The following is a 57,671-nucleotide window of genomic DNA, read 5'->3' on the forward strand; positions in this document are numbered from 1 at the left end:
CGCAATTTATCTGAATCATTCTATCACAATATATAGCAGCATTAGCGAAAAAGCAATCCTGCTCTCTAAATGTTTATCCGCTACAGCCCCCTTTAATTCATCCGAACAGAATCATGCTTGACAAAACCATACAAAACATTCTAGTCTATACAGGTAGTTTACTGCCGTCGCTTGTGACTCACCCTCGCAATGACATCCGAGTATATAGCTGCCGGTTCAGGACTGCGATTCTGCCAGGGCAGTTGATGTCTTTAGGACGATGTAATCACAGGTTGACTTTTCGTCTCTATTACCTTAAAATTAGCTACATCAGTTACGTGTAAAGTAAAGTTAAATTATACGTAAATAAATGTGCCCACATAGCTCAGCCGGTAGAGCGCATTCTTGGTAAGAATGAGGTCACCAGTTCGAATCTGGTTGTGGGCTGAGGACAAAGGGGGTTTTTGAAAATGGCTAAGCAGAAGTTTGATCGCAGCAAGCCACACTGTAATGTTGGTACCATCGGTCATGTTGACCACGGCAAGACAACCTTAACTTCGGCGATAACTCTGGTGCTGTCCAAGGGAGGTACGACCGGCTATCGTTCGTTTGACAGTATCGATAACGCTCCAGAGGAGAAGGCAAGAGGGCTTACTATTGCCATTGCTCACGTAGAATACGAAACTGATAAGAGGCACTATGCCCATATTGATTGTCCCGGCCATGCTGACTTCGTTAAAAACATGATAACGGGGGCAGCCCAGATGGATGGGGCAATACTGGTGGTCAGTGCCCCCGATGGTCCGATGCCCCAGACCAGAGAGCATGTACTGCTAGCCCGTCAGGTAGAGGTTCCCGCCATGGTGGTCGCCCTGAATAAGGTAGACATGATGGAGGACGAGGAGCTTCTGGAACTGGTGGAGATGGAAGTCCGAGAGATACTTAGCAAACAGCAGTTCCCCGGCGATGATATCCCGATAGTAAGAGTGAGCGCCATCAAAGCGCTGGAATGCGGCTGTGGCAAGAGGGAGTGCCAGTGGTGCGGCCCTATCTGGAAGTTGATGGATGCCGTTGACAGCTATATTCCGATACCGGAGCGGCCTAAAGACCTGCCCTTCTTGATGCCGGTGGAGGATGTTTTCAGTATCAAGGGGCGTGGTACCGTAGCGACAGGAAGAGTCGAGCGTGGCGTAATTCACCCGGGAGATGAAATCGAGATAGTAGGCCTGCACCATGAGCCTAAAAAGATAGTGGCTACCAGCCTGGAGATGTTCCACAAGCTCTTGGATGATGCTGAGCCCGGTGATGCGGTGGGTATCCTGCTAAGAGGTGTAGACCGTGAGGATATTGAGCGAGGACAGGTACTGGCTAAGCCCGGTTCGATCAAGCCGCATACCGAAGCTGAGGCCGAGGTCTACGTCCTGGGTAAAGAAGAAGGCGGGCGGCACACCCCGTTCTTCAACGGATATAAGCCCCAGTTCTACATCAGAACAACTGATGTTACCGGTACTATCGGGCTACCCGAGGGGGTGGAGATGGTTATGCCCGGTGATAATATAACAATGAAGATAAAGCTAATCTACCCGGTAGCCATGGAGAAGGGCCTACGCTTTGCTATCAGGGAGGGGGGCAGGACAGTAGGCGCCGGCACTGTCAGCCGCATCATTGAGTAATTATGGCTAAGAAATCTGAGGCGAGAATAATTATCCACCTTGCCTGTACCGAGTGCAAGGAAAGGGGATATACCACTACCAAGAATAAGAGGAATGATGCTCAGCGGTTAGAGTTGAGTAAGTACTGTCCCCGTTGTCGGGTACACAGGCTACATAGAGAGGTAAAATAAGACTGTGGCGGCTCAGAAGTATAAGACTACCGCGGTAGCGCAGCGTACCGTTACCAGCACCAAGAAGAGTTTCTCGATAACCGGGTTTTTGGGCGGTATCGGTTCTGAACTGAAGAAGGTGGTATGGCTTTCCCGGCGTGAGGTGGTATATCTAACCGTGGTAGTGATTATTATAGCCGGTGTCGCCGGCCTGGTACTGGGAGGAGTGGATCGCGGCTTTGGTCAGTTGGTTCGTAACTTCTTCTTGGGTGGTTAGTGATCGGCAACTACCCCGTGAGGTTGAGCGAGGTTTTTATCGTCCCAATTAGTGAATTCCGCGCCAGTTGCTGTAGTCTTGAAGTCTTTCTGAAATCTTTCTTGCGGTGAGGTCTTGTGGAGGAAAAGCAAAAATCCTGGTTTGTCGTCCATACCTATTCCGGGTACGAAGAACGGGTCAAGAAGAACCTGGAGCAGCGCATCAAGTTTATGGACTCTGAAGACGAGATCGCCAGGGTAGTTATTCCTACTGAGGATGAGATTGAGGTAAAAAGCGGCCAAAAGCAAACGGTGAGCAAGAAAATACTACCCGGCTATGTCCTTGTCCAGATGGGAATGAGTGACCAGAGCTGGAAGATAGTACGTAATACCCCCGGCGTCACCGGTTTTGTCGGCGGGGGAGATAAACCGGTCCCTCTGACCAATGAAGAGATAACCCGGATTTTGAAGCAGATGGAAGCAGAAGCACCCAAGCTGAAGATCGGTTTCCGAGAGGGAGAGAGCGTTCGTGTGACTGATGGCCCGTTCCTTGATTTTATCGGAGTGGTGGAAAGTATCAATTCAGAAAAGGGTAAGGTCAAGGTGCTTCTGTCCCTGTTTGGACGTAGTACCCCCGTTGAGCTTGATTTTCTGCAGGTAGAGAAGCTTTAAGTTTTCAGGAGAGATAAATGGCGAAAAAGGTTAAGGCCGTAGTTAAGCTGCAGATACCAGCCGGTCAGGCAAACCCTGCCCCTCCGGTGGGTCCTGCGCTAGGTCAGCACGGGATTAATATAATGGGATTCTGCAAAGAGTACAATGAGCGCACCGCCAGCCAGTCCGGTTCTATCATTCCGGTTGAGATAACCGTCTTTGACGACCGGTCATTCACATTCATTACCAAGACACCACCCACCAGTGACCTGTTGAAAAAGGCGTTAAGCCTGGAAAAGGGGGCCGGAGCTACTGGCCGTGAGAAAGCGGGCACATTATCCCGTGACAAGCTCCGCGAAATAGCACAGCTTAAGGCGAAAGACCTGAACGCAGTCGATATTGAGGGGGCGGAGCAAATCGTTAAGGGTACCGCCCGCAGCATGGGAATTGAGGTTGAGTAGAGATGGTAAGACGGAGTAAGAAGTATCAAGAAGCGGTTAAACTGCTGGACAGGCCGGAGACATATGCCCCCGGTGAAGCTATCGAACTGGCGAAGAAGATGGCCTACGCTCAATTCGATGAGAGCGTCGAACTTCACCTCAGAATGGGACTCGACCCTAGAAACGCCACTCAGCAGGTACGAGGCGTTGCCCTGCTGCCTTACGGACTGGGTAAACAGGTGCGCGTTCTTGTCTTTGCGCAGGGAGAAGCAGAAAGAATTGCCGAGGGAGCAGGGGCAGACTTTGTCGGCAGTGATGACATTATTAAGAAGATAGAAGGCGGTTGGCTGGAATTCGACACCGCTATAGCTACCCCGGATATGATGGGCAGGGTGGGCAAGCTGGGAAAAATCTTGGGCCGCAGGGGCCTGATGCCCAACCCCAAGTCGGGGACGGTAGTAGCCGCCGAAGACCTGCCCCGGGTAATCGAGGACTCCCGTAAGGGTAGAGTCGAATTCAAACTGGATAGAACGGCCATTATCCACGTTATCCTGGGCAAGATCAGTTTCGAGGCTGATAAGCTACTGGGAAATCTGACGGCAATAGTAGAGGCCGTGGTGAAAGCCAAGCCCAGCGGCGCCAAGGGCCAGTACATCAAGTCAGCTACACTGACCACAACTATGGGACCCGGGATAAAGCTTGACCTTAGATCAACCATTGATCTAGGTACCGGTTGATCTTATTAGACAGTTAACAGATTAATAGTTTCCTGTGATAGTGGGTGCCGGCAAGGCTTAAATTTTACCGCCCGCCGAGGATAAAACAAAGACTCTGGACCAGCAGCGTTTTTGCTTTAGCCCTTGTGCGGCAGGCACAAGGGCTTTTTGTTAAGATGCGACTGGTAATAGTGAGGAGGTTAATCAGGTATGTCCAGGGAAAAGAAGACTGAGATTATCGATAGATTCGAAGACACTTTCTCGAGGTGCAGCGTTGGCATTTTGACTGACTACCGGGGTCTGTCGAACGCCGAAATAACCACCATACGCCGCAGGTTAGGGAATTCAAGCATCGATTATAGAGTGGTGAAGAATACATTAGCCCGGTTTGCCGCAGAAAAAGCGGGAAAGACCAACCTGGCCAGTTCCTTTGTCGGGCCGGTAGCTATTGCCTTAGGCTACGGTGATGTAACCGAGCCAGCCAAGATTCTGACCGAATATATCATCACTTCAAAATCGACATTGACTATAAAGGGCGGCTTCTTAGGAGACCGGGTGCTTACTCCGGAAGAAGTATCGACTCTGGCCCAGTTGCCGTCAAGGGAGATACTACTGGCCAAGCTGCTCGGAGGGATGCAGGGTCCTATTGCCGGTTTAGTAAATTGTCTTAGCGCCCCTATAGCGGGGGTGATGAGAGTGTTACAGGCTAGAATTAAACAAATGGAGGGAGAATAAGATGGTAGAAGAACAGGAAGTCAAGATGGAACAGGGTGAGGTAGAGGAAAAAACAGTCAAAAAAGCAGCCAAAAAAGCGAAGGAAGAAGCGACTGTCAGCGGTCAGGGAACTGCGGCAGAGGCCAAGAAAGGGCAGAAAATGGCCGTTGAGGATATGATCGCAGCGATAAAGACTATGACGGTACTTGAGTTGTCGGAGATGGTCAAGGCCCTTGAGACTGAGTTCGGCGTTAGCGCCGCCGCTCCGGTGGTCGCTGCCGCGGCAACGACTGGAGCTGCTGCTGCTCCGGATGCCGAGGAAGAGAAAACGGAGTTCACCGTGGTCCTCAAGGATGCCGGGGCCAACCGGATTAATGTGATCAGGGCAGTACGGGAATTGACTTCCCTGGGGCTGAAAGAATCCAAGGACCTGGTGGAGAGTGCTCCTAAGCCGGTGAAGGAAGGGGTCAGCAAGGAAGAGGCTGCTGCAGCTAAAGACAAGCTGGAAGCCGCCGGGGCTACCGTCGAGGTCACATAGCGTTTACCCGACTTGCCAACAGCCTTTGACAGTGTATATAATCCCCAGTGATAGCTTTCACTGAAGGGAGACAGCTTATTATGCATTATCCCGATAGCTTGATACTGACGATTATGGGGGGAGTGTTTGTCGCGGTCGGTGCCGGCGTCTTTTTTAAGGGCAAGATTGATGAGAAGAAGGAGTACAACGACCTCACCGACCGTACTGATATGAAGGAGTTTCTCGAGTATTCACCGGAGCAATCAAGGGCAGGAGCATTCAAACTAGGGGGCAGAATAAGCATGATTGTCGGCCTGGTTATGCTCGGAATAGTCGGCGCCCTAAGGCTCTGGGGCTAGGGCCTCCTGCCGTACCTTAGTTTGGCAACCAGGAGCATAGCGACACAGCCTGTCCCAATAGCATTCCAGACAATTACCGGGGTTAGACTGAGGTAGAGACCGTAAACCAGCCAGAGACTGAGGCCAACGAGCATAAGAATGGTAAAGGCCATGCTTATCTCGTAGGCACTCTTAAGCCGGAAGATGCGAACAAGCTGCGGTATTGTACTGGATGTTGTCAGTGCCCCGGCGATAAAGCCGAGCAGTTCTACTGAACTCAACGATAATTACCTTTCCCCGTCTTTATCTCCGGACCCGGGTTTATAATACCACCCGCCTCGGCCGGTACTGGATAGCCTCAGCCAGGTGATGGGCCTTGATTATCCCTGCATTTTCCAGATCAGCGATGGAGCGGGCCAGTTTCAGGATGCGATGGAAGGCGCGTGCGGAGAGGTAGAGCTGCTTCATAGCTGCCTTGAGCAGGCTACGTGCCGATTCTTCTGTCTGACAAAACTCTCTTACCTCGGTTGGCATCATTTCCGCATTACAGGTTAATCCGGTTCCCCGGAAACGCTCTTTCTGTATGGCACGAGCCGCCTTGACCCTTTCCCGTGCTTTAGTTGATTCCTCCCCCAGTCTGTCATCGGCCAGTTTCTCGTAGTCAATATGGGGCACCTCGACGAAGATGTCAATACGGTCGATGAATGGACCACTGACGCGCTTCTGATACCGGGAGACCACTGCAGGAGAACAAGTACAGGCCCGGAATGGGTCGCCGTAGAAGCCGCAAGGGCAGGGGTTCATCGCACCGACCAGCATGAAGTTAGCCGGGAAGGTCAAGCTGCCCTGGGCCCGACTGATAGTAACTACCTTGTCCTCAAGAGGCTGACGCAGCACCTCGAGAACAGAATGACCGAATTCAGGGAGTTCATCAAGGAACAGAACCCCGCGGTGGCTGAGGCTTATTTCCCCAGGTTTTGGCCAGTGCCCGACGCCGACCAGACCGGCGTTGGAGATGGTGTAGTGAGGAGAACGGAAGGGACGCTGCCTAATCAAGGGAGTATCTGTCGGTAGTAGACCGCTGATGCTGTAGATCTTGGTAACCTCCAGTGACTCCTCAAAATTCATTGGCGGCAGTATAGATGGTAGTGTACGTGCCAGTAATGTTTTACCACTACCCGGCGGCCCCACCATGATAAGGTTATGCCCTCCGGAGGCAGCTACCTCCAAAGCACGCTTGACATGCTCCTGTCCCTTAATGTAAGCCAGGTCAGTAGCAACGAGATGATCAGGAACAGATTCCAGGATACCACCGGCCTGGTATTCCGGTTGTGGTATCTCTCCCCTCAAATAACCGACCAGTTGTGCCAGCGAAGCAATGGGGATAATCTTTATCCCTTCTATCAAGGATGCTTCTTTAGCATCGGCTTCAGGGACAATAAGAGTGGTAAACCCTTTCTCGCGGGCAAGCGCAGCCATAGGCAAGACACCATGGGTATGGCGCAGGCTACCGTCCAGCGATAACTCACCGAGGATAACGGTATGAAAAACGTCGGCCTGTATCTGTTCGGAGCTTAAAAGTATACCAACGGCAATGGGCAAATCATAGGATGGTCCGGCCTTCTTCAGGTTAGCAGGGGCAAGGTTAACCACTATACGCCGGTTGGGAAAGCTGCAGCCGGAGTGACGTATGGCGGCGCGAACCCGCTCCCGGGCTTCCTGGACAGCAGCATCGGGCAGACCGACGATAGTAAATGAGGGCAGTCCGGGTGAGATATCCACCTCAACCTCGATAGCAGCTCCCTCCAGTCCCACAACAGCACAGCTGATTACCTTGGCCAGCATGACTTTTTACCTTTCCTCTTGTACGACACCCCATTGTAGCGTAAATAGATTCGGCACGCAAAGTATAGGGCCTACCTTCTTGACACAACCGCGTCCTTTGCCCTATACTACTTTGCCTTGATGAACAATCGACAGCTACGAGATACTACTATATTTTGATGAACTGCCGGAGATAATAAATGACCAGCATGAGCAATGAAACAGCCCTGGTAAAAAAGCCCTGGGAGCCCGCTACGGCCGGAACCCTGAATGTAATATCGGGTTGCTTTGGAATCGGGGGCGGGATTTATTTTGCCACAATTGGTGAACTGGATTGGGACCTTCCTGCTCTGATTATTGCTATTGTCGGAGTGGTGGGCATTTCCAGGATAGCCTTGGGGGCAATTGCTCTAATCGGAGGGATATTTGCCAGAAGGAGAAAACTCTGGGAATTAGCGCTGGCCGGCTCTATCATAGCAATACTATGCGCACCCCCGTTAGGGATACTATCCACGATATTTGTTTCAATAGGCAAGAAGGAATTCAAATAGACTTTTTTCGGAGTAGCGGGTGCCTCCATCCTATCTCAACATATGCTCCATAATTATGTTGTGAGCCAGATGGGCTTTATCTCCACCCCGGAATTCAAAGGTCTTGGGCTCAAGCCCTATCGTCTGGATAGTAAGGGTATCACTGACAAAGAAGCCGCTTCTAATGAAAAAACCCTTGTTGTCCTCACTAGCCACTGAAGCGATAAGAGCATAAGGAATGCTCACCAAGGCCTTCTTTTTCTTCATAAACGCTTTGTCATAGAAGATTATTCTCTTATCAGTAAACCCGATAAAACCGCTACCGGCACCTTTCAAATCAAAGACAGCTCGAATGGTCTCATCCGGCAGACATATCCCCTCAATCTTCTCTAACTGATCCTTTTTGTCCACCATGATATCCGGAGCCAGCTGTACCATTATCCAATCACCTCCAGTAAACATAAAAGTGCCAACTATGACAGTATCAACACCCCAGATTATACCACTTCTTAATAACTTGTTGTGCTCCAGTTCTGATGCTACAATGAATCCAGGCAGGAAAATAATTATATGTCGCTTGACTCCATAATCGTCAGAGGTGCTCGTGAGCATAACCTGAAGGATATCAACGTCACTATACCGCGTGACAAGCTGGTGGTTATCACCGGCGTTTCCGGATCTGGGAAGAGCTCGCTGGCCTTCGACACTATCTATGCCGAGGGACAACGCCGTTACGTAGAATCCCTGTCGGCTTATGCCCGCCAGTTTCTAGGGCTGATGGAAAAACCGGATGTTGACTACATTGAGGGCCTGAGCCCGGCAGTTTCCGTCGACCAGAAAGGGGTAAGTCGAAACCCACGTTCTACAATGGGCACGATAACCGAAATCTATGATTACCTACGGCTGCTTTTTGCCCGGGTCGGGCACCCCCATTGTCCCCAGTGTGGGCGGGAGATTACAGTACAGACGATACAGCAGATTGTTGACGCCATCACCGCACTCCCCGAAGACAGCCACATCATGATTCTGGCGCCTCTGGTCAGGGATCGTAAGGGAGAATACCAAGCGGTGTTTGACGATTTACGTAAAACAGGCTACGTAAGGGTACGTATCGATGGTGACATTCATGACCTGTCCGAGCAATTACATCTGGACAAGAATAAGAAGCACTCTATTGAGTCTGTGGTCGACCGGCTAGTAGTCGGCCAGAGCGGGAGTCAGGATCGCATTACCGATTCGGTGGAAACCTCTCTTAAGCTGGGGGCCGGGGTGATCCTGGTATCGATAGTTAATGGTGAGGAGATGCTCTTCTCAGAGCACTTTGCCTGTGTTCACTGCGGCATCAGTCTTGGTGAAATTGCTCCAAGGACATTCAGCTTCAACAGCCCCCACGGTGCCTGCCCGGAATGCAGCGGCCTGGGCTTCAAACAGGAGTTGGATCCCGACCTTATTATTCCCAATAAGGATATCTCCATCGCCGACGGGGCTATCCATCCCTATCAATCCGGGTTCTGGTATCTTGAGCAGCTTGATGACCTAGCCCGACGGCATGATTTTTCTCTCAATAACCCGGTTAGAAGTTTAACCAAGGAGCATCTTGATCTGATACTGTACGGCGAGAAGGGTGATCTGGTAAGTTATCGCAACCGCTTCGGCCGGGTAAGGCAATATTTCACCGGTTATGAGGGTATAATTCCGCGGCTGGAACGGTTATATCGCGATACGGATTCGGACAACTCCCGGGCAGCACTGGAACGCTATATGACAACCAGGGAGTGCCCCGTCTGTAATGGCAAGCGCCTCAAGCCGGAGTCTCTGGCGGTAACTATCGGAGGCAAGAATATTATTGAGATCAGTTCGTTATCAGTATCCCAAGCCCTCAATTGGGTAAAAGCACTCAGAGAAGGTAAGCAGCCTATCCTGAGCCAGCGTGAACAGATGATAGCCCACCAGATTATTAAAGAGATAACGGCACGGCTGGGTTTTCTCGAAGACGTCGGTTTGGACTATCTCACATTAGACCGCCCCTCGGCCACCTTGAGCGGTGGAGAAGCGCAACGAATTCGCCTAGCTACCCAGATCGGGAGCGGACTGATGGGCGTACTCTACATCTGTGATGAGCCAACGGTAGGTCTGCACCCCGCCGACGACTTCCGGCTGATTCAGACACTGAAGAGACTAAGAGATCTGGGCAATACGGTACTGGTTGTAGAACATGATGAGGCCATGATGCGAGCTGCCGACCATATTATTGATATGGGGCCCGGTGCCGGAGAGCATGGCGGAAGGATTATCGCCAGCGGCACCCTGCACGATATCATAAAAGCGAAAGATTCGATAACCGGCCAGTATCTTAGCGGAAAGAAGCGAATTCCCCTACCCGATCAACGCCGCCCCGGCTCCGGGGAGGAGTTGATGATAAAAGGGGCCAGACAGAATAATCTGAAGAATATTGATGTCCGTATCCCGCTGGGCAGGTTTATCTGTATTACCGGCGTGTCGGGCAGCGGCAAGAGCACCCTCATTAATACAGTCCTCTACCGGAACCTGGCGCAGACGCTTTACCGATCCAGGGAAAGAGCCGGTGATTGTGACGGCGTCTTCGGTATGGAACATATCGATAAGGTAATCAATATCGACCAGTCGCCAATCGGACGCACTCCGCGCAGCAATCCGGCCACCTATACCGGTACCTTTACCCCTATCCGTGAGCTTTTCGCCACTGTCCCCGAGGCCCGCATGAGAGGCTATGCGCCGGGAAGGTTCTCATTCAATGTTAAGGGCGGACGCTGTGAGTCATGCCGCGGGGATGGCTTTACCCAGATTGAGATGCAGTTTTTACCCGATGTTACCGTCCCCTGTGAAGTGTGCCAGGGCAAGCGTTACAACCGTGAAGCACTGGAGATTAGATTCAAGGGTAAGAATATCGCCGAGGTGCTCGATATGACCATTGAGCAAGCCCGCTCCTTTTTTGAACACTTCCCCAAGATAAAGAACAAGCTAAGCACCCTCTGCGATGTCGGACTGGGCTATATGTGCCTGGGCCAGCCGGCGCCGACACTATCCGGCGGTGAAGCACAACGGGTAAAGTTATCCACCGAGCTGTCAAAGCGGTCAACCGGGCGGACACTATATATTCTCGATGAACCGACTACCGGACTTGCCTTCGACGATGTGGCGGCACTGCTAAGGGTACTGCAGCGGCTGGTTGACGGAGGTAATACGGTGATTGTTATCGAGCACCACCTGGATGTAATAAAGAACGCCGATTATATCATTGACCTCGGACCAGGGGCAGGCGACCACGGCGGCTACATAATCGCCAGCGGCACACCAGAGGAGGTTACGCAGCAGGCATCATCAATAACCGGACAGTATCTGGTCAAAGCATTGACCAATGGTGTAGAATATAAACTGAAAGACTGACTACTTCCGTCCGGCAGTACTTTCCGGTTGTTCGCGGTAAAACGGGGATGATAGATGAATAGAAAAGAAGTACTCGAATCGATTAATGAGAACGTAGAGAACAAAAACCTGCTGAAACATATGCTGGCCACCGAGGCAATAATGCGGGCTCTGGCCAAGCGTCTCAGTGAGAATGAAGACGAGTGGGGGCTGACCGGGCTGCTGCATGATATCGACGTAGAGCTTACCGATGGTGATGAGAACAGCCACAGTAAGCTGGGAGCCGACCTCGCCAGCGAACTGGGAGCCAGCAAGGAAATGGTGCACGCCATCCTCTGTCATAATGCCGCGCATGGACTCCCCTGTGAGACAAAGCTGGATAAGGCCCTGTTCTGCGCCGACCCGCTGACCGGCCTCATTACAGCGTCGGCCCTGGTCCGGGCCGATAAAAAGCTAGCCGGGCTTGAAACCAAATCAGTACTTAAGAGATTCAAGGAAAAGGCCTTCGCCGCCGGTGCCAACAGAGAACATATTGCATCATGCCAGGGGCTTGGCATTGAGATCGAAGAGTTTGTTTCCCTGGGGCTTAAGGCAATGCAGGACATCGCCGGTAACCTGGGCCTATGATACCGCCCCTAGTTAACTTCCAGTGTGGACCCGTCCGCGGTTTTCCTGACATTAATGCGGGTGGGAAAAGCATCTCTGAGTTCTTCGATATGGGTTATCACCAGTATCTTTTCAAAGTCATCCTGAATTGAGGTTATCGCTTCCTTAATCTTCTCTATACCAATGCTGTCCTGCGTACCGAAACCCTCATCAATTACCAGAGTGGGTAGTGGTGCCCCCGCCCGTCTGGCCAGTAGTCTGGACAATGCGATACGAATGGCAAAGTTAATCCGGAAGGCTTCACCACCACTGAACATTTCATAATCTCGTGTTCCCAGCTCATCCGAAATTTTAATGTCCAGGGTCTCCACCACACTCCCCGACTTTGTCCCCCTCTGTGTTTCCATCTTAACGTGCATTCTATTATCAGTCATATGAGACAATAATTGGTTGGTTTCCATTTCAATCTCAGGAAGAGCGCTCTCAATCAGCAATGCCTGGACTCCCCTTTTCCCAAAGGCCTGAGCCAGCTCCTGATAGATACTCCCCTCTCTTATTGCCTGGGTAAGTAATTTTTCCTTTTCCTGTAACTTTATGTCAAGTTCTCGGCAGCGCTTCAGTTTCTCTTTAAGACCCCCCAGTGCTTCCTGGGCCTGTTTCTGCAGCGCTGTCTGCGACTCATATTCTGCTTCCGCTCGGGTCAGCTCAGCGACAATCACAGGCAGTTGTGCCAGTTGTTTACTCATGACCTCCTTTTTACGGTGGTCACTTTCCAAGCTACAGCGCAGTTCACGAGACGCCTCCTTTGCCTGACCAACGGCCTCCTGTGCCTGGCTGATGAGCCTTTCTGCTTCCTCAAGCTTCTGTTTGAGCCCTCCGTACCGCTCCAAATCAACCAAGCGCCGACGTGATTCTTCATGCTGGTCAGGGCTGTAGCCCAGTGCCGCCAGTTCCTCTTCGATATGTTCCAGCGCCTGTTGCTCGACGGTAGCGAAATCCCTACTGGTCAGATGTTCTTCAATACCGGCAAGAACTCCCCTGGTCTCCTTGAGCTTGTCGCTGGCATGTTCAGCCCGGCTGATCTCCTGACGCAGAGCTTCAACTCGACTTTGAAGGGAAACCCTGTCCCGATTTAGATCGGCCTCAAGCAGAACGATTTCCCTCTCACTCTGTTCAAGCTCCGCCTTCTTCTGCTCAAGCTCGATCCTATTCAGCTTGAGTGACTCGACCTTCCCCTGCTTTTCACCGTTATACTTGATCTCAATCAGCTTTAAGCCATCCTCGGCAAGCTCCGTCTCGCAGAGGGGACATTTATTCCCTTCCTTAGTAAGCAGGAGGCCAAGCTTCTCCTCCATCTCCTTTATTTCACGTTCCAGGTGAATTTTGTTAGACTCCAGGTGATTCAGTCGAGTCATAAGCTCCCGGGAGACCTGCTTCTTACCCTGCAGTCCCTCTCCTCTCTCCGACAGTCGATCCAGACGCGCCTGTGTATCATACAGGTCTTGCTTTAGCGAGGGTAGGCTTTGTACAATGGTCTCCAGTTCACTCACCTGGTTCTGGGCTACAGCATGGTCTTTCAGTAGTGCCTGCCCGGCCCGGGTAATGCTCATCTCTATCTGGTGTTTGTGCTCGTTCATCATGTTGACCTGCCCCAGTTTCCGGTTAAGTTCATCAATCATTTGTTTGGCTACAGTAAAACTCCGGTAGCCTTCTTCTATTACCGGACGTTGATCAAGCAGATCCTGATACTCCTGAATGCGTCGGAGGTGTTGTCCAATCTGCCCATCCCAGCGCTCCAGGTCCTGTGCTGTCTTATCGATATGCTCCTCCAGTTGTATCAGCTGCTGTTTCTTATTTTCCAGAGCCTCCCTTTTTTGTCTGATGCCGTCAAGACTGGCCTTCTGCCCGACCATATGCTCTTCAATATCGGCAAGCTGCCCCGACCCGGCTTCAAATTCAGCCCGCCAAACCGGCTCCTGACTCAATTCACCGGTTATCTCTCGAATGGTGCCTTCCATCTGCTCCCTTACCATTTGATACTCTTTAGACCGGTCTTTGGCCCGCTCAGCCAGTCCATCGTAGAAAGAAAGGCCCAGGATATCAGCCAGCACCTGCTTGCGTTCGAGGGGACGTTTAACGGTAAAAGCATCGGCACGCCCCTGCAGGAGAAGGGAGCTATTGACAAAAGTCTGATAGTCCATATGCAGGATATCGATAATCGCCTGCTGGGTCTGGGTAATAGTGTTTCCGGTAATAGTACGGAAACCGTCCCCATCGGCTATCTGGAGCTCCAGGAGTGTCCTACCCTGCCCACCACTCTTCTTCGGTCGAGCGTGCCGGCGGATAATACGATACGGCTGCCCACCGATAGCGAAGTCAAACTCCACCCACATCTCAGTCTGACCCAGATGGATGAGGTCATCATCGCTCTTGGCTCTGGTCTTCCCCCATAGCGCCCAGGTAATAGCGTCAACCAGGGTTGATTTGCCGTTGCCATTATCCCCTGATATACAGGCAGTGTGAATACCATCAAAGGAGAGTGGCGGCACGTTATCCCGGTAGCACATGAAGTTATGTAGCGACAGCTTGATAGGAATCATCGCTAAAGCCTTGACAACGCAGCTTTAGTTACGTTAAGTTTCATAGACCACTTTTCGATTTGTCTTGCCGGCCGTGGTATCTTTTCAACAGCCGACAAAATAGAATATTCCGATGATGATAAGGTAGATGCCGATCAGATAGGCAAGCACCCGGGGTTTGACCAAAATGACGATGCCAAAGACAATAGCGATGATAGCGGAAATGAAGCCAGGGTTTAGGCCGATATCCATGGTTGCCCCCTCGGTCAAGTGTTTTTAGATTATAGATTAGTCTTCGAGTTTTGTCTATAGATAGAATTAACGGACTAATGGTTGAGGTTAAATGTCTCCTTCTCGCAGTCAATTAAGCAGTGTCATCTTGATGGGAGCCAGAAAAGGGCGAAAAAGCTTTGTCTGGATTTGCAAACTGCTCATCCCTATCTCTTTCCTGGCAGTAATAATCCAGTGGAGCGGCTGGCTCTACCAGGTAATGCCTCTCCTGGACCCGATAATGCAGCTGATAAACCTTCCCGGTGCAGCCGCGTTACCTATTCTCAGCGGAATGCTCATCGGTCCTTACACCACCATTGCCATGATGTCGGTGCTTCCGTTCAGCTTAGGCCAGATGACCCTGATTGCCGTCTGTACTATGATTGCCCATAGCCTTATCATCGAGAGCGCTATCCAGCACAGGTCCGGTATCCATGCCGCCAAAATAACTCTGATCCGCATCGGTGGTGCGATTCTGGCCGTATTGATTGTTTCCCAGTTCTTTCCCAACACCGCACAAGACATTGTCATACCAGATGCTTTCACTGCCAGCGCACCTTTTACCCAGGTACTGAAGGTCTGGGGTATTGAGACGGGGTGGCTGCTTGCTAAAATATTCGGCATCGTCATGGCGGTAATGATCGGGCTGGAGTCTCTGAGATCTCTGGGCTGGGTTGAAAACCTGATCAAGGTCTTCCAGCCCGTGATGCATATCCTCGGGCTTTCCCGCCGGGCCGCCATGCTCTGGATAACCGCCGTCCTTTTCGGCGTACTGTACGGGGGTGCTGTCATCATTGAAGAAGCCGGCAGAGCAGGCTTGAGCAAGGGCGAACTGGAAGACCTTCATATCTCCATCGGCATCAACCACAGCATGATTGAGGACCCTGCACTATACCTGGCGCTGGGACTGAATGCCTTCTGGCTGTGGATACCCAGATTAGTCACAGCAATTATCGCGGTCCAGGTATACCATGTCGTGAGATACCTTAAGGGGAAATATCTTCAATGGCAGACGACAAGAGTAGAATGATACAACCCGTACGGATCTCTCATTCCAGATAGTCCTTCAGCCGACGGCTCCGGCTGGGGTGACGCAGCTTACGCAGCGCCTTAGCCTCAATCTGACGGATACGTTCCCTGGTTACATTAAACTCCTTACCCACCTCTTCCAGGGTACGGCTTCTGCCATCCTCCAAACCGAATCTGAGCTGCAACACTCGCTGTTCACGGTGGGTGAGGGTACACAGTACATCATCAATCTGCTCTTTAAGCAATTGACGGGAGGCAGACTCAGGAGGCGGCAGGGCATTGCGATCCTCAATAAAATCGCCCAGATGGCTATCATTCTCTTCACCGATAGGAGATTCCAGCGATATCGGCAGCTGGGCTACCTTGATGATTTCCCTTACCTTTTCCGTGGGTATCTCCAGCTCGACACCGATTTCCTTGGGGGTAGCCTCCCGTCCCAACTTCTGGGCCAGGCGACGGCTCACCCTCAGCAGTCGGTTAATCGTCTCGATCATATGGACAGGAACACGAATCGTACGTGCCTGGTCAGCTATAGCACGGGTAATCGCCTGCCGAATCCACCAGGTAGCATAGGTGCTGAACTTGTAGCCACGGCGGTAATCAAACTTCTCCACAGCCTTAATCAGACCGATATTCCCCTCCTGAATCAGGTCGAGGAGAGACATACCCCGTCCGACATGCTTTTTAGCAACACTAACTACCAAACGCAGATTGGCTTTAATCAGATGGCTCTCTGAACGTTGCGCTTCATACTGAATATTCCTTATGTGGGACCGGAATAACTGCTCATAGCCCTGAATAGACTCAATGAAATCCTTATTCTCTACCAGGCTCTCTATTTCGGACACGGGAGTGCCGTCTCCAATAGCCTCGATAATCTCCTTGGGCAATAAGGAGCTGTTTAGCGACAGGTTAATCAGGAGATGTTCCACCTCCGGGATCGATTTACCCGTCTGGTAAGCCACCGCCTGGATTAGTTGCTGGTCTATCTCACCGTCGATGTTATCCCGCAGTCTAGTATTAAATATAAGCTCCTCAAAGCTGCTGGTTGGCACCAAATCGACCTGCTCTAAGGCGATGCTAATAAAACTGGAAAGTTGCCCTATCTCCTTAAGCATAGTAAGTACTATCTCAACTGCCGAAGGCTGCCTTCCGTAGTTATCCAGGAATTCCTGCTCGATTTCAGCGATTCTTTTCCCCTCTGCTATCCTTCGAGACAGGGCCTGCTCATTCTTGGCAGTGAGCAGGGACACCCTGCCGATTTCATGAAGATAGATACGCACCGGATCGTCGGTAATCTCCTGCTCGTCTATTTGATGGAGCGGTAATTCCAGCTCGTCGGCTACATCGGGATGAAGCTCTTCGTTCAGTCTTTCATACGATGATAGGTCTTCGTCGCCATGGTCCTGAGGTGAAAAATCCTGAGTTTCGTCGGTGTTTTCCTGATTCATTTCTTACTCCCCTTTATACCTGCCCCTCTGCTCTTTTGGGTAAAGACCTCACCCAGCTGGGTACTGATATCTACCCCCTGCTCCTTCAGCTTGGCCAACTCGGCGGTACTGCCACCCAGTTCAGCCTCCAGAGCCAGTGCCGCCGCCCTTTTTACCTCGAGACTGCGTAGAAACCTCTCGCGCAGGCGAAGCTTACCGTCAGTATATTTCTGCTCTATCCGGTTATCCATTAAGTCCTTCTTCAATAACAAATCAAGGTGTTCTTGAATAGCTATATCAAGCCCACCCCTCCAAGATAGTATATCACCGCTCTGCCGCCAAGTGGTAAATATCTCCCGGTTTTCGCTGTTTTCAAAGTATTCCGGTAGCAGCTCCTGGGAACGCTTCTTCAGCTCAGGGTGCTGCAATAGGAGGGCCAGGAAATACTCCTCGAGCGGGCTGGAATAGACAGAGCGTAGCGACTGTTCCGGAACTCTTTGCCGCACTACTCCTGCCCGTGAGCCAGCCGGTGTTGGCTTGATTCGTCTTAACACGTTTTCCAGGTTACGCCCGGTAACATTGACCAGCCGAGACAACTTCTCCAGGTAGTGCCCCTGACGCACGATGTCATTCATCCCAGCAATGATGGGAAGCAGCCTGTCCGCGGCCAGTGACTTATCCCTGGCCGTACTAAGGTCGAGACCGGCGGTAATCATACTGAAGGTATAGTCCATAATGGGCATAGCCTTACCGAGCAGGTCCTGCCAGATCCGGGCATCTTCTTTAATGACACTGTCGGGATCTTTTCCATCCGGGAGGGCGATAACCCTTACTTCAGCACCCAGGGTATTCTCATAACCTACGCTCCTCAGCATCGCTTCCTCACCGGCAGCATCGGCATCAAGGGCTAAGATTACGTTCCTGGTTAGTCGCTTCAAAATATTAATCTGCTTCTCGGTAACCGCAGTCCCCATTGACGCAACCACATTACTAAAGCCACACCGATGGGCGGTGATGGCGTCCATAAAGCCTTCCACAATCACTACCGCATCCTGCTCTCTAATTGCCGGCGCCGCCAGGTCTATGCCATACAGGATACTACCCTTATCAAACACCGCCGTCTGCGGAGAGTTGAGGTATTTAGGCAACGAATCGTCAAGAGCCCTGGCGCCAAAACCGATGATGTGCCCCTTAGCATCACGTATCGGGAACATCAACCGGTTACGAAACCGGTCATAGCTTCCCCCCGCTTCTTTCTCTGTTACCAAGCCTCCGTTAAGCAGTTCTTTCTCATTATGGCCCCGCTCCTCCAGGTACTTTTTTAGTGCGTCCCAGCTATTCAGACTGAAGCCCAGTCGAAAGCTGACGATGGTCTCTGATGAGAGGTCTCGATCAGCGGCATATTCCCTGGCCTTCTCCGCAGCCGGTGAATTCAAAAGCAGTTCATGAAAATACCGGGCGGCAGCTTCGTTAATCTGATAAAGCTTCTCCTTCTCATCTTTGCCGACACGAGACTCGGACCTCGATGGTATACCGACCCCGACCCTTTCCCCCAGCAGGCGCAGGGCTTCTCCGAAATCAAGACCCTCCTTTTTCATAAGGAAAGAAAAGACATCACCGCCGGTGCCGCAGGCGCCAAAGCAGTGCCAGCTCTGCTGCTCGGGATAGACAAAAAAAGAGGGGGTCTTTTCACTGTGGAACGGACATAGCCCTCTTAAGGTCCGCCCCGATTTGGTCAGTGAAGTGTACTGGCTGATGATATCAACGATGTCGACCCTTTGCTTTACCTCTTCAATGACACTCATCACTAAAACCTGTTCCGTCGTCTCTCTTCAGGTTATCACTATCCAATATATATTCTATCAGCTACCGACATCGATGACGAATACTGCCTGATAGGGCTTGTGGGCAACATAACCCACCTTTTCTTTAACTATCGCCATAGTGGGATCAGCGACAATCCATATCCCACTGCTGTATTTTTTGGGCAGGAGATTGGAATGCGCCGGGTCAAAACAGAGTATGCGGGCGTCACTACTCATTCCTAAAATATCCAGTATCGTCTTCTCCTCTTCAATGAAAGCCTCGCCGTCTCCGGAATAATAGACGAGACAGGTCATATGGTCCATTATCCAGTCGTCATCCGTATCAATACTGGCGATGGCGGCATCCAGACCAACCGATTCGTACAGGCTGGCCAGTAGAATGGCAAAATCATCGCAGTCACCACCTCCGGCATTGATGGTCTCATGAGCGTAGGCAAAATAGTTGTGACCCTTTGGGTCGCTGACATATCTGATATTACCGGCTGCCCACCGGTTTATTTGCCATATCTTCCAGGCTTCCGAGTTGGCCTCTATCTCATCCGGACAATCCCGAACCGCCGATACCGCGGTATTCCTGACCAGCGGGTCGGCTGACTCAACATAGTACTCGACACTCTGAGGCCGCTGCTGATCGGATTGGGACATGCTTACCGCCGGCTCCGGGGTTTTGTCATCAGGAATCCCTCTCCCCGGCAGACAGGCCGCCCCAACGAAGGCCAGCAAACCGACCAAGAAAACCAGTATAACCAGGTACGTTCCAAATAGCAACCGCCTCTTCCGTTTCATTCAGTCCTCTGCTATCTCCGCCGCCATTCTCAGGGCATAATGGTCAGTCATACCGGCGATATGATCAACCACCCTCCTTGCCATTTCATCACTATAGAGACGGTACTCCGGCGGCAATTTGTCTTCACCCTGATTTAAGTACCGGTATAAGCGGCAAATTACCCGCCTTGCCTCCTCCGCCTCTTCTCCACTGGAGATGGGATCATACACCCGCTCAAAGAGGAACTTACGTAGAGTATTGGTTGCCTCCTTCACTTCATGGCTCATACCGATAGCGGGATCACTTGGTACATCCGAGCCGTTGACTGCCTGCCAGGAATACTCAATGATATCAGAGACCATAGTATTAATACGCTGCGAATGGGACAACCCTAGCACCCTGATTGCCGAGATCGGCAGATCAACATCATTGAGAATACCCGCTCTTATCGCATCCCCGATATCGTGGTTAATATAGGCGATGATATCAGAAATCTTGCATACCTCTCCTTCCAGAGTATTTACCCTGCCCCAATCCTTTCCCATAACCTCTGTCCTTGTCTTGGAGTGATTAACGATACCATCCCGTACTTCCCAGGTAAGATTGAGCCCCTGCCCATCATTCTCGAGCAAATCAACCACTCTCAGGCTCTGCTCGTTATGTCGGAAACCCTGGGAGTAGAGTTCATTCAGCATATCCTCACCCATGTGTCCGAACGGGGTATGGCCCAGGTCATGCCCCAGAGCGATTGCCTCAGCCAGATCCTCATTCAGGTTCAGGGCACGAGCGATAGTACGTGCTATCTGAGAGACCTCAAGGGTATGGGTCAATCGGGTTACGTAGTGGTCGCCCAGAGGCGCAATAAATACCTGTGTCTTGTGTTTAAGGCGACGAAAGGCCTTGGAATGGATAATACGGTCACGATCACGCTGAAAAGCGGTACGGATGGGGCAGGGATCTTCCGGCTTGAGACGACCTCGCGACTGCTTACTTTTCGCCGCATTAGGGGAAAGAGCTGCCTCTCTTTCTTCAGCAGACTGACGGATATTTAGCCGGCTAACCATTAAGCTTCAGTTTTGCTTCCGCCTTGGAGATTATTTCTCTGGTAACGCCAATCATATCCGGACTTACCGAAACGGAGGTAATTCCCCATTGGACCAGCTTTTCGGTAAGGTCGGGGTATACCGATGGCGCCTGACCGCAGATAGAAGAGGTAACCCCCATACTATTGGTTGCCTTGATAACCTTCTCCAGGGAGAGGAGTACCGCCTCATCACGCTCATCGAATGACTGGGCCAGTACCGCATTGTCCCGATCAACACCCAGAGTAAGCTGAGTCAGGTCGTTAGAGCCGATTGATACACCGTCGATACCACAGGCAAGGAATTTCTCGATCAGAATTACGTTAGATGGCAACTCCACCATCATCCATATCTTGAAATCGCTGGAGCGCTTCAGCCCCTCTGCTGCCATAACCTCCAGTGTCCGGGACAGCTCACTGACGGTTCGCACAAACGGAATCATGACCCACAGGTTAGGATAGTCCTGTCGTACCTTCTTAATAGCATTCAACTCCAGTTTGAAGACATCAATGTCCTTGATGTATCGCGAAGCCCCCCGGTAACCGAGCATCGGGTTTTCTTCGACTTCTTCGTACTCCTCCCCACCCTTAAGCGACCGGTATTCGTTGGTCTTGAAATCGTTGGTCCGGTATACTACCGGCCGGGGGTTAAAGGCTTTAGCAAAAGCCGTTATTCCATTGGCAAGTTTAGTGGTGAATTCATCACCCCTGTTCTGGCTGAGCATGTAACTGGGGTGCTCTCCGATATGGGCAACCATAAACTCGGCACGCAGCAGACCGACACCATCCACATTACGGGCCGCCACTGAATCAACCAGCTCCGGCTGGGCCAGGTTAACATACACCCTGGTCTTGGTCTTAATCGTTTCCTTCAGGACACCGGAAACCGAAGCGGTCTGCATTCTTCGGGCTACCTTCCCATCATAAATCTTGCCGTGCGAACCATCCACAGTGATCACCTGGTTATCGCTTAAAGTTTCGGTAGCTTTTTCGGTACCCACGACGCAGGGAATACCCAGCTCACGGCTGATAATTGCGGCATGGGCGGTCCTGCCACCACGGTTGGTGACAATAGCAGCCGCTCTTTTCATCGCCGGTACGAAATCAGGAGTAGTCATTTCGGCAACCAGGATATCCCCTTCGGTCACCCGGTCAATCTGAGAGGCATCCGGTACTATCACTACCGGACCCGAAGCGATACCGGGACTGGCGGATACTCCTTTTAAGAGTACCGGGGCCTTTATTTCCGGTTCAACCTCGGTGAATTCTTTCACGGTAGTTACCGGACGGGTCTGAACGATAAATATCTCTTTGCCTTCCTTAGCCCATTCGATATCCTGGGGAACTCCATAGTGCTTCTCTATCTGTTTTCCTACGCTGGCCAGTGCGGTTATATCCTGGTCGGATATTTTCTGCAGGGACCGAGTTGAGGCAGGGACCTGCACCCAGATATTAGTTTTTTCACTACTGCGGTCAGGATTAATAATCAACTGACGGTCCTGCCGGCTCATCTTCTTTGAAATGATACTTAAGCTCTCTTTATCGACAATGTAGAGATCCGGGTTCTCCTCTCCCGATACGATAGCTTCACCCAGACCATAGATCGCTTCGATGACAATCTCGTTGGTAACACTGGTTACCGGTTCAACAGTAAACATAACGCCGGAAGCTTCCGACTGCACCATCCTCTGTACCGGAACGGCAATACCAACCTTAAAGTGATCAAATCCCTGTTTCTCCCTGTAGAATATGGCACGGGCTTCAAAAAGGGATGCCCAACAGCTATGAACCGCAGCGATTACTCCTTTCTCATCCCCTATATTGAGATAGGTACTCTGCTGCCCGGCGAACGAAGCCTCCGGCAGGTCTTCCGCAGTTGCCGAGGAACGTACAGCGACCAGGCCACCACCTAATTTGGCATAAGCACTCTTGATCTCAGTAACCAGCTCCGCCGGCATGGTAGCCTTAAGGATTACCTCCCGCACCTCTGCTGCCGTTTGCTGAAGTTGTTTGCTGTCATTAACATCCAGTGGCTGAAGAAGCTGGCGAATTTTATCGGTTACTCCCGTCTGCTTGAGAAAATTAAAATAGGCACTGGCGGTTACCACAAAGCCCGGGGGTACCGGGATACCGGCATTGGTCATTTCACCCAGGTTAGCTCCCTTACCACCGACAACAGGTATATCATTCTTCGTAATCTCATTGAACCAGAGGATAGCTTTCTCACCACTGTGCATAATCAAAGATCCCCCTTAATGATTAAGATAAGCTACATTAGTTTTTATTTTAGAGCTTTATTATATCATATGTTTCCGGTTGACAGTAGTTTTGCTGAAAGGTAGAATTAGACTAGCTGAAAGGGGAGGCACGGCGATGATAGAAATGACCATTGATAGCATCCGGGTCAGTCTGATGAACTACCAGCGGGTGGTAATCTTAAAGGAGAAGGATACGGAGCGTTACCTGCCTATCTGGATCGGTGCTGCCGAAGCGGATGCTATAGCGGTCAAGCTACAAAATGTTAATGTTCCGCGGCCTTTGACTCATGATCTGTTACAATCGGTAATAGAAGTCCTGGGAGCCAGCATCAATTCCATTATCGTCAGCGACCTGAAGAACGATACGTTCTATGCCCGGATTTTACTCAACGTGGATGGTGGTTTAATGGAGGTAGACTCCCGCCCCAGCGATGCGCTGGCTCTTGCAGTGCGTGCGGAGGTGCCTATCTATGCCGAAGAGTCGGTTCTGGATAAGGCCGGTATCTTCCTGGATAAGGAGTCCGGCAAGCCTACCTTCGGAGAAGGCGGATTAGATGATACCGAGGGTGAGAAGAAGGCAATTAGCGAAGAAGAGATGAAAAAGATGTCGGCTTTCCAGGAATTTATTAACACCCTTGACCTGGATGATTTTGATAAGCGTAAGTCTTAAACCTGACTACTAACGGTGCAAATAATACATCCCCTCTCTGCTAGTTATTCCGAGCAGAGAGGGGATATTTTCGCTTGGTAGACTACTATCCGGCCTATTCAGAATCCTGATAAATAAAAGGTTCTTTTCAGAGAATTTCGAGCGATGCCCTGGTGCCTGCCTTAGCTGCTTTCACCCTTATCAAGGTTCGTATGGCGGCAGCAATTCGACCCTGTTTGCCAATAACCCTTCCTTTGTCGTCATCGGCAACCTGCAGGGTAAACTTAGCGCCCTCTTCATCGTTTTCTTCGGTAACGACCACGTCGTCAGGTGCATTGACAATTGATTTAGCGATGTATTCTATTAGTTCCTTCATGATTTCTCCTTGACTTTCTTGAACTTTTCCATGATTCCTATTTTGGATAGCAGCCTGTTAGCAGTAACTGTCGGTCGTGCCCCCTGCCCCAGCCAGTGCAACGCTCTCTCCTCATCAATCACCACTGTCTCCGGATCGGTCAGGGGATCAAAATGCCCGATGACTTCGATGAATGCCCCGTCGCGGGGTGCCCGAGTATCAGCAATCACCACCCGGTAACTCGGCCTCTTCTTCGCTCCTACTCGTCGTAACCTGATTTTTACCAATTGCCCAGCAACCTTCCTCATTAATATTACCCCTATTATGCGCTACCAACTATTTGACTGTCAATAGCTATGGCTGCGACTTAGCGACGGTTACATTTGCCAGTAAGTCGTTATAATAGCTATAATCAGAAGGTGAAGGTAGCAAGACTGCACAGTTGGAGAGTCAGTGCCGCTCAGGCTATTGATATCCAGCGAAGACTGGCGGGAAGAGTGTCCCGTGACGGTGAACCTGGCAGTCTCCGCTTTGTTGCCGGTGTAGACATATCGGTAAGTAGGGCACTGGGCACGGCTACGGCAGCGGTCGTCGTCTTAATATACCCCGAGCTGATAGCAGTAGAGATAAAGAAAGCCAGCGGCAGACTTACTATCCCCTACATCCCGGGATTGCTGTCGTTTCGGGAGGCTCCCCTGATTCTAGCCGCCTGCCGTAAGGTCAGCCTCACTCCCGACCTTATCCTGGTTGACGGACAGGGAATTGCCCATCCTCGGCGGGTAGGGTTAGCTTCCCACCTGGGACTTTTGCTGCGGATACCGACCGTTGGCTGTGCTAAATCACTGCTCTGCGGTAAATATACGGAGCCCGGTAATGAGCCGGGGGACTACAGCGAAATATTGGATAATGGTGAGACTATCGGAGCTGCGCTGCGCACCAGAGCCGGCGTGAAGCCTATTTATGTGTCCACGGGACACCTGATTGGTCTCGAACCGGCTCTGTACCGGGTGCTTCAGTGCTGCCGGGGCTACCGATTACCCGAACCCACCCGTCTGGCTCACCTGGCCGCAGGCGGGAATCTGAAACCGGAAAATGATTACGGGAAGGCAGAATGCAGGAGTTAAAGAACAAACTGGAAGATTTAAAGGCTAGAGTATCTATGGCTCTGGTGCATCTTTGACATTAAGGCTAAAGAGAAGGAGATTGCTCGACTGGAGAAAGAGACTGCCGAGACTGGTTTCTGGTCGGATCAGAAGAAGGCACAGGGTATGATGCAACGGCTGGCAGACAACAGGAAGCTGGTTGAGCGGTGGCGCGGGTTAGAGAAAAGGGTAGCCGATACCACGGAGCTTCTCAATCTGGTTGAGGAGGAAAGCAACGAACAACTCGAGGGAGAAATACAGTCCGAAGTTGAAGAGATGGCTGCCCACCTGGATGAAATGGAACTCGAGCTGGCCTTTAGCAGCGAGTATGACACCAGAAATGCCATTCTGTCTATTCATGCCGGGGCGGGCGGTACCGAGTCCCAGGACTGGGCAGAGATGCTGATGAGGATGTACCTACGCTGGGCTGAGCGGCATGGCCACCGGGCGGAGATACTCGACGTCTCTCCGGGTGAAGAGGCGGGAGTGAAGAGCGTAGTTATTGAAATTACCGGCAGCTATGCTTACGGTTACCTGCAATCGGAGCACGGGGTTCATCGTCTGGTCCGCATCTCTCCTTACGACGCTGACCGTGCCCGTCATACCTCATTCGCTATGGTTGAGGTTATGCCCGAGGCCGAGACCGATGTTGATATCAGGATAGAGCCGGATGACATCAGGGTCGATGTCTTCCGATCCAGCGGACCGGGGGGACAGCACATGCAAAAAACGAGCAGTGCCGTCAGGATAACCCATCTGCCGACGGGATTGATAGCGACTTCACAGAGCGAGCGCTCCCAGCACCAGAACAAGGAGATTGCCATGAAGCTGCTTCAGTCACGGCTGCTGGAACTTGAGCTTAAGAAAAAAGCTGAAGAAAGAGCACGGCTGAAGGGAAAACGCATATCGGCGGGCTGGGGCAACCAGATTCGCAGCTATGTTCTGCATCCCTACCGGATGGTAAAAGATCACCGGACGAACTATCAGACCGGTAACACCGACGACGTACTGGACGGAGGATTGGACGGACTGATAACCGCCTATCTCAGGGATAATATCGGAGGGGAAGAAGATGATTAGAAAGACAGCCCCGCTGGTACTGGCTGCCTTCATGCTACTCACCCTTTTTAGTCCGGGTATGGTCCGGGCCGGGGATGGGCCGAGGGTACTGGATAACTCGGTGCAGGCGGAGTTTCCCTACCGGATCAGTTTCAGTCTGTCGGCAGATAGTGCTGTCGATATTACCGATATCCGTCTCTGCTACCGGGTTGACCAGACAAACTTCGCCCTGGTCAGTAGTGAAGTCTATATTGATTTTGCGCCGGCTACCAGCGTCTCTATTGACTGGGCCCTGGAAATGCTAAGAATAGGAGGCCTTCCTCCCGGGTCCAATCTGGAATACTGGTGGACGGTAGAAGATGCCAACGGCGATAGGATATCCACACCACCGGCCGGAATAGTGTTTGATGACAACCGCTATTCCTGGCAGAGTCTGACCGAGGGCCAGGTCACCATGTACTGGTATCAGGGAGATCAATCATTTGCCGGGGAGTTAATGCTGGCTGCCCAGCAGGCGCTTGGACGTCTTAACGAGTATACCGCTGCCCAGCTAGAGCGGCCGGTTAAGCTCTATATCTACGCCGATGCCCAGGATCTGCGGGGGTCGATGATCTATTCCCAGGAGTGGACGGGCGGGGTTGCCTTCACCCGCTACGGGATTATGGCTATCGGTATTGCTCCTGATAAGCTTGACTGGGGTCGGAGAGCAATCGCCCATGAGCTAACCCACCTGGTCATCCACCAGGTGACGCTCAACCCTTATAACACCATACCGACCTGGCTCGACGAGGGCCTGGCGATGCGTAGTGAAGGGCCGCTGCCGGAATCATTCCGCTCCTATCTGGATAGGGCGATAGCGGAGGGCAGCCTTATCTCGGTACAGAGCCTGGCATCGCCGTTTTCCGCTTACACCGATAAGGCCTCCCTTTCCTACTCCCAGAGTTATAGCCTGGTTGAGTTTCTCACCGAGAGCTACGGTCAAGACAAGATGTTTGATCTGTTAAATACCTTTCAAGAAGGCAGCACCTATGACGGGGCACTGATAAAAGTATACGGCTTCGATATGGATGGTCTGGACTATCTGTGGCAGGACTGGGTCACTCGGTCAGGGCAGCCTACTGCAGAGAACGGCCTGCATCTTGAGCTGGAAAAAGTCGCTAGTTGAAAGTGAGGATGAAGTCGAGACCGGTGAGAAGAATTCTTACGGTTGCCTTGATATTGGCCGGACTGCCGTTTTTGTTATCATCCTGTGCTCCCGGCATACCAGCGGATGAATACTATCAGCTTCAGGCCGATCTGGATGCGGCAGAGCAGAAAATAGACGAAATAACAGCAGAACTGGCGCAGCTTGAAGCAGACCACCAGGAACTACAAGGCAAGTATAACAGCCTGTATAACGACTGTCAGAGCTCGCGGGACAGCTACCAGAAGCTGCTGGAGCGGCTGGAGCAGTCAGAGATGGCGGATATTTCCTGGCCGGAGCTGAAGGAATTTCTCGAGCAGGATGATACCGATAGACTGACCTACATCGGGGGCAGATTTGATTGCAGCGGCTTTGCCATCACCCTGAGAGATCATGCCACCAGGTGTGGCATCCGGTGCGCCTACGTCGAGATAAGCTTCTCCGTGGACAGCGGGCATGCCTTAAACGCCTTTGAAACAACGGATATGGGCCTGGTCTATGTCGATTGTACCGAGGCCGACATGATAGCTTATGTCAAGCTAGATGAGCCTTACGGCACAATTAGCCTGGACGGGGTAAAGTCCGAGTATATCGTCTGCAGCGGAGACCCTGCCGAGTTCTGGGGACCGCTGGACTATAAGACCCATGCCAACCCCTTTAGTTACAGCTACTATACCGACTACCAGCGACGGGTCGAGTTCTACGGCGACAGTATCGAGGCCTACAACGAGGCGGTTAGAATGTACAATCACGGCAGCGAGCAGTGGTCATACGACCAGCTGACATCGTGGCTGGACAATATCAATGCTCTGAGAGAAGACCTGGGCACCCATTACCCTCTGGATGACGGGCAGATAAAGAACATCGAAACCTACTGGAACTAAAGGGTCGCTCCGGGAAATACATGAACAGTGCGAAAAGAGGAAATGACTTGAGGTTATACCGATGATGAAAAGAGCCGCCGTAATCTTCTCCGTTTTAGTGCTGCTAAGCCTGCTCATTACCGGCTGCTGGCCGACAGTACCGCCAACCCCGGTCTCCCCCACCCCCGAAGGGGAGACCCTCACCCTGTACGGAGTTGATCCGTCGACCCTCGACCCGGCAGTCTCCGGAGATACGACATCTCACGAATACATCATTCAGATATACAGCGGGCTGCTCCGGCTCGGTGATGACCTGGAGCCGGTAGCGGATATCGCCCGGGAATGGCAGATCAGTGAAGACGGCACTATCTACACCTTCTCTCTCCGGGATGATGTCAGGTTTCACGATGGCAGGGAGGTAAAAGCCGGGGACTTCAAGTACTCCTGGGAAAGGGCCTGCCACCCCGCTACCGGGTCCCTGACGGCGATTACCTACCTGGGCGATATTGTCGGAGTAAGCGAGGTGCTGGCCGGTAAAGCGGAAGAAATCAGCGGCGTTAAGGTTCTTGACGACCACACCCTGGAGGTAACCATTGACGCACCCAAGTCATACTTCCTGGCCAAGCTGACCTATCCCACTTCTTTCGTGGTTGACCGGAATAACGCGTCATCAGGGGGCGAATGGTGGCGCCGGCCCAACGGCACCGGTCCCTTCAAGCTAAAACAGTGGCAGAATAACACCCTGCTTATTCTGGGCAGGAACGAGATCTACTACGACCAGCCGGCTCAGGTCAGCCTGGTTGTTTTCCAGCTGTATAGCGGCATACCGATGCATATGTACGAAAAGAGCGAAATCGATGTCACCGGCGTCTCAATGTACTATATCGATAAGGTCACCGATGAACGGGGTCCCTTTTATCAGGACCTGATGGTCACCCCCGAGTTGAGCTTTTTCTACATCGGCTTCAATACCAATAAGCCCCCGTTTGACGACGCACTCATCCGTCGTGCCTTCACACACGCTGTGGATAAGGACAAGCTGGCCTCGCTGGTCTTCCGGAATACGGTAGAACCGGCCAGCGGTATCCTGCCTACCGGGATACCCGGCTATAACGACAGCCTGAAGGGATTGGAATACGATGTCGAGCTGGCCCGGGAACTGATTGCCCAATCCCGATACGGCGAAGCCGCCGGCCTGCCGCCGATCACGATTACCACTTCCGGGGAGGGAGGCGGTATATCCAGCGACCTGGAGGCAATTATCTACCAGTGGCAACAGAACCTGGGCGTAGAGGTAGAGGTCAGGCAGCTGGAATCAAAACGGTTCCTCTATCATATTAGCGAAGAGGCGGACGAGATGTTTTTCTACGGATGGGTAGCCGACTACCCTCACCCGCAGGACTTTCTCGATATCCTCTTTCGCAGCGGTGCTGAGAATAACAACGGCGGGTACAGCAATCCCGAGGTAGATAACCTGCTTGATATGGCGAACATCGAGATGGATAATGACCTGAGCCTGGCCCTGTACCGGCAGGCAGAGCAGGAGCTGGTCAACGACGCCGCCTGTCTGCCTCTGTGGTTCGGGCGAAACTACGTTCTGGTCAAGCCTTATGTCGAGGGGTATCAGCTCAACCTGCTCGGTTTGCCCTCACTAAAAAACGTCTCCGTTAGACCTCACTGATTTCCCGTACCATAGTGGCGGCGGAGGGGGTGGGATTCGAACCCACGGTCGCTTGCGCGACAACGGTTTTCAAGACCGTCACCATAGACCACTCGGACACCCCTCCATGATCACACTCAGCAGTGAGACGGTTTCCTGCAATTTCTCACGCTTACCCAGATACGAATATAGAGTTACGATCTCTTGTTGCAATATTTCTGCCGGGCTTTGCAGTCAAGGGTAAATCCCCGACAACCACTGTTTATTATACCGATAAGCTCGATAAATTGCCATGCCTGGATCGCTTCACATTTTATGTAACATGAAACATTTACGTCCTGCCTATTTGACATACAAGACATACTTGTAATACGATGTAGCCATGAAAGAAAGCAAGAGCAAGCCAAACATATCAATAAGGATTGACCCTGAAGCATTGCACCAAGCGAAGGTGGAAGCTATCAAAGCTAAGAAGACGTTAGGTCAATGGCTGGAGGAAGCTATCAAGGAAAAGGCAGGAGAAGAAAAGGGGAGAACAGCCGGGGAGGGAAGCGAGGTCGCTGCGGAAAATAAAGGGGTGATAAGCCAAAAAGAGAGTAAAAAGATAGATAAAGCAGCCCCACCATCGGTTATATCGTTGCTCAAGCAGAGGAGATAACAGTAACGAAATCAAATGGTAACTCTGGCGTTTTCAAAACCTTCACCATAAGACACCGTCAAATCGATTGGCTGCCACTTTATGAAAAATAAGTAAGACCTGAAATCGGTAACACTTGTCATATGTCTATCATGGTGATAGAATCTCGCGTAAGGAAATAACCCGTAATAACAGGCGAGATTACCTCATTCCGAGAGACGGCAAACGGTAATCGCTAGAGAATGTCAGGCAGCGCGCTGTGAATAAGTCCAGGAATATTAATATCACACTGGAGAAAGCGGCCCGGGAGTGGCGGGACGTTTTCGATGCCATGACCGACTTCGTCTGGATAGCGGATCCGGATTACCGGGTCCTCAGAACCAACCGCGCTATTGCCGATTTTCTGAAAATGCACCCCCGGGACATGGTCGGCAGGCATTGCTATGATTTGCTGCATAACAGTCACGGGCCGTCACCTGAATGTCCTCACCGGAGGGCCATTGCGTCCCAAAAAACCTGCAGCGGAGAGTTATATGAATCCCATCTCGGCATCTATCTGGAAATAACCGTCTCGCCTCTCATCGATGATAACGGAGTCATGATAGGATCGGTCCACTTAGCCCGCGACGTGACCGGACGAAAAACCGCCCAAGCAGCACTCAAGGCCTCGGAGGAGAAGCTGAAGCTCATCTTTCAATCGACAAGCGAAGGAATTGCCTGCTCCAACCTGGACGGCAATATCAGCGAAGCAAACGATCCGGCTCTCCGCCTGTTCGGTTATAAAAGTAAAGAAGAGATCATCGGGCACAACTTCTTCGAGTTTATTATCCCGGAAGACCATGCCCGGGCCAGGAAAAACATCGCGATGACAATAGCCATCGGGCAGGCCACCGGCGTTGAGTATACCTTCCTGAAAAGGGATGGTACTCGATTTCCCGGCGAGTTGAACGCCAGCGTCCTTAATGATGGCAGCGGAAAACCGGCCGGTTTTGTCGCCGTTTTCAGCGACATTACCGAGCGTAAGCAGCATGAAATAGCACTGGCCAGTTCTTACCGGCATGAGCTGGAGACAAGGAGAAAGCTGGAAGAGGAAAGAGGAAGGAGAATCAAATTTACCCACTATCTGGTACATGAGCTCAAGACCCCGCTCACTCCTATGGTGGCTTCCAGCGAGATGCTGACCAGAGAAGCTAAAGAGAGGAGAATTAAGCGGTTATCCCGGAACATCTACAGCGGCACCCTGTCCCTGGAGAAGAGGGTTAACGAACTACTTGACCTGGCCAGAATCGAGATCGGGGAAATGAAGCTGAACCTGCAGCCGGTAGACCTGACCAAGCTCATTCCTGATACCGTAGAAAAGATGAGACCAATGATGGAGGATCGCGGGCAATCGTTAAGCCTTCGTCTTCCGGTAAGCTTACCTCAAATCAGCGCCGATCCCTACCGTCTGGAGCAGGTCCTTATGAATCTGATCGGCAACGCGTCCAAGCACACACCTGATGGCTCTTCGATAACTGTCAGCGCCAGGCGAGAAAAGAATAGGCTGGCCATCGGAGTTCAAGACGACGGACCGGGCATCAGTAGTGCGGCCCAGAAGCACCTTTTTGACCCCTATTTCCGCTCCGAAGCGGCTCAGGATACTAAGGAGGGGCTGGGCTTAGGGCTGCCCATCACCAGGCATATCGTGGAGCTTCACGGCGGGCGAATCCGGGTCAAGAGCAAAACGGGCCAGGGCAGTACCTTCAGTTTTTCCCTGCCCCTGTCAACCGAAACGTCTCTTGAAGAGAGGGGGCAACAGGAATGAAACCAAACAGCATTCTCATCATCGAAGACAACCCCGATATCGTCGAGACGATTTCCATCGCCATCGAGATGCGGTGGACTGACGTCAAGATAGTCTCTTCCGCCCGGGGCGACCAGGGCCTCGAGATGACCGAGACCGAATCGCCCGACATCGTTATTCTGGACCTGGGGCTGCCTGATATCAGCGGTTTTGAAGTACTGAAGGGTATCCGCCTTTTCTCGGATGTCCCGGTTCTAATCCTGACAGCGAGAGCGGATGAAGCCGATATCGTCAAGGGTCTGGAATGGGGTGCTGATGATTATATGGTCAAGCCGTTCAAACAGCTCGAGCTGCTGGCGAGGATTCAAGGAATAGTACGGCGTCACAAACCCCTGATTAAGGATGCTCTAAGCTGCGGGCAATTATGCCTTCAGCTCAGTCCACCGCGGGTCACCTTGGGATCAAAGGAAATAAAGGTATCCCGCACCGAGGCACTGATTCTGGAACAGCTGATGAGGAACCCGGGCAATGTCGTCAGCTACGAGAACATTTCCCGGGCAATGTGGGGAGACGACTTTCCTGAAGCCGCCCAGAGCATCAAGGTCCACATCCGCCATCTCCGGGAAAAACTGGAGCCTGATCCCGGTCATCCCGAGATGATCATCACCAGCCCCGGAGCGGGCTATTCGCTGGCCCGACCTTCCTAGCCCGCGTTTCATTCCGCCTGGAAACCATCGAGCACAGGTTTACCCCATTTCTGAAACCGCCGCTGCCGCACAGACACAGCAAAGCCTCGCCCCTGAAAACGCTTGCCATCGATAGGCACCCGCCCAATCTTAACCAAACCTTAACCGGAAGGTTAATTTTCTTAACCGCCCGCGCTCCTCCATTAACCCCGGCTTAACCCCAATCCGATACACTGATAGATGTGATTTATCTGAGAATAGCCGTCTACAGTTCGGAAACCATTGCCGAGAGGGTCAGTAAGTGTCTCAACGGTACGGAAACCACCCTGGTTCCCATCCTGCCGGGTGTATTTGCCCGGCGAGACTTTCCCGCGCTGGACCGGCTGCTGGATGCGGACCTGATCATCATGGAAGCTGCCTCACCGGATGCGACTAATGTATGCCAGCATTTGAAGAGATTCTGGCACGTACCTCTGATCATGCTGGTTGATCAGAGTCATGTCGACTGGGAGCAGTTGTGCTGGTGCGGAGCTTCGGGGTATATTCCACTCTCGGCGGGGGAGCGGGAGTTCGACTCGCGAATTAACAGCGCTACCCAAAACCTGATCGCCAAGCTATCGGTGCCCGCGAGGGGAGAATCAAGGTTATGAAGAAGATAGCCGGCCGCATGATTATGGTGGTACTGGGCCTGATACTGGGCGGGCTGGCGTTCGTCTATTTCTCACCGGACTATGAGGTTTATGTGGTCAGGAGCGAGAGCATGACGCCGGCGATCAACATGGGGGACGTGATATTTACCGGACCGGTCGGCGGCCCGATCAAAGGGGCCGTAGGCCCCGGCACCGTGGTTACCTACCAGGGCGGGTCCGGTATGGTGACCCACCGGGTGGTATCGATTACCGGTAATGGCGTGATTACTCGGGGTGATGCCGTGGAGGAAGCCGACCCCAAGACGGTCGGCCTCGCCCAGATCAAGGGCGTCTATCTCTTCCGGATTCCCGGCTGGGGCTATGTCTGGAAGTACGCGCAGACCAGACAGGGCTGGATGCTGCTGGTGGTGCTGCCGGCCTCGATTATCATCGGGTGCCTGGCCCGGGAAATACAGAAGGAGTGGCGAAAGAGAGAGGGAACTTCCCTGCAGTGAACAAATACCTGCGCCCGCCACAGCCGGCGCTTTTTCCGGTCGATGGCTGTGGAACCGGATGAATAAGAAGATAAAAAAACAACGATAACGGAGGTAGCTCATATCAGTCAAGCCAGGATGTAAAAAGGGAACCCAAGGCAGATTCAAACACTAAATTCAAAACGGAGGAAAACAAAATGAAAAGAAAGATTATCGGAATGGTTGCCGCCATCAGCGTGGTCGCGGTGCTGCTGGGCACCGGCACCTGGGCTTTCTTCAGCGACACCGAGACCAGCACTGGTAACGTATTCGAGGCCGGCACCATCGACCTGGCGATAGCCGTAGGGGAAGGGGCTAATGAGAACCCGTGGACCAGTACCATTGACGGATTGTGGGAGGACTACAAGCCCAACCAGACCGTTGCCGCCGCCCAGATAACCCTGGAGAACGTCGGCACCAACCCCATGGACGTCTGGATGAAGATTACCAAGGGCACCTGCACCGGCGGTGCGTCTGTTTATCCGCCAGCACCAGCCACACCGGTCGCCTCTTCTGAGCCGGAGTGGGTGGAAAGCGGCGATGCCAGCTATGCTGAGAAGTGCGACATTGACACCGTGATTCGCTACGAGCTTACCGTGGGTGGCACACCTAAGATCACTTATGCTGATGACTACACCATCAGCGAAAACACCCCATTGGTAACAACTGGCATTGATACCTACTACATCTGGATTGGCAACATAGCAGCCGCTGGGACAATCACGGTAGACCAGAACTTCAAGATGGATAGCGGTACCACCAACTGGGCCCAGGGCGATACCATGCCCTTCACCATCGAGTTCTACGCCCAGCAGAGTGAGGGTGATACCCAGCCGGTACCGCTCCCAGATGGAATGACTGAACTGGCCCTTTACGAAAGATCAACAACATAGCTGTAATTCAAGAACAGGAAGTCAACCTGAAATGTTAGATCGTTTTTAGAGGCGGGACGGGCTGCCGGTGAAGCGCCGGCCGCTCATCTCGCCTCAGGTGGAGAGCCGACATGGTGAGTAGGAAAAGAAGCGGGCAGAGGTGCCATAGATGAAGAAGTACTTGCTTCTGCTATCGTTAGCTGCTGTCCTCGTTGCGGGGGCGGCGGCCAGCGGCACCTTTGCCCTTTTCAGCGACACCGAGACGTCGGAGGGGAACGTGTTCACGGCGGGCACCATCGACCTGGCCGTGAACGAAGAGAACCCCTGGTCCAGTAAAATCGACGCCAACCTGAAGGACCTGGAGCCCGGTATGTACGATGATATTCCCGTGACACTCACCAATGTCAGTAGCAACCCCATGGACGTCTGGATGAGGGTTACCAACATCGAAACCGACGGCGGCCTGGCCACTTACCCTTCAGAAGACCCGGTGGCATCTTCACAGCCGGAGTATGAAGCTGAAGGCGGCCCCGGCAGTTGGGCGGCCATCGACGATATCGATTCCGTTATTTCGCTGGCGCTGGACCTGGGCAATCAGGTGACCGATTACGAAATTCTGTATATAGATTCAATAAAGGATAAATGGATTTACCTGGACAACCTGGGATCCCTGGGCTATCGGACAGGCAGCATCGGGTTTAAGCTCGATGCCGGTGCCGGCGACCAGTACCAGGGAGACACCATGACCTTCGACATCGAGTTCTTCGCCCAGCAGAGCGAGGGCGATACCCAGCCGGACCCGCCCGAACCAGAACTAAGCGGTTATGGGAGAACATAGTTCATATCATGGTGAAGAGAAAACTAAAGGGAAGGAGCTACCGCAGGTGACCAGAAAATTGCTGCTGCTGTCACTGACCATCGCCATAACCGCGGGGATGCTGGCCAGCGGGACCTTCGCCCTTTTCCATAATACCGAGAAATCGACGGACAACCTGCTCACGGCCTGGATTGAGACCGTGAGTCACGATTACACATGGACGGTGACCGACTGGTCGGATTTCTTCAGTGGTGCCGGCCAATACACCAGGGTGAACCTGGAATACCCGGAACAACCGGAGAACTATGACGCCTACGTTTATCTTACCGAAGACGTTGATTTCTATGCCTTCCGGGGTAACAATACTCCCGATTTCTGGCGTTACAACGAGAAAGAAGATATGTGGTACTCGGCAACAGCCGCACCGGCTGCTATCGGCGCCGGCGGCTCGCTGTCCTATACCAAAGACCAGTATATCTACGGCATGCGTGGCAATAACACCACCGATTTCTGGCGCTACGATATCACTAACCATACCTGGGCAGTGATGGCCGCCACACCGGACGTGGTCAACGCCGGCGGGTACCTCCGCTACGGCGGCGACGGCAAGATCTATGCCTACCAGGGCGGTACGACCGCTTTCTGGGTGTACGATACCGATACCGACGCCTGGTCTACGCTGGCGCCAACTTCAGGCAGCACCGGGGCGGGCGCCAGCCTGGTCTGGACGGGGGGTAACGACATCTACGGAACACTGGGCGGCGGCAGCGCTAGCTTCTGGCGTTACAGCATATCGGGGAACTCCTGGACGGCGATGACCGGTGATGATTATCCGACAGGAGGAATCGGAGCCGGCGCCGAGCTTTCTTATGTCAACGTGGAGTTCGTTGTCGCCGGCACTACCTATAGCTTCAACCACATCTACGCGACACGGGGCGGCGGCAGCACCGACTTCTATCGTTACAGCCTGGACACCGGGACATGGGAGGTAAGGGACAGCACCCCGGCGGCTATTACCAGCGGCGGCACTCTGCGCTGGGACGGCAAGGGATTCATGTTCGCTTTCCGGGGCGGTAACAGCGACGATGTCTGGCGCTACAACATACTGAGGGACGCCTGGCCCAGCGCCCTGGCGCCGACGGCCTACGATATCACCAACGGCGGGGCAATCTGCATCGACGGCAATGCGGAATATCTCTACGCCCTGCAGGGAGATAACGATAAATTCTGGCGGTATCACATCCCTCTTGACTTCACCTGGGAGGAGATGGAATCCGCTCCGGGAACCGTCTCCAGCGGAGGGGCGCTGGCCTGCACTGGAGCCTACATCTACGCCCTGCAGGGGAACAGCAGTACCGGCTTCTGGCAATACGATGTCGCGGCTAACTCATGGACGGCGATGGCCCCGACTCCCGCAAACGTAACCGCAGGTGGGGCGCTGGCCTGGGACGGCGGCAACTACCTCTACGCCTTCCAGGGCGGCAGCACCGCCTTCTGGTGCTATGACATATCGGGGAACTCATGGACGACGATGACCAGCGCACCAGGCAGCATAGGCTACGGCGGGGCACTGGGCTACCGCAGCGAAAATAAGTCTGTTTACGCGCTGCGCGGCGGGAATACCACATATTTTTATCGCTTTGATACCACCACCGGTACCTGGATCAATATCTCGGCCATAGCACAGAAAACAAGGGTACCCGGAGCAGTGGGCGCCGGTGGAGCGCTGGCCTGCCCGCCCGGCAACTATCTCTACATCATGCGCGGCAACAATACCCAGAGCTTCTACCTCTTCGACATGAACGACTACGGCCCCGGTGAGGAAGGATGGTTTCATCCCGGATCGACCAATCTGGACGCCACTCCAGATAATGTGGGCACCGGCGGCGTCGGCGGCGGGGCCCTGGTCTTCGACGGATTTTCCTTCATCTACGGCCTGCGCGGCACGAACAGCATGGACTTCTGGCGCTACAGCATACCCAACGATAGCTGGGAGACCACCGCAGAGGACCTGCCCGATTCTGCCGACGCCGGCGCCAAGATGGTGGGCTATGTCAAGGCCTACGCTACCGAAGGCTGGCGGCTTTCCGCCGTCTTCGACAGCGGCGCAAATGACACCGACTGGCTGGTGCTGGAGTGGGACGAAACTCTACCGACCAATACCGATATTGACTTCGAGGTGCGTGCCTCCAATACCGAGTTCTACCTTAATGATACTACGCCAGCCTGGATAGCGGTGGGCGGTAATTCTCCGGCCAATCTGTCGCTAACCGGCCGCTACGTGCAGTGGCGCGTCACCCTTAGCACCGGTAACATCATGGTCACGCCGGAACTGTACGAGGTGAGAATGCTATATTCTACTCCCTAGAGGGTGCAGAATACGGGACTTAAGTGATGATAAAGATGTTGAGACACAGGTTTAAGCCGGAGCAGCATCCGGCGGCGCTGAAACGGGTGCTGGCAGCGGTTCTGCTGGCGGGAATAGCCTGGGGAGGGCTGCTCCCGTCGGCGGCCTACGCCCAGGACCCGGTTGAGCTCGAGCTGGGCGGCACCGGGGCAATCCCCTGGGCAATAACCGATGTTATGCCCTGCGACAGCGGCAGCCAGACCGTTACCCTGCACAACGCCGGCACCGCCGACGGCACGCTCTCTCTCTGGATAAGCGATATCTCCGACGAAGAGTACTCACAGCCGGAATCGGAGACCGGCGACACCGCGGAGCCGGGCGAACTGGGGCAAAACCTGCTCTTTGACCTGGCCGCTAGCAGCGGCCTGAGCACCAACATCACCATGCCGGCGACCATCTACGGCCTGCCCCAGAGCGCCGCCGACGCCAATTACGTCCGAATTGCACTGAACTCCGGCGCCACGGTTACCCTGGACTGGCAGTGGCAGCTGCCCTGCGGCACCGGCAACGATGCCCAGGGGGACCGGCTGAGCTTCGCGATTAACTACTCTCTCGAAGAAATACCCGTTCCTGAGCCCAAGGCACCGAAAAAGTGGGGCACGTCCGATCACGGCAACCTGGTCCTGGATATTTTCGGCAGGCTATATTCGGTGACCATCGACAGGTTCTACGGTACGGTATTCGGCTCATACCTCTTCTCCAGCGAAGATAATACGATACTGCTGGGAATAGACCGTTTTACCTCAATACTCTGCGGCGACACCCCGGGCTACGGAAACATGGTGACCACGCTGGTGGTTAACATCGCCCAGGATCCCCCAGCGCCGGCACCCGGTATGGCGATAATAGGCCCGGTCTATAACATCACCGGATATACCGGCGGCCGACAGGGGTCACCCTGCCCGCAGGTAAACTTCAGCAAACCGGTCGTCCTCTCGCTGCAATACGACCCGGATAGCCTGCCCGACAACACCAGCGGCGTTTATCTCTGCTACTACGACGCAGCTAACGGGGAATGGGTGGAACTGTCCCCCGCTGCCGGACCGGCTCAGCCGGGATTTGTCAGCGGCCTCCTGACCCACCTGACCTCTTTCGCGGTGGTCGCCCGTACCGGCGAGGAGGCAGCACCGGAGCCACCATCACCGAACACGTCGTCACCGGTAGTACAGTACCCGGAACCGGCACCAACCCGTTTCACAGTCCGTGATTTGTCCGTGATTCCCAACCAGGAGTTCGTCCGTATCGGCTCCATCCCCCTGATGATCGAGACGGGTAAGAGCGCCACGGCAGTGGCCAGAGTAGCCAACGACGGCAGACAGAGCGGCAGCTACGAAGCCGTCCTGAAGCTTAACGACATAGTGGAATTTGAGACTGCGGTCCGGTTGGAGCCCGGGCAGGTCCGGGAGGTTGTTTTCAACCTGTCGGGCGGCAGAGACGGCACCAACACCGTCCGGATAGAGAATCTAGAAAAGGAATTCACCGCGTCACGATGGTACAACTGGCCGGTAATTGCCGGTATGGCTACCGCCCTGGTCTTCATTATACTGGGCATCTACCGCCTGGCTAAACGACGATCAAGACAGTAGCATAATCAGGCTAACCTTCTTCAAAACAATTCAGTATCCTTAGATTACCTAATCCTCGGGAATACCCAGCCCCCACCCGCAGACAGGGCAGTTGATACTCTTAATCAGATACCGGCTGGTCGGACAGCCTTCATCCGTAGCTTCCTCGAACGCCAGTACTACCTCATCGATCCTCTTCCGGGTCAGGTGAACGAAGGTCCCGCAGCGAGGGCAGAGGACATACTTCTTCCTTCCTTTGATCAGAACGCCCGACTCCGGCACCGGCTCACGGGGCGACAGTAGCTTATTCAGCCGGTCGATCTCGCTTTCTATTTCGGACAGCCGCCCGCCCTTCCCAGGTACCTGGCCTTCAAGGATATCCTTTTTCATATCGTGCAGATGCTCCCAGCGCTCAATGATTGCCAGCCGCTCCCGCTCGGTCTTATCCTCCAACCCCTCCGGGATGATATCTTCGTGCTCCAATTGCCACCTCCTGAATACAAAGGACTATCCGGCCAATCCGCCCGATAAAATTAAAGCTATTTAATCACCTCGGCACCGACATAAGGACGCAAAACCTCGGGAACGGTGATGGTGCCGTCGGCATTCTGGTAGTTTTCCATTACGGAGATAAGCACCCTGGGCAAAGCCAACCCCGAACCGTTCAGGGTATGCACGAACTGCGGTCTGGCATCAGGGGCAGAACGGTAGCGAATGTTGGTCCGCCGCGCCTGAAAATCACCGCAATTGGAGCAGGAGCTGACCTCCAGCCATTCGCCGCAGCCGGGTGCCCACATCTCGACATCATAGGACCTGGTAGAGGAAAATCCCAGATCGGCCGTGCAGAGCTCCACGATGCGGTAGGGCAGTCCCAGCTTCCGGCAGATATCCTCGGCGTTGCCGACCATCTTCTCCAGCTCATCGTTGGAGGTGGCGGGTTCGGTAAGCTTGTACATCTCCACCTTATCGAACTGGTGTCCCCGCTTGATACCACGGGTATCTTTGCCCGCCGACATCCTCTCCCGACGGAAACAGGCGGTATAGGCCACGTAGTAGAGGGGCAGCGTACCCGGCGTTATTATTTCGTCACGGTGCAGGTTGGTAATGGGCACCTCGGCGGTAGGGACAAACCAGAGGTCGTCTTCATCATCGTGATACAGGTTGTCGGCGAATTTGGGCAGGTTGCCCGAGCCGAAGAGACACTGCTTCTTAACCATATAAGGCGGGTATACCTCCTGATAGCCGTGCTCCCTGGTGTGGATATCGAGCATAAAGGAGATCAGGGCTCTCTGCAGCCGGGCACCCATACCCTTAAGCACATAGAAACGGGTGCCGGACAGCTTAACCCCCCACTCAAAGCTGATGATACCCAGCGATTCAGCCAGCTCCCAGTGCGGCTTGGGCGGAAAGGGAGTGTTCTTTATCTCTCCCCAGGAACGTATCACGGCATTGTCTTCTTCGCTACTGCCTACCGGCACCGTTGCCTGGGGGACATTGGGCACCTGCAAAAGGAGTTCATTAAGCTGGCTGTCCAGGCTACGTACCTCCTCCTCCAGCCCCCTTATCCGGCCTCGCAGATCGCGTCCCTCGTCCGCCGAGGTCTGCTTCTTACGTGCCGAATCTTTCCTATCCCGTCTCAGTTCTTCCAGTTCTCCTACCTTCTTACGGCGCTCGGCATCGACCTCGAGGATTGCCTCCAGCGAAGTACTGTCCCGGCGGTGGGCAATCGCCTCCCTGATGAGGTCTGTATTCTCACGGATAAACTTTATGTCAAGCATACCACTCCCCTTCCAGAGAGGCCTTTCCTCCCGTTAAGCTTCTTGTATCTCCTTCTTATCTACGCTTTTCTCTTTAAGCTGGGGGAACAGGATGACCTGGCGGATCGATGTCTGACCGGTGAGCAGCATGACCAGACGGTCGATGCCGACCCCCAGTCCGCCGGTAGGCGGCATGCCGTACTCCAGAGCGAGCAGGAAGTCTTCATCAATAGCTTCCTCTATTTCACCCTCCGCCCGGCGGCTCTTTTGCTGCTCGATAAAGCGCTTCCTCTGCTCGAACGGGTCGTTGAGCTCGGTAAATGCGTTGGCAATCTCCATGCCGCCGGCAAAGGCCTCGAAACGCTCTACCAGGTGCTCGTCGTCGGGCTTAAGCTTGGCCAGAGGCGACATATCAACCGGATGGTGCAAAAGAAAGGTCGGCTGCACGAGGTGCGGTTCGACGAAGTTTGACAGCAGCTCGTCGATCAGCCTCCCCCGGTCCTTCTCCGGGTCGGCCTCCATTCCCATAGCCAGCATCCTGGCCCGCAGCGAGGCGGCGTCGGGGTATTCCTTAAAGTCGATACCGGCGCGTTCGATGATTGCCTGGCGCAGCTCGACGCGCTGCCAGGGAGGCTTAAAGCTGATGGTATTCTCCCCGAACCTTACCGCATCCGTGTCCAGCACCTGCTGGCTGACCTGGTATACCATCTCCTCCAGCATCATCATGACATCGTTATAGTCGGCATAGGCCTGGTAGCTTTCCAGCATGGTGAACTCGGGGTTATGTTTCGTGGAGAGACCCTCATTACGAAAGATACGCCCCAGCTCATAGACCCGATCGAAACCACCGACAATCAACCTCTTCAGATAGAGCTCAAGGGCGATGCGCAGATATAAGTCGCGGCCGAGGGCGTGTTGATGAGTAACGAACGGCTGGGCGAGCGCACCACCTGCCGAAGGCTGCAGCACCGGCGTTTCCACCTCAATAAAACCCCGCTGGTTCAAGAACTGCCGAATTGCGGTAATAATAAGGCTGCGTTTCAAAAAAATATCCCTGGCCTCATTATTGGCAATCAGGTCGAGGTAGCGCTGCCGGTATCGTGTGTCGATGTCGCTCAGTCCATGCCACTTCTCCGGCAGGGGCTGCAGCGATTTAGCCAGCATGGTGATTTCTTTTACCTCAATACTGGCTTCTCCGGTCCGGGTACGAAACGGTCTGCCGTGCGCCCCGACGATATCACCGATATCGAGGTCCTTCTTAAGCAGCCTGAGGCTGTCCTCACTGAGAATATTCCGGTGGCAGTAGAGCTGGATTTTTCCCGAGCCGTCACGCAAATCAAGAAAGGAGACCTTACCCATCGGCCGGTGCGACATGATCCGCCCGGCAACACGAACTTCAATCGCATTTTCTTCAGCCGGGTTCTTCTCTATACCCTCGAGCAGGGCAACAGCCTGCTCCGTGGTATGACTGCGCTGATAGCGGTGGGGGTAGGGATTGATACCGGCCTCACAAAGCCTCTCCAGCTTTTCCAGTCGCTGCTGGTTGATACGGTCTGCTCTTGATGTCATCTCTTACTCTATCCTCACATAATTGGTGCTATGAAACGGTAGCTCTTAAGCGGAATTATGTCTTAATGGTTATTATATGAGTTCCGAACGTCATAGTAAAGCAGATTCTACACTACCCTTTCAGCGTATCCAGCCAGGCGGTTGACTTGACCTCCCGCTCCAGCAGGTAGTGTAGATACCCCCTCATGATTCCCTCTAACTCGCGGGACAGATCACGGTCTATCTTCAGTTTTTCGGCTGTGGCAAGGTCGTTATCCTGCAGCCACCTTAATACCTTGATGGCGTTTACCGATATGCGATGGGCCGGGAGCTGACTGTTTGAGCAACCCGGGCACAGCACGCCGCCGGCAGGGGCAGAGAAGTAGTTGGGCACCGGTTCCAGAGGCAGGCGGCAGGAGATACAGCAGCCGAGCTGAGGCCGGTAGCCGACCAGACTGAGCAGGTGTAGCTCAAAGGAACGCAAGATCACCTCGCTGTTACTCTTCAGGCAGAGGCTCCGCATCGTCTCCAGCAGCAGCTGGAAGAGGGGCTGGTTCTCAACACTATCGGCGGTGAACTGGTTGATCAGTTCGATAGCATAAAGGGCATAGGAAGTGAGCTCCAAATCGCTTTTCAGGGGGAGGAAGCTGTCTATCGTCTGGCTGCCGGTTACCGTATCCAGGTTGCGTCCCCGGGCCAGTGAGACCGTACTGTAGGTCAGGAGCTCAAGGTGACCCGCCATCTTGCTCCTGGGGCGCCGCACCCCCTTGGCCACACCCTGAATCTTGCCCAGATGGGGAGTATAGAAGGTCAGGATTCTATCCGCCTCACCGAGCTTGACCTTCTTGATAATAATGGCTTCGGTCTGGTAGTTCCGCGGCTTGGACAAAGAGGCTGTGCTCCTTCGGGCTACTATATAGGGACCGGCACTAAGGGCTAGATATCCTGTCGTCCTTCAATAGCCCGGGTCAGGGTAACATCGTCGGCGTATTCCAGTTCGGTGCCGAAAGGCAATCCCCTAGCCAGACGGGTAACCCTGATACCCAGGGGCGAGATAACCTTCTTGAGATAAAGGGCAGTCTGCTCCCCCTCGAGATTGGTATTGGTTGCCATAATGACCTCGCTTATCGAGCCGTTCTGCAGCCGGTTGAGCAACTCGGTAATCCGTATGTCTTTAGCACCTACTCCCTCGGTAGGCGAGATAGCGCCATGGAGGACATGGTAGAGTCCATGATAGATTCCGGTGTGCTCCAGGGCCAGAATATCCTGCGGCTGTTCAATAATACAGACCTGAGTGCGATCGCGCCGGTCGTCACAACAGATACTACAGGGATCAGTCTCGGTAACATTAAAGCAAACTGAGCAGAGCCGGGTCTCCTTTTTCACCGACAGGATGGCATCAGCCAGCAGGGCGGATTGCTCTTCAGGGGCACGCAGGATATGATAGGCGATTCTCTGAGCGCTCTTCACCCCGATACCGGGCAGCTTATTAAGCTCACGGATAAGCCTGGCTACTGCGCCAACGCCGGGTGATGATTCTCGATCCATACTTTCTCCCTTTCTCTCCCTTAAAGAGGGGCCGGTTCTTGATTACGCAATACGGGTTTAAAAAAGACCGGGCATCTTAAGGCCGCCGGTGAGGCTCTTTAACTTGCTGGCGGCAGCCTTCTGTGATTTAGTCAGGGCTTCACTTACTGCTTTCACTACCAGTTCTTCCAGAACCCCCGCTTTATCAGGATCGATTACCCCGGGTGAGATTGTAATCGATTTTATCTTTTGCTGTCCGTCGGCCGTTACCTTAACGGCGCCCTTGCCTGAACTGGCTTCGACGATGGTATTACTCAGCTCTTCCTGAATCTTGTCCATCCTTGCTTTGAGTTCTCGGGCCTGATTCATTTGAGATAGGTTCATTTCTCCTCCGCGTCAATAATTTGTGCTCCCATATTCAATACCGCCTCCACCAGGTGGTTATCTTCCGGCTGGTAGATACAGTCTACCCGGCAGGGATGACCGACAAAACTACTGATAATCTTTTCCGCCACCTGCCGGTTTTGCGGTTTTTCCATATTATCCTTGTGGATGGGGAACTTAAAAGCCAGCACTACGGTATCGTCGCTAAATGACACCGGCCTGCCGGAGCTTCTAAGAAAGGCAACTGCCGGGGTTTTCTGGGTATCCGCCGGGGCATTCTCGATGATCCGCTTCCAGTTCTGCCTCAGGAATTCAAGCTCACTGCCCGGTTCGGGCGGAGCAACCGGAGTTCCCTCCGATGGCGGCGGGACTTCAACTGCGCCTGGCCCGGCTTCCGGTTGGGCGGGCGACGGCGAAGCGACCTCAGCCGCCCCGGTTTTAGCTGATGACGGCTCAGTGGGAACAGGAACCTGGGGAGGCGAAGATACGCCAGCCGGCTTTTGCACTTTAGGTCGAGCTTGTTTTGCCTGAATCTTGGGCGCCTCCTCTGGTGTCAGGACACAGTCAACCAGCGCCAGCTCCAGCGGCAGTGTAGAGTAGCTATCGAAACCGCCGGACTCCAGTTGACCGAATAGTTTGACCGCCTTCAGTATCTGTGGTAGTGAGGCCTTAAGTGCTATCTCCTTTAGTTCTGCCAAGTCCTCACCAGGGAGATCAATATCATCGCCGGCACCAGTCTTGACCAGCAGCAGTGCCCTGAGGTACTCCACCAGCTCCCGGTTAAACGGTCGCAGGTCCAGCCCGTTGCCGCTGATGCTGTGTATCGTCCTGATTCCAGCAGCAATATCATTATCCATGATGTGCTTCAGCATCTCTCCGGCCCGCCGGTCCCCGCTGATACCAAGGGTAGCCTGAGCCTGCGGAAGACCTATTTCGGTACCGTAATAGGTGATAAGCTGCTCCAGAATATTTTCGGCATCACGCAGGCTGCCGGTAGCGCTCCTGGCGATAAGCCGCAGCGTCTCCGGTTTGACCTCAACGCCTTCCGAACTGCAGATGTGGCCTAGCCGGGAGACGACATCAGACTGGGCGATACGGCGGAAATCGAAGTGCTGGCACCGGGATAGAACCGTGGGCAGGACCTTATGAGCCTCGGTAGTAGCCAGGACAAAGATTACATGGGGCGGCGGCTCCTCCAACGTCTTTAAGAGAGCATTAGAGGCGCTGGTACTGAGCATATGGACTTCGTCTATGATATATACCTTGTAACGGGCTTCACCGGGAGTATAGTTGGCTCTCTCACGCAAGTCACGAATGTTATCAACACCGGTGTTGCTGGCAGCATCAATCTCGATAACATCCAGCGCTCTGCCTTCGGTTATCGCCCGGCACATCGAACAATTATTGCACGGTTCATCCTGCCCGTTAGTGCTCAGGCAATTGACCGCCTTAGCCAGGATACGCCCGGTGCTGGTCTTACCGGTGCCCCGCGGGCCACAGAAGAGATAGGCATGGGCAACCCGGCTGCTCTTCAGGGCATTAAGCAACGTGCGAGTCACCTGCTCCTGACCGACTACCTCCGCCAGGGTCTGCGGCCGCCACTTACGATAAAAAACTTGAGAAGCCATAGCTTATGCTATTATACCCTATGACACTGTCTGGTTGCCAAGACCTCTCGAAGCAATCGCAATCGGGATGATTGCCCGGTTTCTGAAAAAACTCGCCAAAAAAGATATCCCTCTTAATTAATAAGAGGGATATCATGGGTAAACATTCCCACTACCGGTTATAACAGCGATGGGATATCTTTTGCGGCATCGTCAATATCTTGGAGCTTACAGGCCGCCTCTTCTCTCTTCCTCCGAATCTCTTCGATAACCGTAGTTGAGAGAGCGTAGTAGCTCTTTATCTTTGTTGAAGTATCGAGCTCCGATAGTATCACGGTGACGTCCAGAACGCCCTTCTGCCTGGGGTAGTCACCGCTGCGTATTATCGCCTTCGGGGCGATGTCTCTCATGTAATCGCCGAGCTCCTTAACCAGATCCATATTCATTTCCCTGGCCGGTGCGGAAAGAAGATAGAGGGCACGGTTGGCATCCTGGGGATTACAGGCAAGCGAAAGCTCACTCAGGGCCTCATCCATAGCCTGTATTCCCTTGTGGGTCTCGGTACTCTTATCCCTGAAGTTCCGTGTCTGCCGGAACGGTCTGATCATAGAAAGGGGTGATTTACCATAGCCGATTACCGTCCAGCCCGATACGGTCTGCAGGATATCCCCGGCGTCAAGCGTCTTCGCTCCGATGTTCTTTCGTTTTTTCTCCTCGCCGGCACAGAGCAGATTATAGAACGGCTCCACTATCAGCGCGTTGATGGCAGCAATATTGTTTCTGATTGAAGAGTCCTTACGAATATACCGCTGGTTATCGACAAGAATCACCGCATCGGCCACCGCGTTGACCGATTTCAGGCAGGTGGCAGTATTATAAATAGTCCTCTCTTCGTTGTTTTCTTCGTGCTCAAACGGCAGGATAATAAGGTTATAGACCGGTTTATCCGCATAGCGCTCCTTGATCAGTTTGGTCACTACCGGAATTGAGCCGGAGCCGGTGCCGCCGGCGGAACTGGCCACCAGCAAGAAGGCATCCGACTCCAGAAAGCGCGGAGTAACCCTTATCGCGTCGACAATCTTATCGCTATCCTCTTTGGCTATCTCAGCCCCCAGCTCATTAATCTTGCCGACTCCGTGGCCGCCGGTCCGGCGCCCACCGATAAGAATTCTATGCTTATAATCGGACTTGATTGCCTGCAGGCCGCTTAAGTCAGCCGAGTCCGAGTTTACCGCGAAGGCACCGGTCACTATCTCTATGCCCCGATTGCTGCGTGCGCGAGCGTTCAAGCGGGCAAACTCATCGGCAACTCTACCGCCACATTGTCCAAAACCAATAACTACTAATTTCATTTCCTATCTCCGGCGTCAATAGTTTCACCATTTTAGTCATACTCGCCGTACAATGTCAATTACTATATCGGGTGAGATGCCTATTCGGCCAAAATAGCTTGAGCAGCGGTAGTCCTGTACATTGGTATATATTGCAAAACTAATTGACCTATCATAAAATAGGGAATACGCAACAAGAAGAGAACTCATCCACATTGCCGGAATGTCATGTTGTTATTCTTAATCAAAGTCTTTAGGGGTTGTTAAGAGGTATGGAAGACGGAACCGGAGCAATTGATAAGGCGGTGGCTAGGGCAGAAACACTGAGTAAATCGGCTATCGAAGCTGCCGAGGCAACGATAAGGATAGCTCAAGAAGCGATTGCCAGAGCTGAGGAATTAGGCAAATCAACCAGGAAAGCAGCCGAGGAAGGGACCCGATCGTCCAAAAAGGCGGTAGCCAAGGCAGAAAAGGTAGCCAAGGAAGCTGAAGAATCTACCGAAGCATCGTCTAAGGCTTTCACAGAAGCAATAGCCAGAGCCGAGGAAACGGTCGAGTCAACGAGAGATGCCCTCAAGAACCTGACCAAGACCTTTGAGGCCTCGGTTACTCAAGCGGAGAGAACGGTTAAGGAAGCCAAGGAAGCTGCTGAGGCATCAATCAAAGAGTCCACGGAAAAGATGAACCGGGCCGAGAGGGCCAGTGCCGCCGCCAGGGAGATTGCGGAAGAGGCCAGAAATATCTCCCGCCAAGCGATAACCAAGGTAGAAGAGGTAGAGAAGCTAGCCAGGAAATTTTCCGAGGAAGCGATTAAAGCTTCCCGCAAGGCGGTGGACGAGGCGGAGAAGGCCAGTAAAGCACTCGAAGAGTCTACCGCAATATCGACCAGGGGTTTTGATAAAGCGATAAGCAGTGCCGAAGAAACGACCAAATGGTCGCAGGAGACTATCGAGACAGCTAGCGCTACCTTCGACAGGACTATTACCGGTGCCGAAGGGGTACGCGAAAAAGCTAAGGAATCCGTTGAGCTGATGAGAAAGTCCTCACAAGAAGCGGTAGCCAGAGCCGATAAACTAAGCAAAGAGGTTCAAGAGACGGCTGATTTAGCGAAACGAAACACTAATGAAGCTGTCAGCGCGGTGATAGCCAGAGCCGAGGAAATAATCAAAGAGGTTCGGGAAATTGCCGAGTCATCGACCGCTGCTTCCCGGGAAGCTTTGAACATGGTAGAGGAGACGGGTAAAATGGCCAGGGAGGCGGCCAACGAAGCAGCTCGGTTATCCAAGGAGGCAATAGCCAAGGCAGAGGAGATAGGTAGAGGGGCCAGAGAGGCAGCCGAGGCAGCGAAGCGCGAGGCACAGCAGGCATCCGAAATGGCCAGACAGGCAGCCAAAGAGGCCGCCGAGACTTCAATCAGAGCATTCGAGGCGGCGATTAATCGGGGTGTGGAAACCACTCGATTTTCAGAGGAGAGGCACAGACCGGCACCAAGCCGTTCCGAGGAGCAAGACAAACCGGTGGAGAAACCTGCCGAAGCACCGCTGAGTCAGATTGAAAAATCTATCGAGACCTCAATAAGCCGCACCACCGGGAAAAACAAGGAAGCGGAGCCAGTCGAAGAGGCACAATCAGAGCAGAGTAAAGAAGAAGCCGAGAGAGAGTCGGCGAGGATCGTAGACAAACGCCTCGAGTTCCTGGCCAGGATGTATGCCACTAAGAAAGAGAAACTCAGTAAGGAGGAGGAATAAAGGGCTGAAAATATGCAGTTTCTTAAAATAAGTCCCTACTCTTCCGTAACAGTAAAAGTACTCGTAACAAAACAGAGCGAAGGAGGACCAGATTAATGAATCAAGGAGCGCAAACTCCCAAAGACCGTGAGCAAGCGGAGAAAACAGCGAAACAGGTGAAACAACAGGCGGCACCACCTGAAAACGCTCAGGAACGCCCGGCAACATCCTTGAGTGAGATCCTGGGGCGGGCAGAAAAAGCATACGCTGCCTATATGGAAGCACAAAAGGAAGTAACCACAGCCTACCGGGTAAGCGAACTGGAAGCAGAAAAGACCTACAAAGACACCGAGCAGCAAGCGAGGAATGCCTGTAATGCAAGCATCAAACAGGCATTCAAGAGCCGTGACGAGGTAATCGAGAAAGCCATGAAGTCACGCGATGAGGCCAAAGCTCAGGCTGAGATGGCCTATAGGGCTGCCATGGATCAGGCGGAAAAGACCTACAAGGATAAAGAACTAACGGCACATGGCGCCTTTGACGAGGATGTAAGTTCGGCCATGAAGACCTGTGAAACGACTATAGCTCAAGCCTGGAAAAAACGCGGGGAGATTATCGAACAAGCCTGGAACATCTATAACAAGGCCGCCGGGTGAAGCACAAAGCAAGGTGAGTCCTACTCAATTACTGCAACTGGTATTTAACCGAGCGTCCGGTCAATCAGAGGAGGGAGGGGATATCCTTAAAGGCATCAGCGAGGTCGCTGTGCTCGATCTCTATTCCTTCCCTCTTTCTCCTGATGGTAGCAATGAGGTCAATAGTCTGGGTAAAGTAGTCAACAATTTTCTTCATCCCGCTGAACTCGGAGAGAATTACCGTAACATTCAGTGAGCCTTTCTCCCTGGGGTAATCACCGGTTCGAATAATGGCCTCCGGTGCGATACGCTTCATATGAGTACCGATATCCTTCACCAGACTCATATCCATATCCTTAGCCGGTGCCGAGATCAGGTATAACCCCCTGCCGGCATCCGCCGGATTGCATCTTACCGATAACTCGCTGATAGCATTATTTATCAACTGAACCCCCTTCTGCCCTTCCGCCATCTTATCCCGAAAATCGAAGAGGTTTTTCATTCTTCCCGGCTGGGATCTACTGTAGCCTATTACAGTCCAGCCAGCCAGAGTCTGTATTATATCACCGGCATCGAGTATCCGGGAACCGATATACTGAGGCCTGGTTTCTTCGCCGGCGCAGAGAAGATTATAGAACGGCTCCGCTATCAACGAGTTAATCTTGGACAGGTTGCCTCTGATCGAGTAGTTTTTGCTAATGTACCTCTGATTATCAACAACGAATACGGCATCAGCCACCAGATAGGCAGATTTGAGACAGGTAGCAGCATTATAAATAGTCCTCCCTTCGGTTTCCTCCTCGTGCTGAAAGGGAAGGACTATCAGGTTATAGAGTGGTTTTTCAACGTAGCGCTCTTTCAGTTTCTGTGTTATCGTGGCTATTGCCCCGGAGCCGGTACCGCCGGCAGCTCCGGCAATGAGCAGGAAGGCATCTGTTTCAGCAAATTGCGGCGTTTCCTTGAGGGCATCAATAATTTTGTCGCCATCATCTCGAGCAACCTCGGCACCCAGCTCGTTAATCTTACCCACACCGTGCCCGCCGGTCTTATTACCGCCAATAAGCACCCGGTGCTGATAATCAGGCCTGATGGTAACCAATCCGCTTAAATCAGCCACATCGGTGTTAACCGCAAACACACCGGTGATGATATTAATCTTGCGCTCCAAACGAGCCTTTATACCCAACCGGGCAAACTCATCGGCAATCCTGCCGCCGCACTGTCCGAAACCGATAACCAGTAATTTCATTTTCGCTACTCTTCCAATATAGAAACAGGTTTTCTATTTTAGACATACCGGGGGTAATGATGTCAATTTAGAGACGGTTTAACAACCATATTAACAATCACAACCCTTTACCGGCAATGTAAACGGCAAGGTCAGCCAAGCGGCAGCTGTAGCCCCATTCATTGTCATACCAGGCGATTACCTTGACCATATTACCGCCGATAACCATTGTGCTCGGCGCATCGACTATGGAACTAGCCGGGTTACCCTTGAAGTCAATACTGACCAGCTCTTCGCTGCAATACTCCAGAATCCCCTTTAGCGCTCCGTCAGCAGCAGACTTCAAGGCCCGGTTGACACCTGCAACATCTACATCCTGACCCAGCTCGGCGACGAAATCAACCACAGATACGGTAGGCGTCGGTATCCGGAAAGCCAGTCCGTGGATTCTACCCTTAAGCTCGGGGATGACCAGAGTCACCGCCTTAGCCGCACCGGTGGTGGTCGGAATAATATTGAGAGCGGCAGCCCGTGCCCGGCGCAGGTCTTTATGATACACATCCAGGATCCGCTGGTCGTTGGTATAGGCATGGATGGTGGTCATCAACCCCTTGTTAACACCGAAGCTCTGGTGCAGCACCTTGACCACCGGTGCGATACAGTTGGTCGTACAGGAAGCATTGGAGATCACCCTGTGTCTGGCCGGGTCGTAGCTATCCTCGTTAACACCGATTACGATAGTAGCATCCTCATTCTTGGCCGGAGCGGAGATAATTACCTTCTTGGCACCACCCTGCAGGTGAGCCGCCGCCTTGGTGGCATCGGTGAATAAGCCGGTTGACTCTATCACAATATCGACACCGTATTCCTGCCAGGGGATTTTACCCGGATCACGCTCGGCCAGTACCTTTACCCTCTTACCATCGACAGCAAAGGAGTCGTCATCCGCTTCCACCTTGCCGGGATACATGCCGTAGGTACTGTCCCACCTGAGCAGGTGGGCGTTCGTCCTGGTATCGGTCAGGTCGTTAACAGCAACTACTTCAATTTTATCATCGTGGCGCAGTTTGATTGCCCTGAAGGTCAGCCTGCCTATACGCCCGAAGCCGTTTATGCCAATTCTGGTTACCATATCCTGTACCTCCTTTTATCTTGAGCTATTTCTTACCCACTCTATACCGGCCGGCACTTCAAATTACAGAATGCCTCCATTCCAGCAAATTTAGCCATATTGCCCAGTTCATCCTCGATTCTGAGGAGCCGGTTATATTTGGCAGTACGCTCGGAGCGACAGGGAGCACCGGTCTTAATCTGCCCCGTCCCAAAGGCTACCGCCAGGTCGGCGATGGTGGTATCCTCAGTCTCGCCGGAACGGTGGCTGACTACTGCCGTCCAACCCGACTGCTGTGCGGTCCGGATAGCATTGATGGTCTCGGTAAGCGTGCCGATCTGATTCAACTTGATCAGTATGGAATTGGATGTCATTTGCGTGATGCCTTTCTTAAGACGGCCGACACTGGTGACATAGAGGTCATCGCCAACCAGCTGGACTTTATTGCCCAGCCTCCGGTTAAGAAGATGCCAGCCGTCCCAGTCGTCCTCAGCCATTCCGTCCTCGATGCTAATGATAGGGTAGCTCGATACCCACCCGGCGTAATATTCCACCATCTCCTGGCTGCTTAGTGAGACCCCTTCTTTTTCCAGAACGTATTTGCCATCCCGGTAGAACTCGCTGGAGGCAGGGTCGAGGGCGATAAAGCAGTCTTTGCCCGGTTTGTAGCCGGCTTTTTCAATAGCAGCCAGTATCAGCTCTACCGCCTGTTTATTCGAGGCTAGCGAGGGGGCAAAACCACCCTCATCACCGACATTGGTGTTCATCCCGCCGTCCTTAAGCACCTTCTTCAGATTATGGTAAATTTCAGCGCTCATCTGGAGGGCATGTCCCAAGCACCGTGTTCCCACCGGCATTATCATAAACTCCTGAAAATCAGTGGAGTCGGCAGCGTGCCGGCCGCCGTTTAGAATATTAAGCATCGGAACGGGAAGAGTATAGCGATCGGTTTTCCCCAGATAACGGTAGAGGGGCAGATTAAGATGGTTGGCAGAGGCATGGGCCACCGCTAACGAAGTTCCCAGAACAGCATTGGCCCCCAGCCTGGACTTATTCCCGGTACCATCAAGCTCAAGCAGCTTTTGATCGATACCCACCTGGTCGGTAGCCAGCATACCGGTTATCGCCGCAGCAATATCCCGATTAACGTTGGCAACCGCCCGGAGTACGCCCAGTCCGTTGAAACGGGAGGGGTCTTTATCACGCAGCTCTACCGCTTCATACTTACCCGTGCTCGCCCCGGACGGGACTGCCGCCCATCCGACTACCCCACTGCCAAGTGTTACCTCGACCTCAAGGGTAGGATTACCCCTCGAATCGAGAATCTCTCTGGCTCTGACACCTGTAATAGTAGCCATTTCCCTTAATATACCTCGAAACTTAATCTATTCTCCGGCTCCCGCTAACTCCAGGGCCTTTTCAACAGCATCAGCAGGGGTCTTCGCCGGAATAATTGAGCCGTCCTCCCGGCCGTTTCTGGAAATCCCCCATGTGTTCAGACCAACAACAGGTATGCCACTCTGAAGAGCATGCCCTATTTCGGTAAGGGTGCCGTAGCTCCCGCCGATGGCAATCACGGCATGGGCTGACTTGACCACCGCCACATTCCTGGCATAGCCGATGCCGGTAACGATGGGAATCTGAACGTAGCGATTAGCTGCTCTACGAGTATCTCCGGGGAGAATGCCGACGGTTACTCCATTCTCAGAATCTGCTCCGCGGCAGGCAGCCTCCATAACTCCACCCAACCCCCCACAAATCAGAACAACACCCCGTCGAGCTAGTGCCCGGCCAATCTCCTCAGCCTCTTTAACCTCTACAACCGTAGGCTGTCCGCCGCCGATGACAGCGACACAAATTTTCTTATCTGTCATCCAAAGCTCCCTGATTACCCTGCCAGATAGGCATTATACCATCCGACAGTGAGCACTGGCAAAGAACCGGCCGGGCAACCCTCTAGTTGTACCGGTTCATCGCCCGCGATATATCTTCGCTCAGGAAGCAGAGGGCTGCTTCACCAACCACAGCTATTACAGGGTTAATCACCGCTTCTTCATCCCCGGTAAAGTCGCTGAGTACATAGCGGACTATATCGTTCTCAATCATTTCTCCATGACCGCCGCCCGGAGCCAGCGGCCGCCCGATGCCTATCCGGAGGCGCGGGAAGTCTCGACTACCCAGAGCATGGATAATAGAGCTGACCCCCTTGTGTCCGCCGGAGCTGCTGCCACGACTGATACGGATCTTGCCTAAGGGGAGGTCGAGATCATCATGAATAACGAGAAGGTCATCCAGCTCAATATCGAACTTTCTGACCAGCGGGCCTACCGATTCGCCGCTGAGATTCATATAGGTCTGAGGCCTGGCTAAAACGACCTCGGTACCGGCTACTTCCCCTCTGCCGGTACGGGCCTTACCCTGTTTTTTATCCAGCTTGATACCCCATGTCCGGGCAAGGTATTTCAGGCAAATAAACCCTATATTGTGACGGTTATGAGCATAAACCTGTCCCGGATTACCCAATCCTACGATTAATTTCATTAGGCAAACTAGTCCCGCCAGCTTATTAAGGCTATTCCGAACATTCCGGACACCTTGAAGACAATCTCAGCCTGCTCATCGGCCAGATCTTAAACCAGGTGATATACCGGCCGGTCACGGTACAATAGTCCCGAAAGCTCATTCCGTGAGTCCTAAATAAGAACGCCTCTTCTTCCAGTGTCAGATAATGCAGATTCAAAGCTATCAGGCCCGTAAGAATAAGGAAGATCAAAGTACCGTTGATAAGAAAGCTGCCGGCCAGGTAAAGGATGAAGAAAAGGTAGATCGGGTTTCTGGAGATAGCATATATACCATGCGTAATAAGCTCGCTGTCGTTCTCTTCACGGTTCCCTACCCGCCAGTAATTCCCCAGGGTAAACCAGGCCGAGGTAAAAACCACGAACCCCAGAATGACCAGTATTACCCCGGCAATTTGAGTCTGTACCGAATCAATCAGTATGATTTCCAGTGATGGAGGCAGCAAGGAAACCTCGGGATCGACAATGCCGCTGATCATTACAACAAACCAGATAGTTATGATCGCAATCAGACAAATCGTCAGGATGCCCCTTACCTTACTGCCGTCGATGGTAACCGCTATGGCCCTGATCCCGTTACGCCAGTTTAGATATATTATCCTGCCCACGAACAGAGAAATATACAGCATAAAAACGGAAAACTGAAAGTAGTCCAGAAAACCGCTCATTCCGCAACCCCGATAGAGAACATCATACTCATCATACTTCCTCTCCTAACAGTTTCAGAAAATCTGCTTCATTAATCTGCTTGAGCCCCAATTCCCGGGCCCGGGCTAATTTAGAGCCCGATTCAGCGCCTGCGACCAGATAGGTAGTCTTTTTGGTAATATCGCTCTTGGCCGTACCTCCCCGTGCTTTTATACGGGCTTCTGCCTCCGACCGGCTGTATCTATCCAAACGACCGGTAATAACGAACTCCTGTCCGGCCAAAGGCAGATCCTCCGCCACAGTCTTTCCTTCCCCGGTGCTGACCCCGGCTTCTTTCAACCTCCGGATAACCCCTTGGTTTTCTTCCTGGCTAAAAAAGAACAGGATGCTTTCGGCAATTTTGGTACCGATAGACGGGACAGCCAGGAGGTCATCCCGGCAGGCTTCAGCCAGCCCATCAATAGTGCCAAAGTGTTTTGACAAAAGTTCCGCTGTCTCTTCCCCGACATGTCTTATACCCAGGGCAAAGACAAGCCGGGAGAGGGGCCTGTTTTTACTCTGCTCGATAGCCTTAAGCAGATTGTCCACGCTCTTTTCTTTCATTCCCTCTATCTTGAGCAACTGCCCCTTCTTCTCCTTGAGAAAGTAGAGATCGGCTACGTCCCTGACCAGTCCCCGCTCAAATAGCACGCCGCTCAAGCTTTCCCCTATCCCCCTGATATCCATCCCGCCCCGGGAAGAGAAGTGTTCGATACGTTCTCTAACCTGTGCCGGGCAGGCGGCATTGGAGCAATAGTACATTGCTTCACCGGCAAGCTTAACCACCTCAGCGTGGCACTCCGGGCAGGCCGGACGCCCCCTATCCTTATCGAATATCGTCCCCAGCAGGCTGAACTCCTCCTCTGCTCCGGTTCGCCTGCTGACCACCGGTCCTACCACCTGCGGTATTACCTCACCGGCACGCTGAAGAATAACCATGTCACCCTTACGGATATCCTTACGCCTGATATCGTCCTCATTATGTAAAGCCGCCTGTTTGATGACTACACCCCCCACCGACACCGGCTCCAGAACGGCATACGGGTTAAGAGTACCGGTCCTGCCAACACTAATCCTGATTTCCTGCAACCTGGTAATACCCTGAATTGCAGGGAACTTATAGGCCACCGCCCACCTCGGCTCACGGCCAACATCACCCAGCCTCTTCTGCCACTCAAAAGAATTAACCTTGACCACGATTCCATCAGCTTCATAAGAAAGGCTTTCCCGCTCATTCACCCATTTCTGATAATAGCCCTCCACCTCTTTAACACTGCCAAGCAACCGGTTATTAGGATTTACCTTAAAGCCCAATGAACTGAGATACTCCATAGTCTCCCAGTGAGTCGCGGGTATCGATCCGCCTTCAGCGTAGCCCAGCACATAGACATAAATATCCAGCGGACGTTTGGCGGTAATACGGGGGTCGAGCTGGCGTACCGAGCCCGCCGCAGCATTTCTGGGGTTAGCAAAAAGGGGGAGCCCTTCTTCAGCCCGTTCCCGGTTCAACCGGGCAAAGCCGGCCTTGGGCAGAAAGACCTCGCCACGCACCTCAAAACGACCGGGCGCCTCCTTAGATACCGACAGGGGTATACTTCTAATAGTCCTCAGATTCTGAGTGATATTCTCACCGCGAAAGCCGTCGCCCCGGGTAGCACCGACGGTCAGCTGACC

General features: G+C 53.0%; 56 protein-coding genes, 2 tRNA genes, 2 pseudogenes and 1 other annotated feature (1 of these 61 running past the window's edge). Of the genes and pseudogenes, 31 read left to right on the plus strand and 29 right to left on the minus strand.

What is annotated here, in order from left to right:
- Positions 1-353 precede the first annotated feature (353 nt).
- From PHI12_01180 to PHI12_01225, 10 genes are all read left to right on the plus strand, one after another.
- Positions 354-426: transfer RNA gene (locus PHI12_01180), tRNA-Thr, on the plus strand.
- A 23-nt stretch (positions 427-449) separates the two neighbouring features.
- Positions 450-1,652, plus strand: coding sequence for an elongation factor Tu (gene tuf, locus PHI12_01185; GenBank protein MDD5509416.1), 1,203 nt, complete (start codon positions 450-452; stop codon positions 1,650-1,652).
- Between the two features lie 2 nt (positions 1,653-1,654).
- Positions 1,655-1,822, plus strand: coding sequence for a 50S ribosomal protein L33 (rpmG, locus tag PHI12_01190; protein MDD5509417.1), 168 nt, complete (start codon positions 1,655-1,657; stop codon positions 1,820-1,822).
- A 4-nt stretch (positions 1,823-1,826) separates the two neighbouring features.
- On the plus strand, positions 1,827-2,078 hold the full coding sequence (gene secE / locus PHI12_01195) for a preprotein translocase subunit SecE (protein ID MDD5509418.1): 252 nt from the start codon (positions 1,827-1,829) through the stop codon (positions 2,076-2,078).
- Positions 2,079-2,194: 116 nt separating this feature from the next.
- Positions 2,195-2,728 (plus strand): transcription termination/antitermination protein NusG, encoded by a 534-nt coding sequence (gene nusG / locus PHI12_01200; protein ID MDD5509419.1) that lies wholly within the window; start codon positions 2,195-2,197, stop codon positions 2,726-2,728.
- Between the two features lie 17 nt (positions 2,729-2,745).
- Positions 2,746-3,168: a 50S ribosomal protein L11 gene (gene rplK / locus PHI12_01205; protein MDD5509420.1), complete on the plus strand. Its 423-nt coding sequence runs from the start codon at positions 2,746-2,748 to the stop codon at positions 3,166-3,168.
- Positions 3,169-3,170: 2 nt separating this feature from the next.
- On the plus strand, positions 3,171-3,884 hold the full coding sequence (gene rplA / locus PHI12_01210; GenBank protein ID MDD5509421.1) for a 50S ribosomal protein L1: 714 nt from the start codon (positions 3,171-3,173) through the stop codon (positions 3,882-3,884).
- A 13-nt stretch (positions 3,885-3,897) separates the two neighbouring features.
- Positions 3,898-4,043 (plus strand) — a sequence feature (ribosomal protein L10 leader region).
- Between the two features lie 30 nt (positions 4,044-4,073).
- Entirely contained in the window at positions 4,074-4,598 is a 525-nt protein-coding gene (rplJ, locus tag PHI12_01215) for a 50S ribosomal protein L10 (GenBank protein ID MDD5509422.1), read from the plus strand.
- Between the two features lie 139 nt (positions 4,599-4,737).
- Positions 4,738-5,115, plus strand: a complete 378-nt coding sequence (rplL, locus tag PHI12_01220; protein MDD5509423.1) for a 50S ribosomal protein L7/L12 — start codon at positions 4,738-4,740, stop codon at positions 5,113-5,115.
- An 80-nt stretch (positions 5,116-5,195) separates the two neighbouring features.
- The gene (locus PHI12_01225; GenBank protein ID MDD5509424.1) at positions 5,196-5,453 is read left to right on the plus strand and encodes a hypothetical protein; all 258 of its coding nucleotides are present in this window, start codon (positions 5,196-5,198) and stop codon (positions 5,451-5,453) included.
- On the opposite strand, the gene PHI12_01230 is transcribed toward PHI12_01225, so the two are convergent.
- Positions 5,450-5,713, minus strand: a complete 264-nt coding sequence (locus PHI12_01230; GenBank protein MDD5509425.1) for a SemiSWEET family transporter — start codon at positions 5,711-5,713, stop codon at positions 5,450-5,452. The two genes, PHI12_01225 and PHI12_01230, sit on opposite strands and share 4 nt — an antisense overlap.
- A 40-nt stretch (positions 5,714-5,753) precedes the next feature.
- Positions 5,754-7,277 (minus strand): YifB family Mg chelatase-like AAA ATPase, encoded by a 1,524-nt coding sequence (locus PHI12_01235; GenBank protein ID MDD5509426.1) that lies wholly within the window; start codon positions 7,275-7,277, stop codon positions 5,754-5,756.
- 179 nt (positions 7,278-7,456) lie between these two features.
- Between PHI12_01235 and PHI12_01240 the strand changes: the two genes are divergently transcribed.
- The gene (locus PHI12_01240) at positions 7,457-7,807 is read left to right on the plus strand and encodes a hypothetical protein (GenBank protein ID MDD5509427.1); all 351 of its coding nucleotides are present in this window, start codon (positions 7,457-7,459) and stop codon (positions 7,805-7,807) included.
- 30 nt (positions 7,808-7,837) lie between these two features.
- Here the strand turns inward: PHI12_01240 and PHI12_01245 are convergent, their stop codons facing one another.
- Positions 7,838-8,224: a PH domain-containing protein gene (locus tag PHI12_01245; GenBank protein MDD5509428.1), complete on the minus strand. Its 387-nt coding sequence runs from the start codon at positions 8,222-8,224 to the stop codon at positions 7,838-7,840.
- Between the two features lie 132 nt (positions 8,225-8,356).
- On the opposite strand from PHI12_01245, the gene uvrA reads away from it, so the two are divergent.
- Positions 8,357-11,212, plus strand: coding sequence for an excinuclease ABC subunit UvrA (gene uvrA / locus PHI12_01250; protein MDD5509429.1), 2,856 nt, complete (start codon positions 8,357-8,359; stop codon positions 11,210-11,212).
- Between the two features lie 54 nt (positions 11,213-11,266).
- Positions 11,267-11,818 (plus strand): HDIG domain-containing protein, encoded by a 552-nt coding sequence (locus PHI12_01255; protein MDD5509430.1) that lies wholly within the window; start codon positions 11,267-11,269, stop codon positions 11,816-11,818.
- Positions 11,819-11,826: 8 nt separating this feature from the next.
- Here PHI12_01255 and PHI12_01260 read toward each other — a convergent pair whose 3' ends face one another.
- Entirely contained in the window at positions 11,827-14,397 is a 2,571-nt protein-coding gene (locus PHI12_01260) for an SMC family ATPase (GenBank protein ID MDD5509431.1), read from the minus strand.
- A gap of 84 nt (positions 14,398-14,481) precedes the next feature.
- A complete protein-coding gene (locus PHI12_01265; GenBank protein ID MDD5509432.1) occupies positions 14,482-14,628 on the minus strand; it encodes a DUF3096 domain-containing protein in 147 nt (48 codons plus the stop codon).
- A gap of 130 nt (positions 14,629-14,758) precedes the next feature.
- Here PHI12_01265 and PHI12_01270 point away from each other — a divergent pair, with 130 nt between their 5' ends.
- Entirely contained in the window at positions 14,759-15,676 is a 918-nt protein-coding gene (locus PHI12_01270; GenBank protein ID MDD5509433.1) for a hypothetical protein, read from the plus strand.
- A gap of 19 nt (positions 15,677-15,695) precedes the next feature.
- Here PHI12_01270 and rpoD read toward each other — a convergent pair.
- From rpoD to ppsA, 6 genes and pseudogenes are all read right to left on the minus strand, one after another.
- Positions 15,696-16,394 (minus strand): annotated as a pseudogene (rpoD, locus tag PHI12_01275) (RNA polymerase sigma factor RpoD).
- Positions 16,395-16,865: 471 nt separating this feature from the next.
- Positions 16,866-16,967 (minus strand): annotated as a pseudogene (locus PHI12_01280) (sigma-70 factor domain-containing protein).
- Positions 16,968-17,122: 155 nt separating this feature from the next.
- A complete protein-coding gene (gene dnaG / locus PHI12_01285) occupies positions 17,123-18,910 on the minus strand; it encodes a DNA primase (protein MDD5509434.1) in 1,788 nt (595 codons plus the stop codon).
- 57 nt (positions 18,911-18,967) lie between these two features.
- Positions 18,968-19,717 carry a transglutaminase domain-containing protein gene (locus PHI12_01290; GenBank protein MDD5509435.1) on the minus strand — a complete coding sequence of 250 codons (750 nt, stop codon included), beginning with the start codon at positions 19,715-19,717 and terminating at the stop codon, positions 18,968-18,970.
- Positions 19,718-20,761, minus strand: a complete 1,044-nt coding sequence (locus PHI12_01295) for a deoxyguanosinetriphosphate triphosphohydrolase (GenBank protein ID MDD5509436.1) — start codon at positions 20,759-20,761, stop codon at positions 19,718-19,720. It abuts the gene before it with no gap.
- Positions 20,754-23,015 carry a phosphoenolpyruvate synthase gene (ppsA, locus tag PHI12_01300; GenBank protein ID MDD5509437.1) on the minus strand — a complete coding sequence of 754 codons (2,262 nt, stop codon included), beginning with the start codon at positions 23,013-23,015 and terminating at the stop codon, positions 20,754-20,756. The genes PHI12_01295 and ppsA overlap by 8 nt, the downstream gene beginning before the upstream one ends.
- A 136-nt stretch (positions 23,016-23,151) precedes the next feature.
- Between ppsA and PHI12_01305 the strand changes: the two genes are divergently transcribed.
- Positions 23,152-23,706, plus strand: a complete 555-nt coding sequence (locus tag PHI12_01305; protein MDD5509438.1) for a bifunctional nuclease family protein — start codon at positions 23,152-23,154, stop codon at positions 23,704-23,706.
- Between the two features lie 127 nt (positions 23,707-23,833).
- Here PHI12_01305 and PHI12_01310 read toward each other — a convergent pair whose 3' ends face one another.
- Both PHI12_01310 and rpsP read right to left on the minus strand, forming a co-directional pair.
- Positions 23,834-24,061, minus strand: coding sequence for a KH domain-containing protein (locus tag PHI12_01310; protein MDD5509439.1), 228 nt, complete (start codon positions 24,059-24,061; stop codon positions 23,834-23,836).
- Positions 24,058-24,327: a 30S ribosomal protein S16 gene (gene rpsP / locus PHI12_01315; protein ID MDD5509440.1), complete on the minus strand. Its 270-nt coding sequence runs from the start codon at positions 24,325-24,327 to the stop codon at positions 24,058-24,060. Before rpsP ends, PHI12_01310 begins: the two co-directional genes overlap by 4 nt.
- Before the next feature lie 132 nt (positions 24,328-24,459).
- Here rpsP and nfi point away from each other — a divergent pair, with 132 nt between their 5' ends.
- From nfi to PHI12_01340, 5 genes are all read left to right on the plus strand, one after another.
- On the plus strand, positions 24,460-25,164 hold the full coding sequence (nfi, locus tag PHI12_01320) for a deoxyribonuclease V (protein MDD5509441.1): 705 nt from the start codon (positions 24,460-24,462) through the stop codon (positions 25,162-25,164).
- Positions 25,152-26,262 (plus strand): peptide chain release factor 2 gene (gene prfB / locus PHI12_01325; protein ID MDD5509442.1). Its coding sequence is split into 2 segments (ribosomal slippage): positions 25,152-25,217 and positions 25,219-26,262, totalling 1,110 coding nucleotides; the frame shifts between segments, so codons are not numbered across the junction. Before nfi ends, prfB begins: the two co-directional genes overlap by 13 nt.
- Positions 26,255-27,406 carry a peptidase MA family metallohydrolase gene (locus tag PHI12_01330; protein ID MDD5509443.1) on the plus strand — a complete coding sequence of 384 codons (1,152 nt, stop codon included), beginning with the start codon at positions 26,255-26,257 and terminating at the stop codon, positions 27,404-27,406. The genes prfB and PHI12_01330 overlap by 8 nt, the downstream gene beginning before the upstream one ends.
- Positions 27,407-27,429: 23 nt before the next feature.
- Positions 27,430-28,308 carry a hypothetical protein gene (locus PHI12_01335; GenBank protein MDD5509444.1) on the plus strand — a complete coding sequence of 293 codons (879 nt, stop codon included), beginning with the start codon at positions 27,430-27,432 and terminating at the stop codon, positions 28,306-28,308.
- Positions 28,309-28,369: 61 nt separating this feature from the next.
- Complete coding sequence (locus PHI12_01340) at positions 28,370-29,968, plus strand: peptide ABC transporter substrate-binding protein (GenBank protein ID MDD5509445.1); 1,599 nt, start codon at positions 28,370-28,372, stop codon at positions 29,966-29,968.
- A gap of 21 nt (positions 29,969-29,989) precedes the next feature.
- Here the strand turns inward: PHI12_01340 and PHI12_01345 are convergent.
- Positions 29,990-30,074, minus strand: a tRNA-Ser gene (locus tag PHI12_01345).
- 255 nt (positions 30,075-30,329) lie between these two features.
- Between PHI12_01345 and PHI12_01350 the strand changes: the two genes are divergently transcribed.
- The 9 genes from PHI12_01350 to PHI12_01390 all read left to right on the plus strand — a co-directional run bounded on the left by PHI12_01350 (position 30,330) and on the right by PHI12_01390 (position 39,897).
- Positions 30,330-30,605, plus strand: a complete 276-nt coding sequence (locus tag PHI12_01350; GenBank protein ID MDD5509446.1) for a hypothetical protein — start codon at positions 30,330-30,332, stop codon at positions 30,603-30,605.
- A gap of 238 nt (positions 30,606-30,843) precedes the next feature.
- Positions 30,844-32,388: a PAS domain-containing sensor histidine kinase gene (locus tag PHI12_01355; GenBank protein ID MDD5509447.1), complete on the plus strand. Its 1,545-nt coding sequence runs from the start codon at positions 30,844-30,846 to the stop codon at positions 32,386-32,388.
- Positions 32,385-33,074, plus strand: coding sequence for a response regulator transcription factor (locus PHI12_01360; protein MDD5509448.1), 690 nt, complete (start codon positions 32,385-32,387; stop codon positions 33,072-33,074). Before PHI12_01355 ends, PHI12_01360 begins: the two co-directional genes overlap by 4 nt.
- Positions 33,075-33,295: 221 nt before the next feature.
- Complete coding sequence (locus PHI12_01365) at positions 33,296-33,703, plus strand: hypothetical protein (protein ID MDD5509449.1); 408 nt, start codon at positions 33,296-33,298, stop codon at positions 33,701-33,703.
- Positions 33,700-34,197 carry a signal peptidase I gene (locus tag PHI12_01370; GenBank protein ID MDD5509450.1) on the plus strand — a complete coding sequence of 166 codons (498 nt, stop codon included), beginning with the start codon at positions 33,700-33,702 and terminating at the stop codon, positions 34,195-34,197. Before PHI12_01365 ends, PHI12_01370 begins: the two co-directional genes overlap by 4 nt.
- 176 nt (positions 34,198-34,373) lie before the next feature.
- Positions 34,374-35,108 carry a TasA family protein gene (locus PHI12_01375; GenBank protein ID MDD5509451.1) on the plus strand — a complete coding sequence of 245 codons (735 nt, stop codon included), beginning with the start codon at positions 34,374-34,376 and terminating at the stop codon, positions 35,106-35,108.
- A 148-nt stretch (positions 35,109-35,256) separates the two neighbouring features.
- Positions 35,257-35,925: a TasA family protein gene (locus PHI12_01380; protein ID MDD5509452.1), complete on the plus strand. Its 669-nt coding sequence runs from the start codon at positions 35,257-35,259 to the stop codon at positions 35,923-35,925.
- A 46-nt stretch (positions 35,926-35,971) separates the two neighbouring features.
- Entirely contained in the window at positions 35,972-38,272 is a 2,301-nt protein-coding gene (locus PHI12_01385; protein ID MDD5509453.1) for a hypothetical protein, read from the plus strand.
- 23 nt (positions 38,273-38,295) lie between these two features.
- Entirely contained in the window at positions 38,296-39,897 is a 1,602-nt protein-coding gene (locus PHI12_01390; GenBank protein MDD5509454.1) for a hypothetical protein, read from the plus strand.
- A 48-nt stretch (positions 39,898-39,945) separates the two neighbouring features.
- Here PHI12_01390 and PHI12_01395 read toward each other — a convergent pair whose 3' ends face one another.
- The 8 genes from PHI12_01395 to PHI12_01430 form a co-directional block, all read right to left on the minus strand.
- Positions 39,946-40,359: a hypothetical protein gene (locus tag PHI12_01395; GenBank protein MDD5509455.1), complete on the minus strand. Its 414-nt coding sequence runs from the start codon at positions 40,357-40,359 to the stop codon at positions 39,946-39,948.
- A gap of 56 nt (positions 40,360-40,415) precedes the next feature.
- Positions 40,416-41,654, minus strand: coding sequence for a serine--tRNA ligase (serS, locus tag PHI12_01400; protein ID MDD5509456.1), 1,239 nt, complete (start codon positions 41,652-41,654; stop codon positions 40,416-40,418).
- A 33-nt stretch (positions 41,655-41,687) separates the two neighbouring features.
- Positions 41,688-43,202, minus strand: coding sequence for a lysine--tRNA ligase (gene lysS / locus PHI12_01405; GenBank protein MDD5509457.1), 1,515 nt, complete (start codon positions 43,200-43,202; stop codon positions 41,688-41,690).
- A gap of 112 nt (positions 43,203-43,314) precedes the next feature.
- Positions 43,315-44,070, minus strand: coding sequence for a DNA repair protein RecO (gene recO / locus PHI12_01410; protein MDD5509458.1), 756 nt, complete (start codon positions 44,068-44,070; stop codon positions 43,315-43,317).
- Positions 44,071-44,117: 47 nt separating this feature from the next.
- Entirely contained in the window at positions 44,118-44,729 is a 612-nt protein-coding gene (recR, locus tag PHI12_01415) for a recombination mediator RecR (GenBank protein ID MDD5509459.1), read from the minus strand.
- 57 nt (positions 44,730-44,786) lie between these two features.
- The gene (locus tag PHI12_01420; GenBank protein ID MDD5509460.1) at positions 44,787-45,092 is read right to left on the minus strand and encodes a YbaB/EbfC family nucleoid-associated protein; all 306 of its coding nucleotides are present in this window, start codon (positions 45,090-45,092) and stop codon (positions 44,787-44,789) included.
- Entirely contained in the window at positions 45,089-46,720 is a 1,632-nt protein-coding gene (gene dnaX, locus PHI12_01425; protein ID MDD5509461.1) for a DNA polymerase III subunit gamma/tau, read from the minus strand. The genes PHI12_01420 and dnaX overlap by 4 nt, the downstream gene beginning before the upstream one ends.
- Positions 46,721-46,878: 158 nt before the next feature.
- A complete protein-coding gene (locus PHI12_01430) occupies positions 46,879-48,051 on the minus strand; it encodes a tubulin/FtsZ family protein (protein MDD5509462.1) in 1,173 nt (390 codons plus the stop codon).
- A gap of 251 nt (positions 48,052-48,302) precedes the next feature.
- Here PHI12_01430 and PHI12_01435 point away from each other — a divergent pair, with 251 nt between their 5' ends.
- Together PHI12_01435 and PHI12_01440 are read left to right on the plus strand one after the other, a co-directional pair.
- Positions 48,303-49,778, plus strand: coding sequence for a hypothetical protein (locus tag PHI12_01435; GenBank protein MDD5509463.1), 1,476 nt, complete (start codon positions 48,303-48,305; stop codon positions 49,776-49,778).
- Positions 49,779-49,873: 95 nt separating this feature from the next.
- Complete coding sequence (locus PHI12_01440) at positions 49,874-50,413, plus strand: hypothetical protein (protein MDD5509464.1); 540 nt, start codon at positions 49,874-49,876, stop codon at positions 50,411-50,413.
- Positions 50,414-50,477: 64 nt separating this feature from the next.
- On the opposite strand, the gene PHI12_01445 is transcribed toward PHI12_01440, so the two are convergent.
- From PHI12_01445 to ligA, 7 genes are all read right to left on the minus strand, one after another.
- Entirely contained in the window at positions 50,478-51,641 is a 1,164-nt protein-coding gene (locus PHI12_01445) for a tubulin/FtsZ family protein (protein ID MDD5509465.1), read from the minus strand.
- A gap of 97 nt (positions 51,642-51,738) precedes the next feature.
- The gene (gene gap, locus PHI12_01450; protein ID MDD5509466.1) at positions 51,739-52,752 is read right to left on the minus strand and encodes a type I glyceraldehyde-3-phosphate dehydrogenase; all 1,014 of its coding nucleotides are present in this window, start codon (positions 52,750-52,752) and stop codon (positions 51,739-51,741) included.
- A 41-nt stretch (positions 52,753-52,793) separates the two neighbouring features.
- Positions 52,794-54,089, minus strand: a complete 1,296-nt coding sequence (gene eno / locus PHI12_01455) for a phosphopyruvate hydratase (GenBank protein ID MDD5509467.1) — start codon at positions 54,087-54,089, stop codon at positions 52,794-52,796.
- 27 nt (positions 54,090-54,116) lie between these two features.
- Positions 54,117-54,605, minus strand: a complete 489-nt coding sequence (locus PHI12_01460) for a TIGR00725 family protein (GenBank protein MDD5509468.1) — start codon at positions 54,603-54,605, stop codon at positions 54,117-54,119.
- An 82-nt stretch (positions 54,606-54,687) separates the two neighbouring features.
- Positions 54,688-55,272 (minus strand): aminoacyl-tRNA hydrolase, encoded by a 585-nt coding sequence (pth, locus tag PHI12_01465; protein ID MDD5509469.1) that lies wholly within the window; start codon positions 55,270-55,272, stop codon positions 54,688-54,690.
- 31 nt (positions 55,273-55,303) lie between these two features.
- Positions 55,304-55,978, minus strand: a complete 675-nt coding sequence (locus PHI12_01470) for an isoprenylcysteine carboxylmethyltransferase family protein (GenBank protein MDD5509470.1) — start codon at positions 55,976-55,978, stop codon at positions 55,304-55,306.
- A 31-nt stretch (positions 55,979-56,009) separates the two neighbouring features.
- Positions 56,010-57,671, minus strand: partial view of an NAD-dependent DNA ligase LigA gene (gene ligA / locus PHI12_01475; protein MDD5509471.1) — the 3' portion only. Its footprint extends 387 nt past the window's final position; only the last 1,662 of its 2,049 coding nucleotides appear in the window; its start codon lies beyond the right edge, outside the window — the gene reads right to left on this strand; its stop codon occupies positions 56,010-56,012.

The sequence above is a fragment of the Dehalococcoidales bacterium genome, from assembly GCA_028716225.1.
Taxonomy (GTDB): Bacteria; Chloroflexota; Dehalococcoidia; order Dehalococcoidales; family UBA5760; genus UBA5760.

Excerpts from the sequence above, each read along its gene's own strand:
- PHI12_01375 (MDD5509451.1), top strand. The coding sequence starts at position 34,374 with ATGAAAAGAAAGATTATCGGAATGGTTGCCGCCATCAGCGTGGTCGCG.
- PHI12_01270 (MDD5509433.1), top strand. The coding sequence starts at position 14,759 with ATGGGAGCCAGAAAAGGGCGAAAAAGCTTTGTCTGGATTTGCAAACTG.
- rplK (MDD5509420.1), top strand. The coding sequence starts at position 2,746 with ATGGCGAAAAAGGTTAAGGCCGTAGTTAAGCTGCAGATACCAGCCGGT.
- lysS (MDD5509457.1), bottom strand. The coding sequence starts at position 43,202 with ATGACATCAAGAGCAGACCGTATCAACCAGCAGCGACTGGAAAAGCTG.
- PHI12_01305 (MDD5509438.1), top strand. The coding sequence starts at position 23,152 with ATGATAGAAATGACCATTGATAGCATCCGGGTCAGTCTGATGAACTAC.
- rplA (MDD5509421.1), top strand. The coding sequence starts at position 3,171 with ATGGTAAGACGGAGTAAGAAGTATCAAGAAGCGGTTAAACTGCTGGAC.
- rplL (MDD5509423.1), top strand. The coding sequence starts at position 4,738 with ATGGCCGTTGAGGATATGATCGCAGCGATAAAGACTATGACGGTACTT.
- ppsA (MDD5509437.1), bottom strand. The coding sequence starts at position 23,015 with ATGCACAGTGGTGAGAAAGCTATCCTCTGGTTCAATGAGATTACGAAG.
- dnaG (MDD5509434.1), bottom strand. The coding sequence starts at position 18,910 with ATGAGTGTCATTGAAGAGGTAAAGCAAAGGGTCGACATCGTTGATATC.
- PHI12_01430 (MDD5509462.1), bottom strand. The coding sequence starts at position 48,051 with ATGAAATTAGTAGTTATTGGTTTTGGACAATGTGGCGGTAGAGTTGCC.
- rplJ (MDD5509422.1), top strand. The coding sequence starts at position 4,074 with ATGTCCAGGGAAAAGAAGACTGAGATTATCGATAGATTCGAAGACACT.
- PHI12_01370 (MDD5509450.1), top strand. The coding sequence starts at position 33,700 with ATGAAGAAGATAGCCGGCCGCATGATTATGGTGGTACTGGGCCTGATA.
- dnaX (MDD5509461.1), bottom strand. The coding sequence starts at position 46,720 with ATGGCTTCTCAAGTTTTTTATCGTAAGTGGCGGCCGCAGACCCTGGCG.
- PHI12_01350 (MDD5509446.1), top strand. The coding sequence starts at position 30,330 with ATGAAAGAAAGCAAGAGCAAGCCAAACATATCAATAAGGATTGACCCT.
- PHI12_01340 (MDD5509445.1), top strand. The coding sequence starts at position 28,370 with ATGATGAAAAGAGCCGCCGTAATCTTCTCCGTTTTAGTGCTGCTAAGC.
- PHI12_01330 (MDD5509443.1), top strand. The coding sequence starts at position 26,255 with ATGATTAGAAAGACAGCCCCGCTGGTACTGGCTGCCTTCATGCTACTC.
- PHI12_01470 (MDD5509470.1), bottom strand. The coding sequence starts at position 55,978 with ATGAGCGGTTTTCTGGACTACTTTCAGTTTTCCGTTTTTATGCTGTAT.
- recR (MDD5509459.1), bottom strand. The coding sequence starts at position 44,729 with ATGGATCGAGAATCATCACCCGGCGTTGGCGCAGTAGCCAGGCTTATC.
- PHI12_01235 (MDD5509426.1), bottom strand. The coding sequence starts at position 7,277 with ATGCTGGCCAAGGTAATCAGCTGTGCTGTTGTGGGACTGGAGGGAGCT.
- PHI12_01460 (MDD5509468.1), bottom strand. The coding sequence starts at position 54,605 with ATGACAGATAAGAAAATTTGTGTCGCTGTCATCGGCGGCGGACAGCCT.
- PHI12_01360 (MDD5509448.1), top strand. The coding sequence starts at position 32,385 with ATGAAACCAAACAGCATTCTCATCATCGAAGACAACCCCGATATCGTC.
- PHI12_01225 (MDD5509424.1), top strand. The coding sequence starts at position 5,196 with ATGCATTATCCCGATAGCTTGATACTGACGATTATGGGGGGAGTGTTT.
- PHI12_01255 (MDD5509430.1), top strand. The coding sequence starts at position 11,267 with ATGAATAGAAAAGAAGTACTCGAATCGATTAATGAGAACGTAGAGAAC.
- PHI12_01440 (MDD5509464.1), top strand. The coding sequence starts at position 49,874 with ATGAATCAAGGAGCGCAAACTCCCAAAGACCGTGAGCAAGCGGAGAAA.
- eno (MDD5509467.1), bottom strand. The coding sequence starts at position 54,089 with ATGGCTACTATTACAGGTGTCAGAGCCAGAGAGATTCTCGATTCGAGG.
- rpmG (MDD5509417.1), top strand. The coding sequence starts at position 1,655 with ATGGCTAAGAAATCTGAGGCGAGAATAATTATCCACCTTGCCTGTACC.
- PHI12_01380 (MDD5509452.1), top strand. The coding sequence starts at position 35,257 with ATGAAGAAGTACTTGCTTCTGCTATCGTTAGCTGCTGTCCTCGTTGCG.
- PHI12_01295 (MDD5509436.1), bottom strand. The coding sequence starts at position 20,761 with ATGGTTAGCCGGCTAAATATCCGTCAGTCTGCTGAAGAAAGAGAGGCA.
- gap (MDD5509466.1), bottom strand. The coding sequence starts at position 52,752 with ATGGTAACCAGAATTGGCATAAACGGCTTCGGGCGTATAGGCAGGCTG.
- tuf (MDD5509416.1), top strand. The coding sequence starts at position 450 with ATGGCTAAGCAGAAGTTTGATCGCAGCAAGCCACACTGTAATGTTGGT.
- serS (MDD5509456.1), bottom strand. The coding sequence starts at position 41,654 with ATGCTTGACATAAAGTTTATCCGTGAGAATACAGACCTCATCAGGGAG.
- uvrA (MDD5509429.1), top strand. The coding sequence starts at position 8,357 with ATGTCGCTTGACTCCATAATCGTCAGAGGTGCTCGTGAGCATAACCTG.
- PHI12_01245 (MDD5509428.1), bottom strand. The coding sequence starts at position 8,224 with ATGGTACAGCTGGCTCCGGATATCATGGTGGACAAAAAGGATCAGTTA.
- PHI12_01260 (MDD5509431.1), bottom strand. The coding sequence starts at position 14,397 with ATGATTCCTATCAAGCTGTCGCTACATAACTTCATGTGCTACCGGGAT.
- PHI12_01265 (MDD5509432.1), bottom strand. The coding sequence starts at position 14,628 with ATGGATATCGGCCTAAACCCTGGCTTCATTTCCGCTATCATCGCTATT.
- PHI12_01420 (MDD5509460.1), bottom strand. The coding sequence starts at position 45,092 with ATGAACCTATCTCAAATGAATCAGGCCCGAGAACTCAAAGCAAGGATG.
- pth (MDD5509469.1), bottom strand. The coding sequence starts at position 55,272 with ATGAAATTAATCGTAGGATTGGGTAATCCGGGACAGGTTTATGCTCAT.
- PHI12_01445 (MDD5509465.1), bottom strand. The coding sequence starts at position 51,641 with ATGAAATTACTGGTTATCGGTTTCGGACAGTGCGGCGGCAGGATTGCC.
- PHI12_01240 (MDD5509427.1), top strand. The coding sequence starts at position 7,457 with ATGACCAGCATGAGCAATGAAACAGCCCTGGTAAAAAAGCCCTGGGAG.
- PHI12_01310 (MDD5509439.1), bottom strand. The coding sequence starts at position 24,061 with ATGAAGGAACTAATAGAATACATCGCTAAATCAATTGTCAATGCACCT.
- PHI12_01290 (MDD5509435.1), bottom strand. The coding sequence starts at position 19,717 with ATGAAACGGAAGAGGCGGTTGCTATTTGGAACGTACCTGGTTATACTG.
- PHI12_01435 (MDD5509463.1), top strand. The coding sequence starts at position 48,303 with ATGGAAGACGGAACCGGAGCAATTGATAAGGCGGTGGCTAGGGCAGAA.